Origin of the sequence: Bradyrhizobium jicamae, assembly GCF_018130695.1 — a bacterium.
GTDB lineage: Bacteria > Pseudomonadota > Alphaproteobacteria > Rhizobiales > Xanthobacteraceae > Bradyrhizobium > Bradyrhizobium jicamae_B.
The window spans coordinates 1-53956 of sequence record NZ_JAFCJX010000014.1; the positions used below are offsets into that span (position 1 = coordinate 1).

General features: G+C 65.0%; 59 protein-coding genes and 1 riboswitch (1 of these 60 cut by a window edge). Of the genes, 27 read left to right on the forward strand and 32 right to left on the reverse strand.

Translation table 11 applies throughout. From position 1 onward, the window contains the following. Positions 1–905: 905 nt before the first annotated feature. Positions 906–1289, reverse strand: a complete 384-nt coding sequence (locus JQ604_RS20870) for a RidA family protein (protein ID WP_212360779.1) — start codon at positions 1287–1289, stop codon at positions 906–908. 109 nt (positions 1290–1398) lie between these two features. On the opposite strand from JQ604_RS20870, the gene JQ604_RS20875 reads away from it, so the two are divergent. After that, a complete protein-coding gene (locus JQ604_RS20875; RefSeq protein WP_212360781.1) occupies positions 1399–1884 on the forward strand; it encodes a DUF4262 domain-containing protein in 486 nt (161 codons plus the stop codon). A gap of 50 nt (positions 1885–1934) precedes the next feature. On the opposite strand, the gene JQ604_RS20880 is transcribed toward JQ604_RS20875, so the two are convergent. Further along, the gene (locus tag JQ604_RS20880; RefSeq protein WP_212360784.1) at positions 1935–2447 is read right to left on the reverse strand and encodes a mismatch-specific DNA-glycosylase; all 513 of its coding nucleotides are present in this window, start codon (positions 2445–2447) and stop codon (positions 1935–1937) included. A gap of 48 nt (positions 2448–2495) precedes the next feature. Between JQ604_RS20880 and JQ604_RS20885 the strand changes: the two genes are divergently transcribed. Continuing rightward, the gene (locus tag JQ604_RS20885; RefSeq protein WP_212360788.1) at positions 2496–3041 is read left to right on the forward strand and encodes an HD domain-containing protein; all 546 of its coding nucleotides are present in this window, start codon (positions 2496–2498) and stop codon (positions 3039–3041) included. 219 nt (positions 3042–3260) lie between these two features. Here the strand turns inward: JQ604_RS20885 and JQ604_RS20890 are convergent, their stop codons facing one another. From JQ604_RS20890 to JQ604_RS20920, 7 genes are all read right to left on the reverse strand, one after another. Next, a complete protein-coding gene (locus JQ604_RS20890; protein ID WP_212360791.1) occupies positions 3261–3653 on the reverse strand; it encodes a hypothetical protein in 393 nt (130 codons plus the stop codon). Positions 3654–3826: 173 nt separating this feature from the next. After that, positions 3827–5725, reverse strand: coding sequence for a phosphomethylpyrimidine synthase ThiC (thiC, locus tag JQ604_RS20895; RefSeq protein WP_212360795.1), 1899 nt, complete (start codon positions 5723–5725; stop codon positions 3827–3829). Positions 5726–5925: 200 nt separating this feature from the next. After that, positions 5926–6534, reverse strand: a complete 609-nt coding sequence (locus JQ604_RS20900; protein ID WP_212360799.1) for a thiamine phosphate synthase — start codon at positions 6532–6534, stop codon at positions 5926–5928. After that, the gene (locus JQ604_RS20905) at positions 6521–7303 is read right to left on the reverse strand and encodes a thiazole synthase (protein WP_212360802.1); all 783 of its coding nucleotides are present in this window, start codon (positions 7301–7303) and stop codon (positions 6521–6523) included. The genes JQ604_RS20900 and JQ604_RS20905 overlap by 14 nt, the downstream gene beginning before the upstream one ends. Positions 7304–7502: 199 nt before the next feature. Beyond that, positions 7503–7700: a sulfur carrier protein ThiS gene (gene thiS / locus JQ604_RS20910; RefSeq protein WP_212360806.1), complete on the reverse strand. Its 198-nt coding sequence runs from the start codon at positions 7698–7700 to the stop codon at positions 7503–7505. After that, positions 7691–8704 (reverse strand): FAD-dependent oxidoreductase, encoded by a 1014-nt coding sequence (locus JQ604_RS20915; protein WP_212360810.1) that lies wholly within the window; start codon positions 8702–8704, stop codon positions 7691–7693. Before JQ604_RS20915 ends, thiS begins: the two co-directional genes overlap by 10 nt. Further along, positions 8693–8831, reverse strand: a riboswitch (TPP riboswitch). It overlaps the preceding gene by 12 nt. Positions 8832–9034: 203 nt before the next feature. Beyond that, positions 9035–9550, reverse strand: a complete 516-nt coding sequence (locus JQ604_RS20920; protein ID WP_212361491.1) for a lytic transglycosylase domain-containing protein — start codon at positions 9548–9550, stop codon at positions 9035–9037. A 334-nt stretch (positions 9551–9884) separates the two neighbouring features. Here JQ604_RS20920 and JQ604_RS20925 point away from each other — a divergent pair, with 334 nt between their 5' ends. Continuing rightward, positions 9885–10073: a hypothetical protein gene (locus JQ604_RS20925; RefSeq protein ID WP_212360814.1), complete on the forward strand. Its 189-nt coding sequence runs from the start codon at positions 9885–9887 to the stop codon at positions 10071–10073. Positions 10074–10079: 6 nt separating this feature from the next. Here the strand turns inward: JQ604_RS20925 and JQ604_RS20930 are convergent, their stop codons facing one another. Both JQ604_RS20930 and JQ604_RS20935 read right to left on the reverse strand, forming a co-directional pair. Then, positions 10080–11423 carry an ATP-binding protein gene (locus JQ604_RS20930; protein ID WP_212360817.1) on the reverse strand — a complete coding sequence of 448 codons (1344 nt, stop codon included), beginning with the start codon at positions 11421–11423 and terminating at the stop codon, positions 10080–10082. Between the two features lie 2 nt (positions 11424–11425). Continuing rightward, positions 11426–12163: a response regulator gene (locus JQ604_RS20935; protein WP_212360820.1), complete on the reverse strand. Its 738-nt coding sequence runs from the start codon at positions 12161–12163 to the stop codon at positions 11426–11428. 169 nt (positions 12164–12332) lie between these two features. Between JQ604_RS20935 and JQ604_RS20940 the strand changes: the two genes are divergently transcribed. The 4 genes from JQ604_RS20940 to JQ604_RS20955 all read left to right on the forward strand — a co-directional run bounded on the left by JQ604_RS20940 (position 12333) and on the right by JQ604_RS20955 (position 14493). After that, complete coding sequence (locus JQ604_RS20940; protein ID WP_212360824.1) at positions 12333–12926, forward strand: hypothetical protein; 594 nt, start codon at positions 12333–12335, stop codon at positions 12924–12926. Between the two features lie 126 nt (positions 12927–13052). After that, the gene (locus JQ604_RS20945; RefSeq protein ID WP_212360829.1) at positions 13053–13430 is read left to right on the forward strand and encodes a PRC-barrel domain-containing protein; all 378 of its coding nucleotides are present in this window, start codon (positions 13053–13055) and stop codon (positions 13428–13430) included. Between the two features lie 76 nt (positions 13431–13506). Then, positions 13507–14052: a PRC-barrel domain-containing protein gene (locus tag JQ604_RS20950; RefSeq protein WP_212360832.1), complete on the forward strand. Its 546-nt coding sequence runs from the start codon at positions 13507–13509 to the stop codon at positions 14050–14052. Positions 14053–14277: 225 nt separating this feature from the next. After that, positions 14278–14493 (forward strand): dodecin family protein, encoded by a 216-nt coding sequence (locus JQ604_RS20955; RefSeq protein WP_212360836.1) that lies wholly within the window; start codon positions 14278–14280, stop codon positions 14491–14493. Positions 14494–14669: 176 nt separating this feature from the next. Here the strand turns inward: JQ604_RS20955 and JQ604_RS20960 are convergent, their stop codons facing one another. From JQ604_RS20960 to JQ604_RS20970, 3 genes are all read right to left on the reverse strand, one after another. Then, the gene (locus JQ604_RS20960; protein WP_212360839.1) at positions 14670–14978 is read right to left on the reverse strand and encodes a helix-turn-helix domain-containing protein; all 309 of its coding nucleotides are present in this window, start codon (positions 14976–14978) and stop codon (positions 14670–14672) included. Between the two features lie 11 nt (positions 14979–14989). Beyond that, entirely contained in the window at positions 14990–15343 is a 354-nt protein-coding gene (locus tag JQ604_RS20965) for a type II toxin-antitoxin system RelE/ParE family toxin (RefSeq protein ID WP_212360842.1), read from the reverse strand. Between the two features lie 238 nt (positions 15344–15581). After that, the gene (locus tag JQ604_RS20970) at positions 15582–16793 is read right to left on the reverse strand and encodes an ABC transporter substrate-binding protein (RefSeq protein WP_212360846.1); all 1212 of its coding nucleotides are present in this window, start codon (positions 16791–16793) and stop codon (positions 15582–15584) included. A 192-nt stretch (positions 16794–16985) separates the two neighbouring features. On the opposite strand from JQ604_RS20970, the gene ubiA reads away from it, so the two are divergent. Then, positions 16986–17900 carry a 4-hydroxybenzoate octaprenyltransferase gene (ubiA, locus tag JQ604_RS20975; protein WP_212360850.1) on the forward strand — a complete coding sequence of 305 codons (915 nt, stop codon included), beginning with the start codon at positions 16986–16988 and terminating at the stop codon, positions 17898–17900. Between the two features lie 175 nt (positions 17901–18075). Here the strand turns inward: ubiA and JQ604_RS20980 are convergent, their stop codons facing one another. From JQ604_RS20980 to JQ604_RS20990, 3 genes are all read right to left on the reverse strand, one after another. Next, positions 18076–19653 carry a DUF4403 family protein gene (locus JQ604_RS20980; RefSeq protein ID WP_212360852.1) on the reverse strand — a complete coding sequence of 526 codons (1578 nt, stop codon included), beginning with the start codon at positions 19651–19653 and terminating at the stop codon, positions 18076–18078. A gap of 263 nt (positions 19654–19916) precedes the next feature. Next, a complete protein-coding gene (locus JQ604_RS20985) occupies positions 19917–20618 on the reverse strand; it encodes a L,D-transpeptidase (RefSeq protein ID WP_212360857.1) in 702 nt (233 codons plus the stop codon). 202 nt (positions 20619–20820) lie between these two features. Then, on the reverse strand, positions 20821–22218 hold the full coding sequence (locus JQ604_RS20990; RefSeq protein ID WP_212360861.1) for a TAXI family TRAP transporter solute-binding subunit: 1398 nt from the start codon (positions 22216–22218) through the stop codon (positions 20821–20823). 137 nt (positions 22219–22355) lie between these two features. Between JQ604_RS20990 and JQ604_RS20995 the strand changes: the two genes are divergently transcribed. The 3 genes from JQ604_RS20995 (at position 22356) to JQ604_RS21005 (ending at position 24882) form a co-directional block, all read left to right on the forward strand. After that, complete coding sequence (locus tag JQ604_RS20995; protein WP_212360864.1) at positions 22356–23411, forward strand: glycosyltransferase family 4 protein; 1056 nt, start codon at positions 22356–22358, stop codon at positions 23409–23411. A 42-nt stretch (positions 23412–23453) separates the two neighbouring features. Beyond that, positions 23454–24143, forward strand: coding sequence for a class I SAM-dependent methyltransferase (locus JQ604_RS21000; protein ID WP_212360868.1), 690 nt, complete (start codon positions 23454–23456; stop codon positions 24141–24143). A gap of 121 nt (positions 24144–24264) precedes the next feature. Continuing rightward, positions 24265–24882 carry a hypothetical protein gene (locus JQ604_RS21005; RefSeq protein ID WP_212360871.1) on the forward strand — a complete coding sequence of 206 codons (618 nt, stop codon included), beginning with the start codon at positions 24265–24267 and terminating at the stop codon, positions 24880–24882. A gap of 276 nt (positions 24883–25158) precedes the next feature. Here the strand turns inward: JQ604_RS21005 and JQ604_RS21010 are convergent, their stop codons facing one another. After that, positions 25159–26823: an aminotransferase class III-fold pyridoxal phosphate-dependent enzyme gene (locus tag JQ604_RS21010; RefSeq protein WP_212360875.1), complete on the reverse strand. Its 1665-nt coding sequence runs from the start codon at positions 26821–26823 to the stop codon at positions 25159–25161. A gap of 34 nt (positions 26824–26857) precedes the next feature. Here JQ604_RS21010 and asd point away from each other — a divergent pair, with 34 nt between their 5' ends. After that, the gene (asd, locus tag JQ604_RS21015; RefSeq protein WP_212360878.1) at positions 26858–27724 is read left to right on the forward strand and encodes an archaetidylserine decarboxylase; all 867 of its coding nucleotides are present in this window, start codon (positions 26858–26860) and stop codon (positions 27722–27724) included. Positions 27725–27848: 124 nt separating this feature from the next. On the opposite strand, the gene JQ604_RS21020 is transcribed toward asd, so the two are convergent. Then, entirely contained in the window at positions 27849–28049 is a 201-nt protein-coding gene (locus JQ604_RS21020; RefSeq protein WP_212360882.1) for a hypothetical protein, read from the reverse strand. Between the two features lie 133 nt (positions 28050–28182). After that, complete coding sequence (locus JQ604_RS21025; protein ID WP_212360886.1) at positions 28183–29130, reverse strand: DMT family transporter; 948 nt, start codon at positions 29128–29130, stop codon at positions 28183–28185. A gap of 129 nt (positions 29131–29259) precedes the next feature. On the opposite strand from JQ604_RS21025, the gene JQ604_RS21030 reads away from it, so the two are divergent. The 3 genes from JQ604_RS21030 to JQ604_RS21040 all read left to right on the forward strand — a co-directional run bounded on the left by JQ604_RS21030 (position 29260) and on the right by JQ604_RS21040 (position 31047). Then, positions 29260–29880 (forward strand): bifunctional transcriptional activator/DNA repair enzyme AdaA, encoded by a 621-nt coding sequence (locus tag JQ604_RS21030; protein WP_212361494.1) that lies wholly within the window; start codon positions 29260–29262, stop codon positions 29878–29880. Between the two features lie 68 nt (positions 29881–29948). Beyond that, complete coding sequence (locus JQ604_RS21035) at positions 29949–30305, forward strand: Rap1a/Tai family immunity protein (RefSeq protein ID WP_212360889.1); 357 nt, start codon at positions 29949–29951, stop codon at positions 30303–30305. Between the two features lie 208 nt (positions 30306–30513). Next, a complete protein-coding gene (locus tag JQ604_RS21040; RefSeq protein WP_212360894.1) occupies positions 30514–31047 on the forward strand; it encodes an NUDIX hydrolase in 534 nt (177 codons plus the stop codon). 144 nt (positions 31048–31191) lie between these two features. Here JQ604_RS21040 and JQ604_RS21045 read toward each other — a convergent pair whose 3' ends face one another. The 4 genes from JQ604_RS21045 to JQ604_RS21060 all read right to left on the reverse strand — a co-directional run bounded on the left by JQ604_RS21045 (position 31192) and on the right by JQ604_RS21060 (position 35241). Next, positions 31192–32823, reverse strand: a complete 1632-nt coding sequence (locus tag JQ604_RS21045) for a FecR domain-containing protein (protein WP_349631126.1) — start codon at positions 32821–32823, stop codon at positions 31192–31194. A 180-nt stretch (positions 32824–33003) separates the two neighbouring features. Then, positions 33004–33324: a hypothetical protein gene (locus tag JQ604_RS21050; RefSeq protein WP_249158532.1), complete on the reverse strand. Its 321-nt coding sequence runs from the start codon at positions 33322–33324 to the stop codon at positions 33004–33006. 238 nt (positions 33325–33562) lie between these two features. Continuing rightward, complete coding sequence (locus JQ604_RS21055; protein ID WP_212360904.1) at positions 33563–34378, reverse strand: phytanoyl-CoA dioxygenase family protein; 816 nt, start codon at positions 34376–34378, stop codon at positions 33563–33565. 251 nt (positions 34379–34629) lie between these two features. Then, positions 34630–35241: an inner membrane-spanning protein YciB gene (locus tag JQ604_RS21060; protein WP_212360908.1), complete on the reverse strand. Its 612-nt coding sequence runs from the start codon at positions 35239–35241 to the stop codon at positions 34630–34632. 224 nt (positions 35242–35465) lie between these two features. Between JQ604_RS21060 and JQ604_RS21065 the strand changes: the two genes are divergently transcribed. Continuing rightward, positions 35466–36179 carry a DNA helicase gene (locus JQ604_RS21065; protein ID WP_212360912.1) on the forward strand — a complete coding sequence of 238 codons (714 nt, stop codon included), beginning with the start codon at positions 35466–35468 and terminating at the stop codon, positions 36177–36179. A 76-nt stretch (positions 36180–36255) separates the two neighbouring features. Here JQ604_RS21065 and JQ604_RS21070 read toward each other — a convergent pair whose 3' ends face one another. Further along, positions 36256–37020: a DUF2147 domain-containing protein gene (locus JQ604_RS21070; protein ID WP_212360916.1), complete on the reverse strand. Its 765-nt coding sequence runs from the start codon at positions 37018–37020 to the stop codon at positions 36256–36258. Between the two features lie 182 nt (positions 37021–37202). Between JQ604_RS21070 and JQ604_RS21075 the strand changes: the two genes are divergently transcribed. From JQ604_RS21075 to JQ604_RS21115, 9 genes are all read left to right on the forward strand, one after another. After that, on the forward strand, positions 37203–38015 hold the full coding sequence (locus JQ604_RS21075) for a DUF2147 domain-containing protein (RefSeq protein ID WP_212360920.1): 813 nt from the start codon (positions 37203–37205) through the stop codon (positions 38013–38015). 151 nt (positions 38016–38166) lie between these two features. After that, complete coding sequence (locus tag JQ604_RS21080; RefSeq protein ID WP_212360923.1) at positions 38167–38763, forward strand: hypothetical protein; 597 nt, start codon at positions 38167–38169, stop codon at positions 38761–38763. Beyond that, the gene (locus JQ604_RS21085) at positions 38760–39272 is read left to right on the forward strand and encodes a hypothetical protein (protein WP_212360927.1); all 513 of its coding nucleotides are present in this window, start codon (positions 38760–38762) and stop codon (positions 39270–39272) included. The genes JQ604_RS21080 and JQ604_RS21085 overlap by 4 nt, the downstream gene beginning before the upstream one ends. Positions 39273–39393: 121 nt before the next feature. Further along, the gene (locus tag JQ604_RS21090) at positions 39394–39729 is read left to right on the forward strand and encodes a hypothetical protein (protein ID WP_212360932.1); all 336 of its coding nucleotides are present in this window, start codon (positions 39394–39396) and stop codon (positions 39727–39729) included. A gap of 352 nt (positions 39730–40081) precedes the next feature. After that, positions 40082–41272, forward strand: a complete 1191-nt coding sequence (locus tag JQ604_RS21095; RefSeq protein WP_212360936.1) for an extensin-like domain-containing protein — start codon at positions 40082–40084, stop codon at positions 41270–41272. A gap of 230 nt (positions 41273–41502) precedes the next feature. Then, entirely contained in the window at positions 41503–41880 is a 378-nt protein-coding gene (locus JQ604_RS21100; RefSeq protein WP_212360939.1) for a response regulator, read from the forward strand. A gap of 71 nt (positions 41881–41951) precedes the next feature. Next, entirely contained in the window at positions 41952–42656 is a 705-nt protein-coding gene (locus JQ604_RS21105) for an SDR family oxidoreductase (protein ID WP_212360944.1), read from the forward strand. Between the two features lie 259 nt (positions 42657–42915). Further along, a complete protein-coding gene (locus JQ604_RS21110) occupies positions 42916–45588 on the forward strand; it encodes a flavin-containing monooxygenase (RefSeq protein WP_212360945.1) in 2673 nt (890 codons plus the stop codon). Positions 45589–45712: 124 nt separating this feature from the next. Then, positions 45713–45976 carry a DUF3551 domain-containing protein gene (locus JQ604_RS21115; protein ID WP_212360948.1) on the forward strand — a complete coding sequence of 88 codons (264 nt, stop codon included), beginning with the start codon at positions 45713–45715 and terminating at the stop codon, positions 45974–45976. 105 nt (positions 45977–46081) lie between these two features. On the opposite strand, the gene JQ604_RS21120 is transcribed toward JQ604_RS21115, so the two are convergent. The 7 genes from JQ604_RS21120 to JQ604_RS21150 form a co-directional block, all read right to left on the reverse strand. Further along, a complete protein-coding gene (locus tag JQ604_RS21120) occupies positions 46082–46924 on the reverse strand; it encodes a GNAT family N-acetyltransferase (protein WP_212360952.1) in 843 nt (280 codons plus the stop codon). A gap of 63 nt (positions 46925–46987) precedes the next feature. Next, entirely contained in the window at positions 46988–48085 is a 1098-nt protein-coding gene (locus JQ604_RS21125; RefSeq protein WP_212360956.1) for a helix-turn-helix transcriptional regulator, read from the reverse strand. A gap of 98 nt (positions 48086–48183) precedes the next feature. Beyond that, complete coding sequence (locus tag JQ604_RS21130) at positions 48184–48864, reverse strand: aquaporin (RefSeq protein ID WP_212360960.1); 681 nt, start codon at positions 48862–48864, stop codon at positions 48184–48186. Next, positions 48864–49280 (reverse strand): arsenate reductase (glutaredoxin), encoded by a 417-nt coding sequence (gene arsC, locus JQ604_RS21135; protein ID WP_212360964.1) that lies wholly within the window; start codon positions 49278–49280, stop codon positions 48864–48866. Before arsC ends, JQ604_RS21130 begins: the two co-directional genes overlap by 1 nt. 12 nt (positions 49281–49292) lie before the next feature. Next, positions 49293–49781 (reverse strand): ArsI/CadI family heavy metal resistance metalloenzyme, encoded by a 489-nt coding sequence (locus JQ604_RS21140; RefSeq protein WP_212360968.1) that lies wholly within the window; start codon positions 49779–49781, stop codon positions 49293–49295. 11 nt (positions 49782–49792) lie between these two features. Next, entirely contained in the window at positions 49793–50137 is a 345-nt protein-coding gene (locus tag JQ604_RS21145) for an ArsR/SmtB family transcription factor (RefSeq protein ID WP_212360972.1), read from the reverse strand. Between the two features lie 227 nt (positions 50138–50364). Continuing rightward, positions 50365–51006 carry a TetR/AcrR family transcriptional regulator gene (locus JQ604_RS21150; RefSeq protein WP_212360976.1) on the reverse strand — a complete coding sequence of 214 codons (642 nt, stop codon included), beginning with the start codon at positions 51004–51006 and terminating at the stop codon, positions 50365–50367. Positions 51007–51192: 186 nt separating this feature from the next. On the opposite strand from JQ604_RS21150, the gene JQ604_RS21155 reads away from it, so the two are divergent. Next, positions 51193–52494: an HlyD family secretion protein gene (locus JQ604_RS21155; RefSeq protein WP_212360979.1), complete on the forward strand. Its 1302-nt coding sequence runs from the start codon at positions 51193–51195 to the stop codon at positions 52492–52494. A 255-nt stretch (positions 52495–52749) separates the two neighbouring features. Continuing rightward, positions 52750–53956, forward strand: the 5' portion of a protein-coding gene (locus JQ604_RS21160) for a DHA2 family efflux MFS transporter permease subunit (RefSeq protein ID WP_212360983.1). The gene runs 386 nt beyond the window's last position; the window shows 1207 of its 1593 coding nt (coding positions 1–1207); it begins with the start codon at positions 52750–52752; its stop codon lies off the right edge, out of view.

A 53956-nucleotide genomic window follows, 5' to 3' on the forward strand; every position in this document is an offset into this window, starting at 1 on the left:
ATGCCTTGACTTCAAGACCCCGGCAGAGGTCTTTGCTGCTCAAGTGTTGCACTTCGAATGTGAATCCACCTCCTGGCCTTCGCCAGGACGACGGTCGGGTTGGTTCGGGTTCAAGCTGTCAAACAGCGACGCGGATGTGAGTCCGCATTCTCGCGGCGGCAATCGCCCGAGTTTTGCATCTCGTTCCGCCCTCCCTTGAAACTGAGGGCGCAGGGAAAGCCGGGCGCACGCTGCACCCGCGGTCCCGTGCGCAATGGATAGAAGAGTGCGCGCACGAGCATACAAATGCAGCGGAGGCACGCCGGCCTTCCCTGCGCGATGGGTTACGGCTTATACGTGCTCGCCCTGGTGAGACTCTGCTTTTGTGCCACCATCGTCCGCGATCGGCTTTAGGCCTCTCGCGTGCTTACCACCAACATCGGGGCGGCAGGCCCACACGACTTCACCGTCCGCCTTGGCGCGTTCGTCTCGTGCGCCTCAGCGTCCACCGCATCCCACCCACGTTCGTGACGACTCGCGAAGCGCCCCTCGACGGGCGGGATGACCAATTGTTAGCATAATCAGAAGTTCGCGTAAAGAGGAATGTTTTTGGATGGCGGGGTTGACAGGTTTTTGGCGGGCCGGCTGATTTGCCCGTCGTGTCGAACGGGCAACAGTCTGGACCACGTGAAGATGTGAGGGACGCACCGGCGGAAGGGTTCCCTCTCCCCTTGCGGGAGAGGGTTAGGGAGAGGGGTCCACTCGGGTAGTCTTTCCGAGAGTGTTGTGACGACGAGTGATCGAAAGATTGCGCGAGTGATAGCCTCATCAACCATCTCGCCCGGGGCCACCCCTCTCCCCACCCTCTCCCGCAAGGGGAGAGGGAGCCGAGCAGCATGCTCACCTCACGGCACGTTACGTCGTCCTCACCGCGCCAGCGACGCCACGCCCTCGATCTCGATCAGCATCTTCGGATCGGGCAGCGCCAGCACCACGCAGGTGGTGCGCGCCGGATACGGCGCCGGCCCGAACGCGCCGGCATAGAGCACGTTCATGGTGGCGACGTCGGAAGCCCGCGTCAGCAGCACGTTGACCTTGACGAGATCGTGGATCGTCGCGCCCGCTTCATGCAGCACGCGGGTGAAGTTGGTCACGACATTGGCGAACTGCGCCTCGAACGTGTCGGGTAGCGCGCGGTTGGCGTCGAAGCCGGGAATGCCGGAGATGAAGAGCAAATCGCCGACGCGCGCGCCGAACGACAGCGGCGGCGCCTTGACGCCGGGCGGGGGAGGGAAGTGGGTGATGGGCATGGGTGCCTCTTGGTGCTGGGCTGCGGAGAGCCTAGCCCATTCCTTGCAAATGGCCAGTGCGGAAGGTTACCCTGATTGACCTTTGTTGTGTGCCTGATGTGGGACGTCGATGCTCGACAATTTCAAATGGCCCGTTCCAGAGGAAGAGGCCGACGAGAAGCTCATCCGCAACGTGCGTGAACACGGTTGTCACATCATGGGGATCGGAGGTGACGCGAGCACGCCGGATTACGCGTTCTCGATCGGGTTGTTCGTCAACTATGGGCACGCGGAAATCGTCATCTTCGGCCTGAGGCCTGCGACGGCGCAGGCGATCATCAACGATATCCGCGATCAGGCGGCTTCCGGACGAATGTTCGCCGATGGCGACGTCTGCGACGATATCATCGTCGGCCACAAGGTTTGCTTCGCAGAGGTGCCGCTGGCGGACTATCAAGCATACCTGGGAACGGCGATCTGGTTCTACGCCAAGCAGTCGCGTCCGTTCCCGTGCCTGCAACTGGTTTGGCCAGATCGCGAGGGACGCTTTCCGTGGGACGAAGGTTGCGATGCTGGCTTTAGGAAAGATCAGCCGGTGCTGAAGTCGTTGTCGTAGAAAATGGGTATCCCGGACTGCGCTTCGCGCAGCCGCAGGGCTAACCCACCCTACTTTTCGATCCACTCCGCCAACTCCCGCCACGGCTGCAACGTCCAGCTCCCCGATGCCGCGCCCGACGGCGAGGACAGCACGAACACATCGGGAAACCCGCTCATCTTCGCTTGCTGCCCCAGCGCGATCGCACTGGTCGGCGTGTCGTAAAACAGGCTCGCAGCCTTCTTGCTGGTGAAGGCAACGGTCTTCGGCCGATACGTCTCGATCTTGCTCCGGAAGCCGACGACGTCGAAGGTCTCGCGGTCGATCTCGTGATCCATCCCGGCGCCGGACTTGGAGAGATCGGTGAAGCCGACGCCAAGATCGAGCAGGGCGGCGAACTCGTCGGGCCGATAGCGCCGCGGCGTGATGCCAGCCTCATGCAGCGCGCGCCAGAAGCGGTTGCCGGGATGGGCGTAATAGTGCCCGACGGCCGCCGAGCGTGTGCTTGCCGCGGTGCCGACGAAGACGAGGCGGAGACCCGCGCGGAGCTGATCGGGGAGGCGGTAGAGGTCGGGGTCGGTCATCCCAGCCGATGGCTACCATCTCCGCGGCTTTGATCCTATACCTCAGCCATGACCCGCGAAGAACTGGCAGCCGCCTACACCGCGCCCGGCCGCCACTACCACAACCTCGCGCATATCGAGGATTGCCTCGCCGCGCTCGCGCGCCTGGACGGTCTCTCCGCGGCCGAGCGCGAGATCCTGACCGAGGCGATCTGGTGGCACGACGTTGTCTACGATCCGACGCGGTCGGACAACGAGGAGCTTAGCGCGCAACTCGCCGAGCAGCACGTGCGCGCTGATATCAGAGACGAGGTCGGCCGCCTGATCCGCCTCACCAAGTCGCACGACGTCCAGCCCGACGATCGCCTCGGCGCGATCCTGATCTCGATCGACCTCAGCATCCTCGGCGCCGAGGGAGCGCGCTACGACGCCTATGCGGCCGCGATCCGGCAGGAGTTCATTCATGTTGGTGATGCCGATTATCGCGCCGGCCGTGCCAGTGTGCTGCGGCGGTTTGCGGTGCGGGCGGTGATCTATCCCGATCATGGATTTGCAGCGATGTATGATCGGCGGGCGCGCGACAATCTCGCGCGGGAGCTGGCGGCGTTGAGCTGAAGCGGCAATGCGGACCGCTAGTCGATCGTGAGATTGGTTCGGCTGGCGCGGCAGCGGGAGTTCACCTCTCCCTTGGGAGAGGTCGGCGCGTAGCGCCGGGTGAGGGGATGCGGTCCCTCGATAGATCTGAAGCCCTCACCCGGATTTCTCGCGACGCTCGAAATCCGACCTCTCCCTCCGGGAGAGGTGATCGCCGCGGTCGATCCACATGATCCCACGCTACCGCACCGGCTCCTTGACCTCGTCCTCCGTCGTCACCGCTTCCCCCGGCCGAGTCGCGCGGACCATCAGGAACGTCCCCGACAGGCCCGGCAGCCGCCAGCGCCCGTCGATCTCGGTCGCCTCGGCATTGACCGTGCCTTCGTAAATGACGGTGTCATAGCCATAGCCCGGCGGCTCGTAGCGCTTGACGAACGACACCACGCTGCCGGAGCGCTGGCCGGAGATCGAGGCGTTGTGGGTGCTGATCGGGCAGCGGGGCATGAGGCAGGGCTCGCTCACGCTCCCGCCAAGCACGCCGCCGGCGTCGATCAGCGTCGCCAGGAATGTGACCATGCCGACGCCGGGTTGGATGAAGGTGCCGTCCCAGACGCCAGTGAGGTCGGTGGTCATGGTGGTATGGACGAGTGCGAAGATGTAGCCGCATGAGCGTAGCGATATGCGGGGTGGATACAACCCCGGATATCGCTGCACTCATCCGGGCTACCGGCCAAAAGGTGAAAGCCGGACACGTGTCCGGCTCTCGTTGTTGTTATCTTGGGAATAGCTCGAGATGAAAGCGGTTCTCACAACACCCGATTACTCTCCTTCACCTTCTCCGCATCCAGATACAAGCTCTCGCCCATCTCCTTGAACTTGGCACTCATCTGCGCCATCCCATCCTCGATGGTGCCACTCACCGACATCCCCACGCCCGTCGGATCGTTCAGCGTCGCCGCGTAATCCCGCACGTCCTGGGTGATCTTCATCGAGCAGAACTTCGGGCCGCACATCGAGCAGAAATGCGCGACCTTGTGGGCTTCCTTCGGCAGGGTCTCGTCGTGGAGGTTCTTCGCGGTCTCGGGGTCGAGGCCGAGGTTGAACTGGTCCTGCCAGCGGAAGTCGAAGCGGGCGCGGGACAGGGCGTCGTCGCGGAGTTGCGCGGCGGGGTGGCCCTTGGCGAGATCGGACGCGTGGGCGGCGATCTTGTAGGTGATGACGCCGACCTTGACGTCGTTGCGGTCGGGCAGGCCGAGATGCTCCTTCGGCGTGACGTAGCAGAGCATGGCGCAGCCGAACCAGCCGATCATCGCGGCGCCAATGCCCGAGGTGATGTGGTCATAGCCCGGCGCGATGTCTGTCGTCAGCGGCCCGAGGGTGTAGAACGGGGCTTCGCCGCACTCCTTGAGCTGCTTGTCCATGTTGATCTTGATCTTGTGCATCGGCACGTGGCCGGGGCCTTCGATCATGACCTGGCAGCCCTTGTCCCACGCGATCTTCGTGAGCTCGCCGAGCGTCTCCAGCTCGGCGAATTGCGCGCGGTCGTTGGCGTCGGCGATCGAGCCCGGACGCAGGCCGTCGCCGAGCGAGAACGAGACGTCATACTTGCGCATGAGGTCGCAGATCTCGTCGAAATGGGTGTAGAGGAAGCTCTCCTTGTGATGCGCCAGGCACCACTTCGCCATGATCGAGCCGCCGCGCGACACGATGCCGGTGACGCGGTTGGCAGTGAGGTGGATGTAGGGCAGGCGGACGCCGGCGTGGATCGTGAAATAGTCGACGCCCTGCTCGCACTGCTCGATCAGCGTGTCCTTGTAGAGCTCCCAGGTCAGCTTGACGGGATCGCCGTCGCACTTCTCCAGCGCCTGATAAATCGGAACGGTGCCGATCGGCACCGGCGAGTTGCGCAGGATCCATTCGCGCGTGGTGTGGATGTTGCGGCCGGTGGAGAGGTCCATCACGGTGTCGGCGCCCCAGCGGATCGCCCACACCATCTTGTCGACCTCCTCCTCGACCGACGAGGTCACCGCCGAGTTGCCGATATTGGCGTTGATCTTGGTGAGGAAGTTGCGGCCGATGATCATCGGCTCGAGCTCGGCGTGGTTGATGTTCGAGGGGATGATGGCGCGGCCGCGCGCGATTTCGGAGCGGACGAACTCCGGCGTGATGAAGGCGGGGACTGCTGCGCCAAAGCTTTCGCCATCGGCGAGCGCGGCTTCCGCGCGCTCGAGCTGAGCTTTACGGCCAAGATTCTCGCGCTCGGCGACGTAGATCATCTCCTTGGTGATGATGCCGGCGCGGGCGAATTCGAGCTGGGTGATCTTGTGGCCGTCGAGGCCGCGCAGCGGCGCGTGATGCGCGGTGAAGGCCTTCGCGGCGTGCGCCGCGCCGACATTGCCGTTGTCCTCCGGCTTGATGGTGCGGCCCTCATATTCCTCGACGCCGCCGCGCTCCCTCACCCAGGCGAGGCGGTTGCGCGGCAGGCCGGCGTTGACGTCGATGGTGACATCAGGATCGGTGTAGGGGCCCGAGGTGTCATAGACCGGCAGGTTCGGCTCGCCGGCACCTTCGGAGAGGATGATCTCGCGCAAGGGCACGCGCAGGTCGGGCGCAGCTGTCGGCGTCGCGAAGATTTTTCGCGAGGCGGGGAGCGAGCCGGTGGTGACGGCGGGAAGCGTGGTGTCGGGGTTGGAGCGGATGTTCATGGGATCCTCCGTTTGAATTCAGTTGGCGCCGCGGCGCGAGAGACAAATTTCGCTGTCGTCCCCGCGAAGGCGGGGACCCAGTATTCCAGAGGCTGCGGTGGGATACGGAGAAGCCGCGGCGTACTGGGTCGCCCGGTCCTTGTGCGCAGTGCGCACAGGCCGGGCGATGACAGTGGGGTAAAAGGTGAGAGCCGCTTCCATCACGCAGCCTCCGCGCGGACGCCGAGCCATTGCCGCACCCGTGCATCCGGGTCGGCGTTCTGGGTGACGTCGGAGACGACGGCGATCGAGTCGGCGCCGGCGGCGAAGATTTCGGCCGCGTGCTCGAACTTGATGCCGCCGATCGCGACAAGGGGAATGTTGCCCACGCGCTTCTTCCACTCGGTGATCTTCGGAATGCCCTGCGGGGCAAACCGCATCGACTTCAGCGTGGTGAAGAAGATCGGGCCGAGCGCGACGTAGTCGGGTTTTGCAGCGAGTGCGGTTTCGAGCTCCGTGTCGTCATGGGTGGAGACGCCGAGCGTCAGCTTCGCCTTTCTGATCTCGGCGAGATCGGCATCGGCAAGGTCCTCCTGGCCGAGATGCAGATGCTCGGCGCCGGCGACGATCGCCGCGCGCCAGTAGTCGTTGACCACGAGCTTCGTCGCCGTGCCCCTGGTGACGGCGAGCGCGTCGGTGACGATCTGCAGCGCTGCGCCGTCGTCGAGGTCTTTGGCGCGCAGCTGGATGGTGCCGACGCCGAGCCTGGTCAGGCGTTCGACCCATTTGAGGCTGTCGACGACGGGATAGAAAGGATCAGGATACGGCATGCCAGAACGGGGTCCCAACGACAGGGGTGGAGGGGGAGGCGAAGTCGCGGGCTTGCATCAGCCCGGCTTCATAGGCGGTGCGGCCGGCCTCGACGCCGAGGCGGAAGGCGTTGGCCATCGCGACGGGATCGGCGGCTTTTGCCACCGCGGTGTTGAGCAGCACGGCGTCATAGCCGAGCTCGAGGGCTTCGGCCGCATGCGAGGGCGCGCCGATGCCGGCATCGACCACGAGCGTGATATCCGGCAGGCGGTCGCGCAACAGCTTCAGCGCGTCGCGGTTGATGATACCCTTGGCGCTGCCGATCGGCGCGGCCCAAGGCATCACCACCTTGCAGCCGGCGTCGACCAGACGTGTCGCGACCGAGAGATCCTCGGTGCAATAGGGGAACACCTCAAAACCGTCCTTGATCAGGATGCCTGCGGCTTCGACCAGGCCGACCACATCAGGCTGCAGCGTGTCGTTGTCGGCGATGACCTCGAGCTTGATCCAGGAGGTCGCAAACAATTCGCGCGCGAGCTTGGCCGTGGTCACGGCTTCGCGCACGCTGCGGCAGCCGGCGGTGTTCGGCAGCACGGTGACGCCGAGCTCGCGGATCAGATTCCAGAAGGCGTCCCCCGTCTTGCCGCCGGCGGCCTCGCGGCGGAGCGAGACGGTGACGATCGAGGAGCCCGACGCCCGGATCGCCGCCTGCATGATTGCGGGCGAGGGGTAGAGCGCCGTGCCGATCAGCAGGCGCGAGGGGAAGGATTTGCCGTAGAAGGTGACCATGTCGATGGTGGCTCCTCAAATTCGGTGTGCCCCCTCGCCCCGCTCTTCGCGGGGAGAGGGTTGGGGTGAGGGGCTGCATCCGCGAGAACGGCGAGAGTTGGACTCGCGGAGAGTCCCCCTCACCCGGAATTTGCTGTGCAAATTCCGGCCTCTCCCCGCAGGCGGGGAGAGGCGAAGAGAAGCGCCAGCTGCGTTCATCTCACCCTCCCTGCCGCGGCGTGATGATCTCGATCTCGTCGCCGGCTTTCAGCGCGGTCTCGGCCCAGCGGCTTTTCGGCACCACGTCGTAATTCACGGCAATCGCGAAATGGGTGCCTTCGTAGTCGAGCTCGCTCAGCAGCGCGCCGACGCTCGCCGCAGCGATCTCCCGCTGCTCGCCGTTCACGATCACGCGCATTGCATCACCTCATTGTCGATTTCGCCGCGCGCGACATAGGCGAGCGTCAGCTCGGCCAGTGCCGGCGCGAGCAGGAAGCCGTGACGGTAGAGTCCGTTCACGCTGATCCGGTCCTGGTCGATCCTGATCTTCGGCAGATTGTCGGGAAACGCAGGCCGCAAGCCCGAGCCGAACTCGACGATGCGCGCCTCGGCAAAGGCCGGATGCACGGCGTAGGCGGCGCCCAAGAGCTCCAGCGCCGAGCGCACGCTGACGCCGGTGTCCTCGGCCTCGATCGAGGTCGCGCCCAGCATGAAGCGGCCGTCGCCGCGCGGGATCACGTAGAGCGGCCAGCGCGGATGGATCAGCCGCACCGGGCGCGCCAGCTCGACCTCCGCCGTTTCGATGATGATCATCTCGCCCTTGACGCCGCGCAGGGTTGGCTCGGTGTCGCGCGCGGCAAGGCCGCGGCAGTCGATCACGAGGCCGTCGAGGTCGGCGGCATCAGCGTCGCTGTTGAAGCGGATGGTGCCGCCGGCCTTGGCGATGGCGGCATGCAGCTGCGGCAGCACGCGGCGCGGCTCGACATGGCCTTCCTCGGGATAGAACAATCCGTCGCGGAAGCGGCCTTCCAGCGAGGGCTCGAGCGCGCTGACCTCGCGGGCGTCGAGCCGGCGATGGCCGGAGGTGAGGCGGGCAAAGCGCTCGAAATCGGCGCGGTCGCGCGGATGCGCCACCACCAGCGAGCCGTTGAACGGTGTTTTCGGGAAATGATCGCGCCACAGCGCCAGCGAGCGGATGCCGAGCCTGGAGATCACGGGTTCCGAGGTTTCCGCCTCGCACCACGGCGCCAGCATGCCGCCGGCCCAGTGGCTGGTGGCATCAGTCATCGCAGCGTCACTGCGCTCGTGCAAAGTGACGGCGTGGCCAGCTTGCGCGAACAGCAGCGCCTGCCAGGCCCCTGCAATGCCCGCTCCGATGATGGAAACGGGGGAATCCCCCCGCGGCTTGGTCGTCTGATACATCCCTGTCCCTTCGCCGGCATGACCCGGATCAGGTTCAAAGGGTCACCGCGGTCCTGGGCCGGCTTGTGCAGGCTTGCCCATTTAGCGGTATCTCAGCTCCTCCTTCGGAGCACCCCTCGGAACGCCCCTAATGTAAGCCCGTGAGCGGATGTGTCAACGCGTTATGCCAGGACCCCTCTGCGACGCACGCAACGCTCTCGTGCCCCGGACGCGGCGCAGCGCCCTAGCGTGCGCTGCGGAGCCGGGGCCCATGTGTGTTCGAGGCGGAAATCGGTCCCGGCTCTGCGGAGCAGCGTTGCACGCTGCACCGCGTCCGGGACACGAGAGCAGCTATTTAGGAGCTTGTTCCGGCGCCGCCTCGGCGGCCGTCGCCTGCTGCTCCTGCTTCAGCAGCTGCCTCGGCGGCGCGCTTTCGCCGACGTGTTTCGCCTCTTTCAGATGATCGGTCTTCTGGCGCTTGGCGACGTAGTAGTAGCCGCCGGCGAAATAGCGGACGGCGCGATCGTGGTCGCCATTGGCGGCGCGATAGGCGCCGGCGAGATATTTGATGCCGTATTTGAGATTGGTCTCGGGATCGCGCAGGCCTTCGGCGGTGCCGGTGTAGCCGAGCCCGCGCGCGGTGCCGAGCTTGATCTGCATCAGCCCGATGGTGCCGCCATGGCCGATCAATTTCGGCTGATACTTGCTCTCACGCACGATGACGCGATGCACCAGTTCCTCCGGCACAAGGTTCGCTCGCGCGTGCGTTGCGACCATCGCCTCATACTGTGCACGCTGCTGCGCATGCGCAGCCGGGCAGAGCAGGAGTGTGGCGATCGAGGCGCCGAGGATGTGCAGGAATTTCATGTCAGCCGGAGCAGCGCGGAATGCGCGTGAATATTTTCGCGGGAACTCAATGGTCCAGAGAGCGGGCAGGAATGTGGCAAAAACCTGCAACATGCTGTGCCTGCGCCTCCGTAATATTCCTGACATGCACAGCGATCGGTGACAGATGCGGTGCTGCAAAATCCTAAAAATGTAACGAACGCTTTTGCCGCACGCGGCGCAGCAACGGATTGTCGTGCAAATGAATCAGGAGAGGATTACAGTACACGGCAGACGATGTTCAGTTTGAGTCAGAGCATCTGTCCATTCAAAAAATACGCGACATCCGTTTCGCGATTCTCGAGGGAGATGCGCCATGGCACAGGACGCCAACCTGCCACGTGGAAATCCGTGCGCGCAGTGTGGCACGCCGATCCCGCGTCCCGACTGGGTCGAGCACAGCGAAGGCCGCACGTCGTATCTATGGAATTGCCGCGTCTGCGATTATCGCTTCGAAGCGATCGCGATCTACGATGAAGAGCAGATCCAGCCGCTCGCGGCCTGAACCAAATTAAGCAGCCGACTTCTGCAGCTGCTGCCGCGCCGGCAGCTCGATGCGCACGATCAGGCCATGCGGTTGCCGGTCGTGCAGCGACAGCGTGCCGTTGTGCGCGATCACGATGGCGTTGGCGATCGACAGCCCGAGGCCAAAGCCTTCCGCCTCGTCCTGGTTGCGCGCGTCGTCGCCGCGCACGAACGGCTCCAGCACATTGGCCTTGTGCAGGTCGGAGATGCCGGGACCGTCGTCCTCGATGTCGATGGTGAGGCGCTCGCGCGTCGCGGTGAGACGGACGGTGGCCTCGCCGCCGAACCGCACCGCGTTCTCCAGGAGGTTGGTGACGCTGCGATGCAGATCGTCGGGCCGCGCGGTCGCCATCGCATGCTCCGGCCCCTCATAGGCGACCTTGTGGCCCATGTCGGCGAACTGGTCGGTGACGAGCTGCAGCGTGCTCGCGATATCGACCAGCGTCATGGCCTCGAGCCGGCGATCGTTGCGCAGGAACGACAGTACCGACTCCAGCATCGAGCGCATCTGGTCGAGATCGCGCAGCATGCGGTGGCGATGGGTCTCGTCCTCGATGAACTCGGCGCGCAGCCGCATCCGCGTGATCGGCGTGCGCAAATCGTGGCTGATCGCGGCCAGCATCTTGGTGCGATCGTCCATCAGATTGGTGATGCGCTCGCGCATTCGGTTGAGCGCGCGCGCCAGCGAGCGGATCTCCTCCGGCCCGCGCTCGGGCAGCGGCGCCGCGGCGCCGTTGAGGCTGAAACTTTCGGCGGCCTTGACGAAGGACGACAGCGGCGTGGTCAGCGCCCAGGCCGCCCACAGGCCGAGCAGGGTCACGCTGATCACCGCGAACATGACCGTCATCATCCACGGCCCGCCCCAGAACGAGCGCGGCGGCCGGTCCGGCATCAGTTTGGCTGAGACCATCGCCCCGTCGGGCAGGCGGACCGCGACGCGGCGGATCTCGCCCTCGTTCGGCGCGGTGCCGCCCTGCTGCAGCAGATAGACGTGGTAGCTCGGATCGAGCCGGCGCAGTGCGTGCAGGCTCTGCGGCTCGAGCTCGATCAGCCCTGTCGGGCTTGCAGAAAGTGCCTCGATCTCGAGCTGCGGGAAGGCGCGCGCGAAGTCGGCCATCAGGTGCGGCCGCTCGTCGGCCGGTGCGCTGCCGAGCAGTTGGGCTGCGGCGGAGAGCTGGGTGTGCCAGCGGTCCGGCGGCTCGGGCTGGTCCGGCCGGTGGATCAGGAAGCTGACGGTGAGGATGATGTGCAGCGCGACGATCGAGGCCACGACCAGCGCGGCCATCTGCGCGCCGATTCCCCGCAAGCTCATGGCGCGCAGCAGATTCATCGTTAGTGGGTTGCGGGAGCAACCGCCTCGACACGCGGGGTGAACATGTAGCCGCCAGACCGCACCGTCTTGATCATGGTGGCTTCCTGCGGATCGGGCTCGATCTTGCGGCGGATGCGGCTGACCAGCACGTCGATCGAACGCTCGAACGAGCCGGCGCTGCGGCCCTGGGTGAGGTCGAGCAGGCTGTCGCGCGACAGCACGCGGCCGGGCCGCTCGCAAAAGGTGCGCAGCAGGTCGAACTCGGCGCTGGTCATGGCGACGCGTGCGCCTTCCGGATTGCGCAGTTCCCGGAGACGAATGTCGATGGTCCAGCCGAGGAAGTTGAGCGTGGTCGCGCCCTCGATCGCGCTGGCGTTGCGCGCGGCGGCCTGCCGGCGCAGCACGGCGTTGATGCGGGCCAGCAATTCGCGCGGGTTGAACGGTTTTGCCAGATAGTCGTCGGCGCCCATCTCGAGGCCGAGGATGCGGTCGACGTCCTCGCCGCGCGCGGTCAGCATGATGATCGGCGTCTGCGATTCCTGCCGGACCTTGCGGCACAGGCTGAGGCCGTCCTCGCCGGGCAGCATCACGTCGAGGATCAGCAGATCGACGCGGTGGTCGGCCATCGCCCGGGCCATCTCGCGGCCGTCGGAGGCGGTGGTGACGTTGCAGGAATTGGTGCGGAGGTACTTTGCGATGAGCGCCCGCGTCTCGCGGTCGTCCTCAACGACTAGGATGTTCGGTTGTGTCTGGGCCATGCCGACCTTTTTGTCGGAGATTCGAGCAACACGGTGAACAATTTTATTTCGTTTTGTTTCTATAACTACCCGGGAAATGCCGGGCAATAGCTTGGAAAGGGACAAGAAAGCCCCTGTTAAGGCGGTTAACCATACGGTTTTTGCGTTGCAGCTCAATTTTGGAGGGAGAATGACCTCGATTTCGGCGGCATCCGCGAACGCTCACCAGTCGCCGTTGCAGCGGCTGCAGGATGAGCTTCAGTCGGAAGTCAGTTCAGGGACCATCAGTTCATCCGATCAGGACGCGCTGTCGTCAGCACTATCGGACATCGATTCCTCGCTACAGGCCAGCCGTTCCAGCGACGAAGCCAGCGGCACCCGGCCGTCGCACGGTGAGCTCAAGTCGAAGATCGACGACCTGATCAGCGGCGAAGTCGCCTCCGGCAAGCTGACCAGCGACCAGGCGACCGAGCTGCAGGGCGTGTTCAAGGCTGCCTTCGCCAATGGCCCCGGCGGGGCCGGTGGTCCAGGTGGCCCTGGCGGTCCTGGCAGTGCCGGTGGACCTCCGCCCGGCCCGCCGCCCGATGACGCTTCGGCTTCCAGCGACGGCAGCAGCGACAGTTCGGCTACGAGCTCGATCAGCGACGTCTTGCAGCAGTTCCTGCAGTCGCTGCAGCAATCGCTGTCGGCCTCGTCGAGCACCTACGGTTCGGACGGCAGCTCCTCCTCCTCATCATCGGGCAGCAGCTCGTTCTCGGCGCTCCTGATCGACTACAAATCCTGATATCGCTCCGTTCTGAGGTGCAGTCATCCTTCCCGAAAGGGAAGGGTGGCTGTCGCATTTGGCGGCCGAGGAACCCGCTGTTGTGCAACGCGTTGGTTTTCTACTCATTTGCGCATGGAGGTTGCGATGGCAGTCGAGGCCGTGACCAGGCCGCATCAATTGATTGCAAGCGATCGCGTCGAGGGCACGGCGGTGCGGCGGCCCAGCGGCGACATGATCGGCCACATCGAGCGGCTGATGATCGACAAGATCTCGGGCAAGGTGTCCTACGCCATCCTCAGCTTCGGCGGCTTCCTCGGCATCGGCACCAATCTCATTCCGCTGCCCTGGGGCCGGCTGCACTACAATCCGAAATTCGAAGCCTATGAACTCGACGTCGACGACGAGGAGTTGAAGCGCGCGCCGTCGTTCCGCGCCGACAAGGATTTCGATTGGGGCGATCGCTCGCAGGAAGCGGAGTTGCATCGCTACTACGGCGTTCCGCCCTATTGGGGCGGCTTTTGATCGCATGTTCCTTAGGAACGAGTGCTGACGTGACGGGTTCTCCACCCATGATTTTGTGAACTGAGGAGAGCCAACAATGTTAGCTAAAACCATCATGGCCGGCGTCGCCGGTTCCGTGTTGCTTGCGAGTGCCGCGTTCGCACAGACGCCGACCGAACCCAAGAAGACCGAGATGGCGCCGTCGGCAACCACGACGACGACGACCACTGTTTCGCCGACATCGGCCCAGGGTGAGTGGCGCGCGTCGAAGGTCGTCGGTCTCAGCGTTTACAACGACAAGAATGAGAGCGTCGGCTCGATCAACGATCTCCTGATGGAGAAGAGCGGTGCCATCAAGATGGTCGTGATCGGCGTCGGCGGCTTCCTCGGCGTCGGCGAGCATCTGGTCGCTGTGCCGATCGAGAAGGTGAAATTCGCCACCGAGCCGGTCGCCTACACCGGCACGGCCAGCACCACCAACACCGGCCCGTCGAGCACGAACAAGACCTCGACCACCACCACGGGCGCGGCGCCGGCTGCGACGACCTCGAAGCCCAATCCGTGGTACCCGGACCATGCCGTCTTCAACGCCACCAAGGATGAGCTGAAGGCGATGCCGGAGTTCAAGTACACCACGCAGTAAAGGCTGTGCGTCGGTGCAATAAGAAACGCGCCCGGTGCAGCCGGGCGCGTTTTCGTTGGATCGATCGCGCGCCGGTTGGCTTTGCAGCGACGACTTGTCTCGCCCTGGCGCTCATCTACACGGACGCGATGGTGCAGCGCATCCTATCAGCCAGGATATCCCGATGTTAGGCTCGGTTGCGGCAGGAGCACCCTGCATCCTGCCTGACAGCAACGGGAGGACGACATGGCTGAGAGCGTCTACAAGGTCATCGAGCTGATCGGCACCAGCAAGGAGTCCTGGGAAAAGGCGGCCGCTGCGGCCGTCGCCAGAGCCAGCAAAACCCTCCGGGATCTTCGCGTCGCCGAAGTCGTCAAGCTCGATCTGCAACTGGACGCCAAGGGCAAGGTCGAAGCCTACCGCGCCAAGCTGAATGTCTCGTTCAAGTTCGAGGGCTCGTAGCGATAGCGGAATTCAGAGACACCACGCAGTAAGGCTGTGCGTCGGTGAGAAGAGCAACGCGCCCGGTGCCGCCGGGCGCGTTTTTTCTTACCTCGCCCCGCTTGCGGGGAGAGATCGACGCGCTCTTGCGCGGCGGGTGAGGGGGAGTCTCCGCGCACTGGCTATCACCTGTTTTGTCAGACCAGTTCGAGCTTCAATGACCGCCCAACCATGCGGGCCGCCCGTTGCAAGGTGTTGAGCGTGACATTGCCGTCTTTGGGATCGAGCAGACGGCCAATCTGGCTGCGGCTGGTCTTCATCCGGGTTGCCAGGCCATTACGCGAGATATTGTTCGCCTTCATGGCCTCAGCAATTTGCCAGGCCAGAACTTCCTTGATGGCCACGGCCTGAAATTCCTCAAGCTTGCCGTCTTCCTTCAGAAGATCGTCGAGCGTGCTCAACCGGGCCGCCGAACGGGGCGATTTCTTTTTCCTGGTCTTGGTCATTCGCGGCTTCCTCAAGCTTCAAATTCCTTCTTGCGCCTGCGCGCCAGCAAGAGTTCGTCATCGGGGGTCTTCTGGGTTTTCTTGATGAAGCCGTGAAGAACCACGATGCGATCCCGCGTTATGCAGAACAGCGTCCGGGCGATACGCTGACTCGGAAGGCTGGTCCGGACCTCCCACAAGCCGTCGCCCATGGCCCGGCACAGCGGCATGCCGACCGGCCAACGAAACTGGACCCGCATCAGATCGAGCCCGATGGCGTTGCGATCCCTGTCATCGAGAGAGCGAAGCCAGTCGCGAACCACCTCGCTCCCGCCGCGCGTGCGATAGAACACGACCGGAATCTTGCGAGGCGTCTCACGAGCCATGCTGTACTACATATGGTACATGTACCATATAATGGTCATTGGGTGCAAGGGAATGGAAAAGCATCATAGAGTGTAGGCGATTCACGGCGCGATTGAAGGCGCACGCGGAGGTCGCTCTCAGGTCGACGTGCACTTGCGCGGCGGTTGAGAGGGAGTCTTTCCGAGCATACCCTTTTCGCGGGGCAGCCCCTCATCCCGACCTTCTCCCCGCTAAGAAGAGCGGGGAGAAGGGGAGATCTTAATGCGTCACCAGCGGGCAGCCGCCCTTGTCGAGCGGGCGGAAGGCTTCGTCGCCGGGCACGGTGGCGATCAGCTTGTAGAGGTCCCACTCGCCCTTGGATTCCGACGGCTTCTTGACCTCGAACAGATACATGTCGTGGACCATGCGGCCGTCGATGCGGATCTTGCCGTTCTTGGCGAAGAAGTCGTTGACCGGCGTGGCGCGCATCTGCGCCATCACCTTCGGCGCCTCGTCGGTGCCGATCGCCTCGATGGCTTTCAGGTAATGCATGGTCGCCGAATAGAGACCGGCCTGGATCATGGTCGGCATGTGGCCGACCTTCTCGTTGAAGCGTTTTGAGAAGGCGCGGGTCTCGTCGTTCATGTCCCAGTAGAAGGCGTCGGTGACGATCAGGCCTTCGGTGGCCTTGATGCCGAGCGAATGCGTGTCGGTGATCTCCTGCAAGAGCGCGATCATCTTCTGGCCGCCCTGGGTCAGGCCGAATTCGGAGGCCTGCTTCAGCGCGTTGGTGGTGTCGCCGCCGGCGTTGGCCAGCGCCACGACCTTGGCCTTCGAGGCTTGCGCCTGCAGCAAATAGGACGAGAAGTCGGACGAGTTCAGGGGATGACGGACGTCGCCCAGAACCTTGCCGCCGCTCTCCTTGACCACGTTCGCCGCGTCGCGCTCCAGCGCCATGCCGAAGGCGTAGTCGGCGGTGACGAAGAACCAGGTGTCCTCGCCGCGCTTGACCATCGCCTTGCCGGCAACATTCGACAGCGCGTAGGTGTCGTAGGTCCAGTGCACCGTGTTGGGCGAGCAGGCGACGCCGGTGATGTCGGAGGAGCCGCCGCCGGAATTGATGTTGATCCGGTTCTTCTCGCGCGTCAGCGCCGAGATCGGCAGCGCGACCGACGAGGTCGGCACGTCCATGATCGCGTCGACCTTCTCGTTGTCGTACCAGTTGCGGGCGATGTTGACGCCGACGTCGGGCTTGTTCTGGTGGTCGGCGGCGATCACTTCGATCGGCTTGCCCTTGACCTTGCCGCCATAGTCGGCGACCGCCATCTGCACCGCGGCAAGCGAGCCCTTGCCGGTGGCATCCGCATACAGGCTCGACATGTCCGTGAGCACGCCGAGCTTGACGACGTCGTCGGAAATCTGCGCGTGCGCCGCACCGCCGGAGGCGGCAAGCGCGAGACCGGCCGCAGCGGCGGCCAAAAGTGATTTCATGTTTCTTCTCCCTGGCTTCTTGTTAAGGGCTTAATTCCACAGGCCTGTCTTAGCCGGCCTCGCGAGATGCCGCAAAGCCGACTTTTGGGCATGGCAACGGTATGGACGGAGGGTTGTTGCTGATTGAAATGGAATTGGGCTTCGTGTTCCGCTCTCGCTAATATGAACGGCACTCGGAAGCGAGATCACCTCATGATTGCCTTGAACCGTCCGGACCTCAGCGACATTCATGCCGGCGATTGGGTGGACCGGCGCTTGCCGGTCGCGTGGCGGCCGTTTACGCGGCTGGCACGGCTCGATCGCCCGGTGGGGATATGGCTGACACTGTTGCCGTGCTGGGCGGCGCTGATCCAGGCGTCGCACGGATGGCCGGATATTCGGCTACTGCTCGTCTTCTCGCTCGGCGCGTTGCTGATGCGAAGCGCCGGCTCCACGATCAACGACATCGCCGATCGAAATTTTGACGGCCATGTCGAGCGGACCCGCTTTCGCCCGCTGGCGAGCGGCCAGATCGGCGTGCCGCAGGCGTTTGTCTTTCTGGCCGTCGAGCTTGCGCTTGCGGCCATGCTGCTGATCTTTCTCACGCCGTTCACGCGGCTGATCGCCATCGGCGTGCTGCCGCTGGTGCTGATCTATCCTTTCTGCAAGCGCTTCACCCATTGGCCGCAGGCGATGCTGGGCGCCGCGTTCAACTGGGGCATGCTGATGGCATGGGCCGAGATCGCGGGACATGTCCCGGCTGCGGCTGTGCTGATGTGGATCGGGGCGATCGCTTGGCAGATCGGCTATGACACCGTCTATGCCTATGTCGACGTGCGCGACGATACGAGCCTCGGGCTGAAGTCGACCGCCATCCTGTTCGGGCCGCACGGCAAGGCGTGCATCGGCCTGTTCTACGCACTGACGGTCGGTGCCTGGACGATCGGCGGCTGGCTGTCGGGCATGTCGATCGCTTACGGTGCAGGCATGCTCGTCATCGCCGGCCATCTCGCCTGGCAGACCTGGCGGCTCGACCTTGCGCGACCGGAGCTGAGCTACCGGCTGTTCCTGTCGAATATTCTCACCGGCGCGTTGCTCGCGATCACCACGTTGATCGGAACGTGGTGAGCTAATCTCTCCAAGCTGAACGTTGGATGGGCTCCCTCTCCCGCTTGCGGGGGAGGGCGGGGTGGGGGTGTCTCCGCACCAGGATTCCCTGCGTGGAGAGAGCCCCCACCCGCCGCGCTCTTTGAGCGCGTCGGCCTCCCCCGCACGCGGGAGAGGCGAAGGGAGCGCGCGAGTTTTACAGCGCCGGCAGCGCGCTGACGGCGGCGTTGATGGTGCCGTCGGTTTCCACGATCACCCGCAACGTCCTCGAGTCGAAGGCGATGTCGGCGAGGCGGATGCTGGAGATCTCGGCGTTGACGCGGACGCCGTCCTCGCTCTTCTGCAACTCGGCGATGGCGTCGGCGATCTTCTTCTGCGCATTGCTGGCGAACGGCTTCAGGTCGACCATCAGCTTGTCGGCCAGCACCTGCTGCAGCCGCGGCACCGCAGCGCGTGCGGCGGCCCCGAGCAGGCCGAAGGCGGCTTCCGACTCGACTGCGAGCTCCACATCGGTCAGCCGCAGCGTCTGCTGTGCCTGATCGAGCCGCGGCCGGCCCCAGATGTGGACGGTGGCTTCCGCGCCGAAGCCGAACCAGCTCGTCTTCTCCTTGGCGTGGACCAGCAGCGAGATCAGCAGCCGGTCGCCTGAGGCCGCGACGCTGGCATTCTTGACGGTGACGTCGACCGAGCCGGAACCATCTTCCGGAAAGGTCTTGCCCTTGAGCTGGGCTTCGATCAGCTGGGTCAGCGTGGTGAAGGAGATGTCGACCGGCAGGCCGATCGCCACCCGGCTCGGCATCGGCGGCACGATCGAGAGCTTTTCGGGGAACGGGCAGGTCGGATTGGTCGGCGTCTCCGTGATGCGGGTCTCGGCCTCGATCCCCATGGTGAGGATCATCGATGACGCATCGACCTTCGGCTGCGCGGCAATCGCACGGGTCGGCCGCAGCTCGAGCCACAGCGCCGGCATCGAAGCGGTCGCGCCCGTGCCCTGCAGCGGGATCGAGCGGCAGGCCTTGGCCCATTGCGCGCGCGCATTGTTCTCGAAGGCGGGATCGTTGCGCAGCCTGGCCTGCACCGCCGCCATCTGGTCGGCGACCTGCTTGTCGATGACAGGCTTGACCTGCGCGGGCACGCTGACCTTGACGCCCGCCGCCTGCAGGCTGGTGTCGCCGAGATTGACCTGCGCCTGCAGGTTCGGCTCGATGCGCCATGACGCGCCGAGCTTCGGGCGCGAGACGATGGTGACGTTGCCCTTGATCTCGGCGTTGGCGTTGAGGTTCTTGATGTTCACGCTGCCGATCTGCTTGGCGACGTTGCCGCCGAGCAGGCTGCCGAGCGCATCGCCGACCGCGCCGGTCGCCTTGGCCGACAGCGAGCCGGTCACGTTGAGCGTGCCGTTGATCGGCGTCGCCAGGGTCAGCGCGTCCTGCGCGCCGCCGACCGAGATCGGCCCGCGCGAGGCGGTCCAGCCGATGTCGGCGTTCTGCAGGATCTCCGACACCGGATTGTCAGCCTTGCCGCCGAACGTCTTCGGCGCACCGCGCTCGGCGGCGTCGCGGATCGCCGACAGCGCGACCGTGACCTGCGCCACCACGGTCGACGAGCGCGGCGCGGTCGGCAGCGGCGGCAATTGCGCAAGCGGCGGCGTCTGCACGGCACCACGCGGCGACAGCCAGTCCATTGCCTTCAGGCTGACCAGGAACGAGGCGCCAACCACGAGCAGGGCGCTCAAAACCAGTCCAATCGTCTTTGGATGCATCGGCAGACGCATCGTCCCCCCAGGTCCTTAGTTCGAGCATGATCTTTCGGAAAACCGCTTCACACTTTTCCGGATCATGCTCGAGTGATCCCAAACGGCCTTGTACAGGCGCGCCGACGGCGGCGCCAGTGTGGCGGGAACCGGCTGGTTCGGAGGCGGAGCTTTGCACTTCGTGGCCGAGTGGGTTGGCTCGCGCTGCAAACGTGACAACGGCCCCGGTGGGGGGCCGGGGCCGCTGTCTTGGGTGGTACTCGGGGAAGTACCTTGGGGATGGCTTAGCGGACGGTCGTGCCGAGGTCGGCGCGGCGGTCGGCCATCGGCAGCACGATCACCTTGGTGCCGACGTTGACGCGGGAATAGAGGTCGATGACGTCTTCATTGGTGAGGCGCAGGCAGCCGGAGGAGACGCGGGTGCCGATGGTCTCCGGCGCGTTGGTGCCGTGGATGCGATAGATGGTGCCGCCGAGATACATGGCGCGGGCGCCGAGCGGGTTGCCGGGGCCGCCGGCCATGTGGCGCGGCAGATAGGGCTGACGAGCGATCATTTCCGCGGGCGGGGTCCAATCCGGCCACTCGGCCTTCTTGGTGATCGACTGGGTGCCCGACCAGGTGAAGCCGTCGCGGCCTATACCGATGCCGTAGCGCATCGCCTGGCCGTTGCCGAGCACGTAATAGAGATAGGTGTTCGGGGTATCGATGATGATGGTGCCGGGGGCTTCGCGGGTCGCGTAGTTGACGACCTGGCGCTTCAGGCGGGACGGCTGGACATAGGTGCGGTCCTCGTCCTGCGGCTGCGGCATCGCCTGCACCGGAGGAACGTATTCCTGCTGCGGCGGCAGGATGAAGGGGAAGATCGGTAGCGGCGCGGCCGCGGCGGAGGTGGAGAAAGCTGCGGCGCCAATGGCCAGCGCACCGAAGGCGGCAGCGGCGAGACGCGACGAAATCTTGGCTGAAATGAACAGCTTGGAATTGAACATGGTCGACCCCTGTTATTTTGCGCCCTGCGCGCCAGTTTCGGCGCGTCGTTGAGGCAAATACCTACAGGTCAAGCGTTTCAGGACGTTTGCACGAAATCGCCAAAATGGTTTCGTGGCTTTAAGGAATTGTTTCGTGCGTGTTTCGTGGGGTGGTTAAGGCGGGGTTTTCGTGGGGCTCCACCCATCCTGCCAGTGACGGCTTCTACCCCACCCGCATCCGCGGCATCTCGGGCGCGCCACCGCCACCCAGCGTGGCGCGACGATCGGCGATGGCGTGGTGGAATTGCTCGAGCGTCAGCCCGATCACAGAGAGATCGTCTTCCTCGATCGCGCCGTCGTCGAAGCAGTCGAGCGCCTCACGCAGGAGATCGTCGGCCTGCTGCTGCATCGCCGCCAGCTCGTCCGTGGTCTCGGCCTGCCGCGCCTTGGAGATCAGGTCGAGCAGATTGTCGCGATGGGTGAGATATTGCTCGCGCTGGTCGCGGCGCCAGTAGTGACGCAGCCACGCGCCGGCCGAGCCGAGACCTGAGAGGATCAGGATCGCGCCCCAGATGTAGTCGGTGTATTTCTCGAGGAAGGTGCGCTCGTTGCCGTCGATATAGGCGGCGGCGCCCTGATGCGCGGGGAGCGAGGCGTCCTTGTCGGTGTCGGGCTTCTCCATCTTGCCGGCACTCGGCACGTCGCGCGCTACCAGATAACGCTGGGTGAACAGCTGCCGCGTCAGCGCGGCCGCGGTCGTCTCCGCCATGCTGTGCGGGGCGACGATCAGGTGATTGACGCTGACGGTCTCGACCTTGTCCTCGGGGCGCGCCGGCGAGGACGAGAAGATGCTGCCGGCGATCTCCTCGGACTCGTAGATCGGATGCTTCTGCGCGATGGCTTCCGAGACTTCGATCGGCAGGAACTTTGGCTCGCCGCGCGCGGTCGCGGTCGCCGCGATCGCATCCGCGGTGATCTTGCTCTCGAGCGGGCCGACCGTCATGTAGGCGTCGAGCGTCGTGTCGCGCGCGAGATCGGCGATCTGGTTGGTGCCGTACTGGACGATCGTGACCTTGTCGGCATTGAGGCCCGATTCCGTGAGGATCACCTTCAGCAGCGTGACGTTGGCTTGCGTCCGGCCGATCACGCCGATCTTGTGGCCGGCGAGATCGTCGATGCCCTTGATCTTCGCCGTCGGCTGCTTCTTCGATCCCTTCGGCGGCAGGCCGGACGGCGCCCACAGCACCACGACGTTCTTGCGCAGGATCGCGATCGCCTCGGCATTCGGCGGTAGATTGAGATCGCCGCGCGCCACCGCAAGGTCGGCCTTGTGCGCGGTGAAGGCGGCGATGCTTTCGGTCGCGCCCTCGGTGACGACGGGTGTGAGGCGGATCGAACCGTTCTCGCGCGAGAACGTCTGGGCGAACGCCTGGATCAGCTTGACGTCGTCGCTGCCGGCGGGGCCGACCGCGATCTTCAGCGTGATCGGACGCAGCACATAGACCAGTGCGCCGGCGGCGGCGCCGAACGCCAGAATGCCGGCGACGAGGATCAGCAGCGAATAGTTCTTTCGCTTCCGCCTTGGCCGGTGAGGTGCCGTATCGTCTGATGGCTCTGACATCTAACTGTCACGTTACACGAAATGCACGAAGGATGGTTGAAAAAGAACCTTACATTTCGATGACGTCATACGCCTGAAACATCGATGTCAGAACGTCGTGCGAGCAGAATCAAAATTAACGATTTGGATCTCCTGCAATGCGCATCCTCGTTGCAACCGATGCCTGGCACCCGCAAGTCAACGGCGTGGTCCGGACCCTGACATCCCTGGCGCGGAGCGCGGAAGCGCTCGGCGTCGACATTAACTTTCTGACGCCCGAGGGCTTCGCCTCCGTCGGCGTGCCGACCTATCCGGGGCTGCGCGTGGCGCTGCCGAACCGGCGCGAGATCGCGCGGCGGATCGAGGCGGTCGCGCCCGAAGCGATCCACATCGCAACCGAAGGGCCGATCGGCTGGATGGTGCGCGCCTATTGCCGCCGCCACAAGCTCGCATTCACCACGTCCTACACCACGCGTTTTCCGGAATACGTCTCGGTGCGCACGGGCATTCCGGACAGCGTCGGCTACGCCGTGCTGCGCCACTTCCACGCCGCCGCGTCGATGACGATGGTCGCGACCGACTCGCTGCGCCACGAGCTCGCCGGGCGCGGCTTCCGCAAGCTCGGCTTCTGGACCCGCGGCGTCGATACGAAGCTGTTCAATCCGGATGCGCCGGTAGCTCTCGACCTGCCGCGGCCGATCTTCATGACCATGGGCCGCGTGGCGGTGGAGAAGAATCTCGACGCGTTCCTGTCGCTCGATCTGCCCGGCACCAAGGTCGTGGTCGGCGACGGCCCGCAGAGGGCGGCGCTGCAACACAAATATCCGACCGCGGTGTTCCTCGGCGAGAAGAAGGGCGCGGACCTCACCGCGCATCTCGCCGCCGCCGACGTCTTCGTGTTCCCGAGTCTCACCGACACGTTCGGCGTCGTGCAGCTCGAGGCGCTGGCCTGCGGCACGCCGGTCGCGGCATTCCCGGTGACGGGACCGAAGGACGTGATCGCCGATCATCCGATCGGTGCGATCGACCACGACCTGCGCAAGGCCTGCTTGCGCGCGCTGACGATGTCGCGCGAGGCCTGCCGCAACTTCGCGCTGGAGCGTTCCTGGGAAAACAGTGCGCGTCAGTTCATCGGCAATCTGGCGGCGTTGCAGCCGAGCCGTGTGCTGCGGCCGACCCCGCGCGTCGCGGGCCGGACTGCGGTTCCAAACTAAGGCTTCAAACAAACTTCGAACGAGAGAGACGAGAGACCATCCATGGCAGATATCATCAAGCTCGACGCCAACCGTCCGCTGGACTTCGATCGCGAAACGGTCGAGCAGGCCTATGACCGCTGGGCGCCGGTCTATGACCTCGTGTTCGGTGGCGTGTTCAAGAAGGGGCGCAATGCGGCGATCGAGGCCACCAACAAGCTCGGCGGCCGCGTGCTCGAGGTCGGCGTCGGCACCGGCATCTCGCTGCCGCTGTATGCGCCGCATGTCCGCATCTTCGGCACCGACATCTCCGAGGCGATGCTGGACAAGGCGAGGAAGCGCGTCAGCGAGTTCGGGCTGAAGAATGTCGAGGGGCTTGCGGTGATGGACGCCGAGAAGCTCGAATTCCCCGACAATTCCTTCGACGTCGTGATGGCGCAGTATGTCGTCACCGCGGTGCCGAATCCGGAGGTCGCGCTCGACGAATTCGCCCGCGTGCTGCGTCCCGGCGGCGAGCTGATCATCCTGACCCGGGTCAGCGCCGACGAAGGCATCCGCCGCTTCATCGAGCAGAAGCTGCAGCCGGTGGTGCGGCCCCTTGGTTTCAGGACGGCCGAGTTCGCCTGGTCGCGCTATGCCAAATGGCTTTCCGGCGCGCGCGGCATGGAGCTCGCCGAGCGCCGCCTGATCCCGCCGCTCGGTCACTTCTCGCTGGTGCGATTCCGTAAGGTCGACGTCGCGAAGGCGGCCTGAGGCGCGCGAAAGCCAATTGCGTCAACGCGCCGCTCCACGCTGTCATATGTCATTATGATGATGTCACAGCGACGACATCGAATCCCTGTAAACCTATTCCCGAAAGATGTTGGGGGAACCAATGATCCAGAACTTCCTGCAAGAGCTGCGTACCCAGCGTTGGGACGACCATCGCTATTATCACCACAGCCGCATCAATCAGAGCCTGCACTTCGTCAGCGCGCTGAGCTTCCTGTTCGCCTATGTGATGCTGTTCTTCGATCCCGTGATCTCGGCGCTGGTCGGCTGGCTGGTCTCGATGACCTCGCGCCAGGCCGGTCACTTCTTCTTCGAGCCGAAGGGCTACGACCACGTCAACCAGGCGACCCACGAGCACAAGGAAGACATCAAGGTCGGCTATAATTTGCAGCGCAAGGTCGTGCTGATGGCGATCTGGGCGCTCTCGCCCGTCGTGCTGTACTTCGATCCGACCCTGTTCGGCCTGTTCAAGCCGTGGGTGACCTTTGCTGACTTCGCCCGTCAGGTCGCGAAGATCTGGCTCGTGGTCGGCATCGGCGGCCTGCTGTTCCGCACCGTGCACCTGTTTTTCATCCGCGACGTCGAGACCGGCCTCGTCTGGATGACCAAGATCATCACCGACCCCTTCAACGATTTGAAGCTCTATCACAAGGCGCCGCTGTTCCTGATGAAGGGCGAGCTGATCGATCCCGGCCTCGAGAAGCACGTCAAGCACGCCTGATCGATCGCGCTGTATCGTCGAAACGAACGTCATGCCCGGGCTTGTCCCGGGCATCCACGTCTTGGGACCTAAGTGAAGAGATTGAAGCTAGCTGCGAGCCGCGCGCTTTCTTCGCCTCTCCCCGCTTGCGGGGAGAGGCCGGATCGCATCGGAGATGCGATCCGGGTGAGGGGGACTCTCCGCGAGTCCAACTCTGACTGCGTATGCGGAGACTCCCCCTCACCCCGACCCTCTCCCCGCAAGCGGGGAGAGGGGATGAGGCAGCGGCGCCGGACTTCAGCGCCCGAACTTCACCGCCAGCATCTCCTTCAGGATCTGCCGCTTGATGGTCTTGTTGGTCTGGCCCGGCTTCTGCCACCACCAGCCGTCGCGCTTCATCTTGTCGCTAGCCGTGACGAAGCGCTCGGTGACTTCCGCGAAATCGGCGTCGGTGAAGTTCAGCGTGAAGATCAGGCGTCCCGTGCCGACCCAGCTCAGCGCCAGCCCCTCGGCGCGCAGATAGTATTGCAGCATCCAGTTGTAACGGGACGGCTCGGTGTAATGCACCGTCCAGATCGAGGACAGGTTGCCGACGCGGACCGGCAGGCCCTGTGCGGCGAGCCGATCGTTGAGCGCCTGGGCGCGGCCGTTCCAGGTCTCGTCGAGGCCGTTGTAGACGGCGCGGAAGTTCGGGCTGGCGAGGCGGCTGAGGAATTCGTCCATCGCCGTCATCACATAGGGATGCGAATTGAAGGTGCCGCGGGCAAAGCAGATGTCGGCGGGACGATCGTCGCGGAAGCGGCGCATCAGCTCCTTGCGGCCGCAGACCGCGCCGACCGGCAGCCCGCCGGCGAGGCTCTTGCCGTAGGTGACCATGTCGGCCTTGATGCCGAAATAGTCCTGTGCGCCACCGGCGGCAATGCGGAAGCCGACGAAGACTTCGTCGAGGATCAGCACGATGCCGCGCTCGCTGCAGACCTCGCGCAGCTGCTTCAGCCATGCGGTGTAGGCGGCGCGGTCGTAGCGGCTGCCGCGGGACGAGTCGACCAGCGCGGAATCGCCGGGCGCATTGGAATTCGGATGCAGCGCCTGCAGCGGATTGACCAGCACGCAGGCGATGTCGTTCCGGGTGCGCAGCACGTGCAGTGTCTTCTCGGACATGTCGGCGAGGGTGTAGGTCTCGTGCGGCGAGACCGGATTGCCGACGCCGGGCTGCACGTCGCCCCACCAGCCGTGATAGGCGCCGGCGAAGCGAACCAGATGCGTGCGTTTGGTGTGGTAGCGCGCCAGCCGCACCGCCTGCATCACGGCCTCGGTGCCGGACATGTGGAACGAGACCTCGTCGAGACCGGAGATCTCGCAGAGCTGCTTGACGTTTTCGGCAATCACGGGGTGGTAGGGACCGAGCACGGGACCGAGCGCATGCGCGCGCTTCTCGGAGGCCGCGATGCACTCCTTGTAGAAGTCGTTGCCGAAGATGTTGACGCCGTAGGAGCCGGTCAGGTCGTAGAAGGTGTTGCCGTCGAGATCGGTGACGGTGACGCCGCTGGACGCCTCCATGAAGGCGCTGGTCGCAAGATGCTCGCGCACCAGGCGGCTGTACTGGAACGGCACGCGGTAGGATTCGGTGAACTGCAGGTCGGAGATGCGCTGCGACACTTCGCCGGTCAGCGCGCGCCCCTTCGGGTAGCGCTCGGCGTAGAGGCGGGCCAGCCGAAAGAACGCGTCCTGCCGCTGCACCGCGATCTCGGGCGGCGCGCCGTCCGAGCGGAAGAACTCGTCGATGTCGAATTCGTAGTGCGGCACCAGCCGCGCCACCATCTTCGACATCTTGGAATGCCCGGTCAGCGAGCGGTGCTTGGCCCGCGACAGCGCGAGACGGGCTTTGACCTTGGGGAAGGCTGCGGCGGCGCCGGCAAGCGCGGCGGCGGACAGCGAGAGAATCGGAAGGGATGAATCCATGACAGAAGCGCTAGCGTCACAGGCTAACAGATTCATGACAGTCAAGGGCCTGATCTCGGCTTTCACCCAGCAGGAGGACCTCAATTTCCTGCTCACCAACCGGATTCCGCGGGCCGCGATCACCCGTTTCATGGGCTGGTTCTCCAGGATCGAGAACCCGCTCGTGCGCGATGCCTCGATTGCCTTCTGGCGGTTGTTCTCCGACCTCGACGTGTCCGAGGCGAAGAAGACCGAGTTCAAAAGTCTTCACGATTGCTTCACCCGCGAGCTGAAGCCCGGCCTGCGCCCGGTCGATCCTGATCCGTCCGTGATCGCGAGCCCCTCGGATGCGATCATCGGCGCGCATGGCCAGATCGAGGACACCAAACTGTTCCAGATCAAGGGCGCACCGTATTCGCTGCTCGATCTGCTCGGCGATCCCGCCCTCGTCGAGCAGCACCGCAACGGCCGGTTCGTCACGCTGCGGCTGACCTCGAGCATGTATCACCGCTTCCACGCGCCCTATGACATGGCGATCGACAAGGTCACGTTCATCCATGGCGACGTCTGGAACGTCAATCCGATCGCGCTGAAGCGGGTCGAGCGCCTGTTCTGCAAGAACGAGCGCGCCGTGCTGCGCGCAAAGCTCTCCACGGGCGAAGCGCTGACGCTGGTGCCGGTCGCCGCCATCCTCGTCGCCAGCCTCCGCCTGCATTTCCTCGACCGCACCCTGAACGCGCAAACGCGCGGCCCGGTCGACTTCACCTGCGATGCGCGAGCGAAGAAGGGCGACGAGCTCGGCTGGTTCGAGCACGGCTCGACCATCATCGTGCTGGCGCCTGATCATTTCGAGTTCGCGGACAGTGTCGCCGAGGGAGCGCGGATCAAATGCGGCGAGGCGCTGCTGCGGAAGCCGTCATAGTGTTTTGGAGTGAATGGGTTCGTGACGAAAATGCGTGAAACAAGGCGCTCAGAAATTCGTCACGTCCGCCTTTGCTTCGGAAGCTGAGGCGGAGCCGGATGTTTGATCCGGCCCCGCAAGCCTGTCACCGATGGTCGCGGACCACGACGGTGCTTGTGCGATGGTCGCGAACGATTGGCCCAGTGCGATGATCACGCACCACCGGCTGGGTCCGATGGTCGCGCACCACCGGGGGTGTACGATGATCCCTGACGATCACCTCGGCGTTCGCGGAGGTCATCGAAACAAAGCCAATCGTGAGAGCAACGAGGAAACGCGTGCGCATGTTTTCGGTCCCTTTGTCATGGTTCACCAGCGAACCACCTGACTGCGACCCTAGGAGAACGCATCGCGCGGCGGCGTGTCCAACGTCACACATGAAGAGCGGCGAGGCGTTGCAGCGGAGGCGCGCTGAACGATCAGCGCTCGCGGCGTATCCATTGCAACGGCACGGTTACGGCGATCACGCCCACGATGATCAGCGCCATGCCGGCGATTGTCGACCAGTTGAAGGCTTCGCCGAGGAAGAGAATGCCGAGCGAGACAGCGAAGCCGGCGCGCAGATAGCTGCCGCTGGTGGTTCCGAGCGGCCCAAGCGTATGCACGAGGCGGAAGTAGATGGTCATCGCGACGGCCGTGCACAGGACTGCGAGCACGATGACGGCGAGGATCGCGTTCAAGGTCAGGGCGGAGGCGTTCGGGCGTTCGACGATCAAGGCCGCCGGCAACATCAACGCTGCGGCGGCGCTCATCGCGCCGGCTGCGGTGACGATCGGCGGCAGGCTCGAAAAGCGCTGTCCCCAGATCGGCGCCAGCGCATAGCAGAGGCTGGCGCCGAGCACCGCGATCTGCGCCAAGGGTGCCGCCATCCGGACGTCCCCGAGTGAGTGGAAGCCGATCGTGACCAACACGCCGGCGAGGCCGATCACCGCGCCTAAAGCCTTCTGCAACGTGATACGCTGCCGACCATGCGATGTTGCCGCTGCGATCAACAGCACGAAGATCGGAGGCGTCGCGTTCAGCACGCCGGCGAGGCCGCTCGTGATGTGCCGTTCGCCCCAGTTGATCAGCGTGAACGGCAGGGCGCTCTGCAGCAGTCCCTGCACCAGGAATGCACCCCAGGTGCTGCGCTCGCGGGGCAGGGAGAATCCATTGAATTTCGTGATCGCGATCAGAAGAAGTGCTGCGATGGTGACGCGCACGGCGGTGATGGTCAGCGGCGGGATTGCTTCCAGCGCGAGCTTGATCAAGGTGAAGGAGCTCCCCCAGATCAGCGCCAGCGCCATCAGCAAGCCAATCTCGAATGCGAGTTTTGACTGACGTCGATCTGCGGTCTGGAACCGCGCGTCGGATACTTGCTGACTCATGGTGACTCCTGTCGGGCGCCCCACAGGATCGCTCGAGCCAGTTGATCGTGCTGGCTGGAATCGGACTTCGTCCCCCGATCCGGTCCGATTCCGGCTACTCCGCGAGCGACGATGCAGCTAGGTTTCGGCATGGCCGTGATCCCCGCGCATCAGATCGCACTTCCGCCGCACCTCGATTGGGCGACATGCGACCGCGCGCGGCTGGCGCGTGATCGCAGTTTTGACGGCATGTTCTTCTCGGGCGTGCGCTCGACGCGGATCTATTGCCGCCCGGTTTGCCCGGTGCGTCCCGCGCGCTCGGAGAATGTCACCTTCTACGCAACGGCGGCCGCGGCGGAGCGTGCTGGGTTTCGCCCGTGCCTGCGTTGTCGGCCGGAAGCGGCGCCGGGATCGCCGGCCTGGATGGGGACGGCAACGACGGTGGCGCGCGGCGTCCGCATGATCGATGCCGGCTATCTGGATCGGGAGTCGGTCGCTGACCTTGCGACCGCGCTCGGCGTCGGGCCGCGTCATCTGCTGCGCCTGTTCATGCGTCATGTCGGCGCAAGTCCGAGCGAACTCGCCGCGACGCGGCGCGTGCAGCGGGCGAAGCGTTTGATCGATGAGACCGACATGCCGTTGGCCGAGATCGCGTTCTCGGCCGGCTTCGGCAGTGTGCGGCGCTTCAATGACGAGTTTCGGGCGATCTACCGGCGTCCGCCATCGTCATTCTGCAGATCAGTTGCGAGCAGGCGGTCGCGGAGTTCCTAATGGAGCGATGAACTTTCCAAATGGACAACGCCACTAAGCTCATGATGAGGACAGGAGCTTAGTTCGAAATGAAGGCCGTCGCTTTAGCAATATCAATCATGATTGCCTTGCTGGTGCAGTCCTTCGCTCAGCCAATCGTGAGCGGCAAAGACATCAAAGCAAGCTGCCAGTCTGCGGTTGATGGGCCAAAAACAGAATACGAGTCCGCAATGGCGTTACATTGTATGGGGGTCGTGAGAGCAATTCTTCTACTCGGCCGAAGACTGGAGGAACGAGACGCGTTCTGTCCTCCGGACGGCACGCATGTCACTCAGGCAACAAACATTTTTGTCAAATATCTCAATGATAATCCGGACAAGACTCAACTGGATATAGAGGACCTGGCGATACAGGCATTTCGGAAAGCTTGGCCCTGCAAACAGTGACCGGGTTTGCCAAGTGAAGCGCCGCTTGTCCGTTGCGGGGCATGCCGGCGATGACGACCGAACCGGGCAACTTCCGCTGCATTGCTGGAAGCCGACGTTCATGAGTACCACGCCTTTAATGCGCTCCGCCTGACCTCGCTTTTCGCGTCGTCTCTCTTTATATGGGGCGGTCGTCATGTGACGATCGCAAATCCATTTGGAGACAGAGATGGCGCGGGCGCCGGTGTTGGCGGCGGGAGGCATTGTGCTGCGGCGTGAGAGTGCGCCGCTGTTTGCCGTCGTGCGCCTGCGCAAGCGCAATGAATGGGTGCTGCCGAAGGGCAAGCTCGACGACGGCGAGACGCCGCGCGCCGCGGCCGAACGCGAGGTGCTGGAAGAGACCGGCCACGCGGTGGCGGTGCATGAATTCCTGGGCACGCTGGCCTACGACGCCGGCGGGCGCACCAAGGTGGTGCATTACTGGCGGATGGAGGCGCGGGGCGAACCGGTGCGCAAGCTGATGAGCGACGTGCGCGCGGTGGAGTGGCTGCCGCTCGAGCGCGCGGTGAAGCGGCTGTCGCGCGATCACGAGCGGGCGTTCCTGGAAAATGTCGGGCCGATCGCGCTGCAGGCGGCGTCGGTCGACGCGCCGAGCGCGGCGCCGGCCAAGCAGGTCGCGATCGAAGCCGCGATTGCGGTGAAAGCTCCGCGCCGCAGCTTCGTCCAGCGCGTCAGAGATTGGCTGAGCCGCGCGCCACACTAACCCCTCATGGTGAGGAGCGCGAAGCGCGTCTCCGGACGATGCTTCGCATCGCCGGGCGAACCCATGAGGCCCGACCGTGGCCTCGTCCTTCGAGACGCCCGCTTCGCGGGCTCCTCAGTATGAGGGGTTAGACCGTTGTGCGCCTCAGTAGCGCTTCTTTTCGTCCTTCGGCTTGGCTGCGCGCGGAGCCGGTGGTGGTGCGCGTCGCTGCAGCACGCCCGGACGATTCTGCAGTCCCGGTCGCTGCAAGCCAGGCGGCATCGTAGCCGGTGCGACCTGCTGAAGACCTTGACGCGGTTGTGCCGGCGGAGTCGCGGCTGGCGGCACAACGCCACCCTGCTGCGGAGCGCCTGATGGCCGTGCGCCGGTCGGCGGCTGCGGCGTACCTGATGGCAATGCACCGCCTTGCCGCGCGGCGGGGAGCTGTCCGCCCTGTTGCGGCGTGCCGCCCTGACCTTGACCTTGGCCTTGGCGCGTCCCGGGTAGCTGTCCGCCTTGTTGTGGCGTGCCGCCCTGACGGGTTGTGGGCTGCTGCCCGGCCGGCGTCTGGCCCGTGCGAGTCTGTCCAGCGGGCGTCTGTCCACCCTGTTGGCCGGTCTGCGTGTGAACGCCCGGCGCGTTCGGCAGCGCGGCACCGCCGGGTTGGCCGGGCAGGCTGTGTGAATCGCCGCGCTGTGGCGTGCCCGGCTGCTGCTGGCCTTGCCGGCCCGGCGCGCCCGGTTGGTTCGGCTGCCCCGGACGGTTTGGCTGGCCGGGCTGTTGCTGCTGTTGACCCGGGCGGTTCGGTTGACCCGGTGCTTGCGGACCGGTGCGGTTCTGGCCGGGCAGGGCGTTCGGCTGCTGCTGACGGTTCGGCTGCGCCGGCTGGCCGCGGTTCGGATAGGGTGCGGCCGGGTTGCCGCGACGGAAATCCGGATTGGTGCGGCGGAAGTCGCGCTGCTCGGTCACGACCTGGCGGCCGAGATTCTGCGCGGTGTGCACCATCCGCACAAAACCCTGGTCGCGCGCGACCTGTTGCGGCGAGATCGTCAGTGGCACGGCCGCGAAGCGCGCGCCGCCGACGCCGCCGGGACGGATCGTAAAACCGCTGGCGCCGCGCGACAGCACGCCGAGCGATGCGCCGCTGCGGTCGTTGACCTCGATGCGGCCGACCTTGCCGTCGGCGTCGGGATAGAGCTTGATGCCGACATTGTTGCTGGTCGCGGTCGCGCCCTCGGGCACGTCGATCAGGCCGGTGGTGCCGCGAATGCCAAGCGTAGCCGTCGGCGTCGAGATCCGCATGTCGCCGGTCTTGGCAACCGCGGCCGCGACGAACGCCACGGTGCCCTTGGCGACATCGAACAGCGCGCCATTCTGCTTGCCGCCGTCCTCATAGATGTAGTGGTCGATCTTGATCCTGGCGTTGGCCTTCAGGTTGAAGGTCGTGGAATCGTTGAAGGTGATGCCGAGTGTCGAGCTCGCCGCGGTCGCGACCTCGTCGTCGGCGAAGATGTCGTCACGGATCTGCAGCGGCGTGGTGGTCTTGTTGCGGGTGACGGTGGCGCTGCCGGTCAGCGTTGCGACGTTGCCGATCGGCTCGGGCGCCGCGGGTTGCGCGTCGGCGGCAGGTGCAGGCGTTGCTGCGGGTGCGGGTGTTGCAGAAGGTGCTGGCGTTGCGGCCGGAGCCGGAGTGGCGGTTGGCGCCGGTTGCGCTTGTGCGAACAGTGTCAGCTCCGGTGCGGCAAAAAGATTGGAGACGCCCGCGAGCGCGAGGCCCGCTCCAAGCAGAAGCGCCAATGACAACCTGCGCCGCATCACCATGACGTCCCGGGAAGAGCAAAGGATGGGATCGGCACTTGAGCCATCTCAGGCTGAATGCCGAATGAATGAATTTGCCTTGTTGTCATGGCAGACGAAAACGATCAAGCGCCGCGTCTCTGAAGAGCGCGGCGCTTGCGTTGTGGTATAAGGAATTCTTTAGCCGCGCTTGTGCGGCGTGATGTTGAGCGGCTTGGTGGCCTTCGCCGGCGAGTAATTCGCGGGCTGTGCCGCGGCCGGCGGCTCGTAGCGGAACACGGCCTTGCAGCCGTCGCTGAGGAGTGCGCGCTGGCGGATCATGCAGGCGGTGACGCGGTCGACGTCGGGAATGGCGTCGCCGCACAGCCGCATCGCGTCGCCCGTGCACATCTGCTGCTGCTCCTGCGTGTAGGCATGGGACACCGTGGTCAGCAGGCCGAATGCAAAGGCGGTCGCGACCAGCAGTTTGCCATGACGAAGTGCGGAAGCAGTGAAAGCCATCGTGTGTCCCCTTAGAGTTGGTCGCGTCAACGCGGCGCGTCGTCAGGGCAGATCACTAGGGGCGTTCGGTTTCCGCAATTCTTCGTCCGGTCCGCAAAACGGTTTCGTCGCGAGCGGGTTTTGTTTCGTCGCCGTCGTTAACCATCAGGACATGCGCTGTTACCGCAATCGTCCTTGGCTCAAAGCAACTGATCTGAACAAGGGCGGGCCTATGTCGCGCCCTTGTCCTTTTCGATCGTCACCGTGCGCGGTCGAGAGCGATCCGTGCAGGCTCAAATTCCAGCAACGGATCCTGGACGCAGGCTTGCCATCGCTTCCGATGGTCCTCCGCCCGAAGGCGGAAATAGACGACGCGCCGGATCACCGCAGACATGTTCCCACCCATGTTGTGACCAAGCAAGTAGTGTCCAAGGAAGAGGTCGCCGGCCCGCCCCAGGACCTGTTCGGGTGAGGCCATCGGGTAGGTCGGGTGTACGATATCGAACAGCGCATCAGGCCCGTGCTCGCGCAGATAGGCCGCCGCGATGTGGTGCGAGCCGGGCCAGACCCACAGATTGCCCATATCGGTCGCCGTCTGGTCGGTCAGGAATATCCCGGCCAGCACGGTGAACGTTCCAGGACGCCCACTTGGTTCAGGAATCGTGAGTCCGTCGATATGCGGCCCGCCCGGGCGGTGATTCCAGACCGGAATATTCAGCGAGACCTGGACTTGCTCCGGCTCGGCCAGAACGAGGGGCGCGATCAGGCTCTTGATGGTCTCCCATGCCGGGCTGTCTTGCAGCAGCGCCACCAACGGATCGGGATCGGCCTCAATCGCCTCCCAATAGAAATGAAATCCGTGACGGTCGGCGGGCGGTGGACTTCGTTCAATCAACTGGTCGATCCGCTGCATCGCCGCCTTGATCAGCGGTTGCGGAATGACATCTGGAATAACCACTGAGCCGCGCTCTGCGAATGTGCGCAGCTGGTCATCGGATAAAAGGGGCATGACAGGGCTTTCTCTACATGACAGCGCCTGCAGGGCTCGTCGCACGATCTGCCAGGCCTGGCGCATTCGATGACAAGACGTCGCCCGCAAGCACTTGTTGCGCGGGGACGATCTCTACTTCCTGCCCGCAAAGGCGCGAGCGAGCCGTTAGCGGCTCAGCAGGAAGAAAACCGAAGCGATGTCGAGTGTGCTGATCATCATGGCGTGCGCACGCTATCCAAAGTTGTGCGCCGACGCAAGGAGCCCCACAATGTCTTGATCAGTTGCGGGTTCTGCAACGGGAATTCTCGAGCAGGACGTCTCTATCGCAGCAGTCCTCATGTCGTCGCCACCTTCCGCCCGGCGGCGATCAGGAGCGCGTCGCGCTCACCCTCCGGCATGGCGCGGATGCGGCGGCCGGCGATGATGCGGAGAATCGCGAAACCGGCCCCGAACACCACGACCTTGCTGACGATGCCGTAGATCGGCATCGCGATGGCCCAGGTCTCGAGGGGACAGGTCACGGCGACGATCGCGTTCACGGCTGCCGAGACGAACATCAGGCCGGCCCACAGGAAGCCGACCTTGATCGCGATGTCAGGCACCACCTTCTGCGCGATGGCGGGCAGGTAGCGGTTCAGCCAGCCGGGCTTGCACATCACGGCGCCGACGATCGCGTAGATCACGCTCGGTTTCAGCAGCACGAAGCGCGGATCGTGCGTCAGCAGCGTCGCGCTACCTGCCGTGACGATCAGGAACAGGCTCAGCCACTCCATGCTGTGGATGGTCCGGCCGCGGACGATCTGGCTGCCGATCTGGACGAGGCCGAGCGCGATGCCGAGGCCAACCGCGAGCAGCGTGTTGTGGGTCAGGAGATAGACCAGCAGGAAGAACAGCGTCGACGCCAGGTCGAGCAGCAGCAGCTTTGCGGCGTTGAGGAAGTCTTTCATTCCGGTCGTACCAGCGATGGCCTGTGACGGAACTGTCTATACCCCCTCACGGGCGTCGCTTGAAGCGAGGGAATCGGCTAGGGTCGTTTCCGGCGCGGTCCACGCCTCCTCCCTCCAATGGGAAAGCATTTTTCATGCGGGACCATCTCACACAGCGAACCAACTGTTCGGGCACGAGCATAAGGAGGGGTTGCGATCATTGCTCGCGATAGGAGGTTCTTGTCATGAAGCTGTCTGCGCCCCTTTATGCCTTGAAGCGCAAAGCCAGGCTGCTCTCCCGTTCCGACCACATCCCGCTGCATGAGGCGCTCGATCGTCTTGCCCGGCTTGAAGGCTTAGCCAGCTGGAGCCTGCTGGCGGCCAAGGCGGCGGCGACGTCACCCGCCGAAAAGCTGTTCGCCCATCTTGCGCCCGGCGATCTCGTATTGCTCGGCGCGCGGCCCGGGCAGGGCAAGACGCTGATGAGCCTGGAGCTTGCGGTGCAGGCGATGAAGGCTGGCAGTCCCGGTGTGTTCTTCACGCTGGAATATACCGAGCGGGACATGCTGGATCGCTTCCGCGACATCGGCGTGGCGCGCGAGGCGTTTGCCGGTCTGTTCGCGTTCGACAATTCGGATGCGATCAGTGCGGACTACATCGTCAGGCAACTGGTGGACGCGCCGCGCGGCACGCTGGTGGTCGTGGATTATCTGCAGCTGCTCGACCAGCGGCGCGAGAATCCGGATTTGATGGTTCAGGTCCGCGCGCTGCGGGCGTTCGCGCGGGATCGCGGATTGATCTTCGTCTTCATCTCCCAGATCGATCGCGCCTACGATCCGGCGAAGAAGCCGTGTCCCGATCTCGGCGACGTCCGATTGCCGAACCCGCTGGACCTCAGCCTGTTCAGCAAGACGTGCTTCCTGAACAATGGCGAGGTGCGGTTCGCTGAAGCGAGCTGAAGCCTCTCGCGTCAAAACGAAGAAGGCCCTGTGGCGAACCACAGGGCCTTCGCGTGTTGCAGTCAAAGAGTGTTGATCAGCTGACGCGCTTCCAGGTCTGGCCGCCGCAGAACATGCCGCCGAAGGCGCAGCCCTGCACGCGCATCGCATTCGGGCCCTTCATCACGATCGTCGAGTCGTAGTTGCGGCCGGAGTCGGGATCGCGAATGCGGCCGCTCCACTTGTTGCCGTCCGCCTTCATGTTGATCAGGATGCGCTCGTTGGTCTTCTCGGAGTAGCCGCAGAGATTGGCGCCGCACTGCTCGACGCGGACATTGCCCTTGTTCTCTTCGGTGGCCCAGACGCCGATCGGGCCGGTGGCCGGAACTGCCGCGACCTGCGCGGGCGCCGGCTGCGGCGCGGGCTGGGCGACGACGGGGGCAGGCACCGGAGCGGCTGCGGGCGCTGCCTCGACCGGCGCAGGCGCTGCGGCTGCAACCGGGGCAGGGGCGGGCGCGGCATAGGTCGTGGCAGGAGCCGGTGCAGCATAGGTGGTGGCCGGCTGCGGCGCGGTGGTCTGAACCGGAGCCGGGGCCGGCGCGGGAGCGGGCGGCGGGGGCGGCGGCGTGTAGGCGACGTCGTCGTCATCGTTCTTCTTGGAGCCGATGCCCTTCATGTCGATGTCGCCGATCCGGCCGTTGTAGCCGGGCGCCTGGATGCGGATGCAGGACAGCGCATTGCAGCCGCGCGGCGCCTCGATGCGGACGCGCTGGCCGTCGATCTCAAAGGAGATGCCGCCGCCGGCGTGGGCAGAGGTCGCGGTGGCCATCAGCAGCGCGGCGATCGTGACGAGCTTTTTCATGGGTGCCTCCTGATGAAACGGCGCGGGCGCCGGTTGCGTCGAACTTGGCCCGGAAGCTAGGCGAGGCCGGTCGTCCCTTCCGTGACCCATGTCACGCTGCCGAGGGAGCACGGCACGGTGACGCGCATCACATCGGCGCGAGCGCGCGCGCATTAGTCTCCCTGCGATCCCGGGAGGCCTCGATGAACCGCTACACTGCTCTGGTCGCGCTGCTGCTGGTCGGCGCGCCCGCTTATGCCGGCAACGGCATCTCGTTCTCGGTCGGCGGGCATCGCATTCACGTCGATTCGCTGCGCTGCCGCTCGAGTTCCTGCGTGTCCGTCTCCGACACCTCGCGGCGGGATGACGACGATGCTTCGCGTTCGCTGAGGACCGCGGCACCCGTGCCCGCGGCAACGGCATCCACGCCGGTTGCTATCGCTCCACCGCCTGTTGCGGCGTTGCCGCCGGCGCCGGTCTATCAGCCCATCGCTGTCGCGCCGCAGGTCGTGGCTGCACCACCTGCACCGCCACCTCCGCCTCCGACGCGCGTGCTCGCCGCACCACCTCCGCCGCCGGATGTCACACCCATCGAGCCCGTTCGTCCTGCACCTCCCGCCGCGCCACCCGTCTCGCGCGTCACGCAGGAGATCGAGGAGGCGCCGGCCGACGGCCCGATCGGCGACTGGCAGAGCGGACCAAAGGGATTTGTCCGCATCGCCGCATGCGGCCGCGCGCTGTGCGGCTATCGGCTCGATGCGGAGTCGAATGCGACGGGCGAGGCGGTGCTGATCAACATGAAGCCGAAGCGTGATGCGCAGTGGAGCGGCGGCGTCTACAGCCACGACAGCGGCGATACGTATTATGGCACGATGGAGATCAAGGGCACCGAGCGGCTGCGCGTCGAAGCCTGCGCGCTCGGCCGCTTCTATTGCACCGGCACCGACTGGACGCGCGTTGCGCGCAAACCGCAGCGGGTGATCACGCAGCGGCAGTCGATGGAACCGCGATCGTAGCCTCGCGACAATTTCCGGATGAATTGCGCACAGCTGGTAACTGGCTGGTTACGACGAAATCCACACGTCATCCCCAAGCGAGGTTCCTGCGGTCTTGTTAAGGTCTGGCCGTGATAACGCAACGGGAGATTGTGCTCCCTCGGGTGTGGTCATGAGCAATTTGCGGTTCGGTCTGCTCGCTTTCGGTCTTTTCGCGCTGATCTTCGTCGGCGGCTCATGGGCCAGAAAGGGCTTTCCGGTGATGACCGTCGGCGTCGTGCCGCTGAAGCCCGATTCCCGCATCCCGACGTTCGAAGAAACGACCAAGCAGGCCATGCGCCGCGACTGGGTCAACTCCAAGACCAATCAAAGCGACGGCAACGCGGCACGCGACAAGGTCCGCAGGGAGCTGCTGCAGGCGTCGACCGCCTACAGTATGTCGCCCTGCGACGATACGATCAGGAAGAACCTGATCGAGGCGCTGACGAACTACACTCAGGCGTGGCACGACATCGCGTATTGCAGGCCCGGGGTCGACGGCTGTCCGACCCGCGACGACCTGAGAATGGACGCCGGTGCCGCAGCGTTCACGACGCCAGCCGACGTCAATGTGCGTAAGGCCGCCCGCGCAGCAATGGATCAGGGCGGGATCTCACTCGACGATTTTCCGCGAGCGCTCCGCAACTTCGTCTTCGTGTGGACCGATGGCCCGCCCAGCGAACCCAAGGAGGCCTGCCTGATCGCGCGCCAGACCGCGAGCCGGCGATGAAGCTGATCCTGTACGTGATCGGCGGCTGCTTCCTCGCCAACATCGTCGCGGCCACCTTCATCTGGCCTCCATCACCCGATGCGTCGGGCCCGACCGCGCCGGTCGTCAACTCGGCGACCCGGCAAGGCCAGGACCCATGGATGGTCAACGAGCGCTACAACGCGCCGGCCCGTGACATGCTGCGCAAGGGCACGCTGGAGACGCTCGACGAGCCATGGTCAAATTACTGCACGGCCGAAGGGCATGAGATGCTGATCCGCACCGTCAGCAATTACTATTATCAGCGTGACGCGCAGGTCAGCTCCTACAAGCAGGCCTATGGCGAAGACGCCAGGCGCTATGCGATCAAGGCCTGGACCACCACCGACGACAATCGCATCGTGCGTCTGATGAGCGAGACCTACGGCCGCGGCTATTTTGCCCTCGACGAATTGCAATCCGATGCCCGCAGGGAGTTGGCCGTGGTGGTGAAAGGCGTGCGCGTCGCCGCGAGGCCTTGCGCGAGCTGACGGAGGACAGCGCGAACCCTGGCGGTTCGCGCAAACTGTCCAATTTGTAATCGAGCCCGATCGAACCGTGCTCGCCTTCGCTTGCGACCGACAGAGGTCCACGCAAGCGAAGGAGGCAAACATGAAGCGCTTGAGTCTGGTCGCATTGCTGCTGCTCGGCAGCGCGTTTGCGGCCCATGCCGACAACGACATCTACGACAACACGCTGAAGCAGAAGCGCGGCGACGACGCGCTGCATGCCGACGGCGCGGTCTGCGACATGCAGTTCGGCGCGCCGCAGAACGGCGAGCCGACGTCGCGCCAGTACAAGGATTGCATGCGCGCCCGCGGCTGGCGCTTCCGCCGCACCGTCCGCGTCAAGCGCGACGGCTATCCCGACCCCGACAATCCCGGCATGTGGTGCCACGACTTCAAGCTCGGCGGCATCACCGGCTCGAGCTGCTCGAATTTCGAGTGATGGTCGGACAGCAAAGCGCCCGGCGGGGCTGCCACCGGGCGCTTGCTATCCTGATCTGAACGGGAAGCTAGATGACGCCGAGGACGATGGCGCCGACAAAGGCCAGGGCAACGTACGCGGCTACAACGCTCAGTCTGCTCATGAGAGGAGACGCGAAGTCCATTGAGAAGCTCCCTTGGTTCACAACGGTGCCCGCATTAACGCCGAACCTAGCAGAACGTTCCCCGCCTAAAAAGCCAGTGTTCCTGTCCGTCTCGCATCTCGACGCCTCTCCGGGTTCCGCCGCATGGTTAAAGAGATGTGAAATCAATGCGTTGACAAGTCTTTAAATAAATTCGCCGAACCTGCGCGGATGGCGCGTGGAGTTCGTTTGTATCTCGTCGGCTCCTTCGTCCTTGTTTCGCTGGCTGGTTGTGGGCGCGGACTGTTTCAGTCTGCCGAGCGCGAGCCGTGGCGGGCCGAGGCCGAAGTCGCTTGTCTGAAATCCGGTGCGGTGAAGGAGGGGCCGGACCTGGTCCGGATCGACCCCATCACCGGCCCCGGCGCCTGTGGGGCTGAATTCCCGCTCAAGGTCGCAGCCCTCGGTGAGGGCAATTCGGCGTTCGGCTTTGCCGACGACTTGCGTCCGCCGGCTGCGATCGGCAACCAGCCGAATTGGCCGATCAACCGGCAGCCGAGCCGGCCGCAGCCTTATTCCAACTCCGCGCAGCAGCCGAGCTATGGCGCGCCGTCGAGCGGACCGGTCTCGCTGACCGCCCCCGGCGTCGCGCCGCAGGACGATGAGATCGACCTGCCGGCCGAAGGCGCGCCCGAGCCGCAGGGCCGTCCTTACTATCCGGGCCTGCCGTCGAGCCAGCCGCGCGAGCGCGCTGCGGCGCCTTACTCGCCGGCGCCCTACGCCCAGCCGCAGGGCGCGCCGCCACGACTCGGGCCCTCCAGCGGCTCGCCGGTGGCGGCGGTCGGTCCCGTCGCGGTGAAGCCGACGGCGACGCTGGCATGCCCGATCGTCTCCGCGCTCGACCGCTGGCTCGGTGAATCCGTGCAGCCGGCAGCGCAGCGCTGGTTCGGCACCCGCGTCGCCGAGATCAAGCAGATCTCGGCCTATTCCTGCCGCGGCATGAACGGCAATCCGCATGCCCATATCTCCGAGCATGCCTTCGGCAATGCGCTGGACATCGCCGCCTTCACGCTGGCCGACGGCCGCCGCATCTCGGTCAAGGACGGCTGGAAGGGCCTGCCCGAGGAGCAGGGCTTTCTGCGCGATATCCAGGCTGCGGCCTGCCAGCAGTTCAACACCGTGCTGGCACCGGGCTCCAACGTCTACCACTACGACCACATCCATGTGGACCTGATGCGCCGCGCCAGTCGCCGCTCGATCTGCCAGCCGGCCGCCGTCTCCGGCGAGGAGGTCGCCGCCCGCGCTGCCGGCCGCAACCCCTATGCGGGCTCCCGCGAGCCCTATGTGACGGGCTCGCTTGGTGGTCGGAAGCCCGTAAATCCCCGGTACAAGGCCAAGGACGACGACGAGTTCGAGGACGAATAGGAGAGCGTTTTCAAGCGAAGCGGGCACTGGTTCGCGTGAAGAAAACGCGTCAAAACAAGAATCCGCCCTCCGTACAAACCCGCATTAGCGCAAAGTGGGGGCTGGTTTTTCCGCGGCTTTGTGCTTGATCAGGCCGCGGCCCGCTTTTTGCCTGAGGTCGTACCACTTGCGCCATTATTTCTTGCCCATTTTGTCTGAGATATTCGAGTCGCGTGTTTGAGGGGGAAGCTTTGCAGGATCGGCCGATCATTCTCGTCATCGAAGACGACCGGCAACTCCAGTCGATCGTGGAGGACGCGCTGACGGATGGCGGCTATGAGCCCGCGATCGCCGGCTCCGGCGAGGAGGCGCTGACGCTGCTCAAGGCGTTCACCACCAAATATCGCGCATTGGTTGTCGACATCCGCCTGCTCGGCCGGCTCGACGGCTGGCGGGTGGCGCGCGGCGCCCGCGAGATCGATGCGTCCTTTCCGGTGATCTACATCACCGGCGGCGGCGGCGACGAATGGCCGACCAAGGGCGTGCCCGGCAGCATCCTGCTGCAAAAGCCGTTCTCGCCGGACGAGCTGGTTGCGGCGGTGACCAGGGCGGTCGCGGCCAAAGCCTGACTGCCGTAAAGGCTTGACGGCCGGCGTTGGGGTCGGTCAAACCCGCCGTCCTCACAACGGGATGTTTGATCATGGCAGCAGGCAAGGTTGCGCTCGTCACCGCGGGCGGCAGTGGCATGGGAGCGGCCGCAGCGCGGCGGCTCGCGGCGGATGGTTTCCACGTCGCGATCCTGTCGTCGTCGGGCAAGGGCGAGGCGCTGGCGAAAGAACTCGGCGGCATCGGCTTCACCGGATCGAACCGTTCCAACGATGATCTCAAGCGCGCGGTCGACGGCGTCATCGCGCAATGGGGGCGCATCGACGTGCTCGTCAACAGCGCCGGCCACGGGCCGCGCGCGCCGGTGCTGGAGCTGACGGACGAGCAGTGGCACACCGGGCTCGATGTTTATCTCTTGAATGTGATCCGCCCGACGCGGTTGGTCGCACCTGTCATGCAGGCGCAGAAGTCCGGCGCCGTGATCAACATCTCCACCGCCTGGGCGTTCGAGCCGAGCGCGCAGTTCCCGACGTCCGCGGTGTTTCGCGCCGGCCTCGCCGCGTTCACGAAATTGTTCACCGATGCCTACGCTGCGCACAACATGCGCATGAACAATGTGCTGCCGGGTTGGATCGACAGCCTGCCCGCCACCGAAGAGCGCCGCGCCAGCGTGCCGATGCAGCGTTATGGCAAGATGGAGGAGATCGCGGCAACGATCGCGTTCCTCGCGAGCGAGGGTGCCGCCTACATCACCGGCCAGAACATCCGCGTCGACGGCGGATTGATGCGGTCGATCTAGTTTGCCCTCATGGTGAGGAGCGCGGAACGCGCGTCTCGAACCATGAGGCCACACCTCGGGCCTGCATCCTTCGAGACGCCCGCTTTGCGGGCTCCTCAGGATGAGGGGCGGAATTCGTGATGCGATCCACTTGGATCCACTTGCGTCCACACGCTACGCACATCGTGCCAGAGCGACCTCCGATTGAATTTGTCCTGATGACAAACTTCGATCGCAGGACTAGCCTTCCGCAATAATCAAAACCCGCGGGAGGAATCGCATGGTGGACGCAGCAGTCGCAGCGCGCACGGCTTCGGACGCGAACAAGGATGCAACGCAACGAACCGTCGACGTTGCAGTGGTCGGCGCCGGTTTCGCTGGCCTCTATCTTCTGCACCGGCTGCGCAAGACCGGCTTCTCGGCCGTGGTGCTGGAGGAGGCCGGCGATGTCGGGGGCACCTGGTACTGGAACCGCTATCCCGGCGCGCGCTGCGACATCCAGACCATCGACTACAGCTACACATTCGATCCCGAGCTCGACAAGGCCTGGACCTGGTCCGAGAAGTACGCCACGCAACCGGAGATCCTGCGCTATCTCGGCTTCGTCGCCGATCGCTACGATCTGCGGCGCGACATCCGCTTCGGCACCAAGGTCAAGCAGGCGACATGGGATGACGCCCATGCGCACTGGAAGCTGTCGACCGATCACGGCGACATCTCCTGCCGCTACTACATCATGGCAACGGGCTGCCTCTCCGCGCCAAAACCGCCGGAGATCGACGGCGTCAAGGATTTCAAGGGCCCCGTTTACTTCACCGGACGCTGGCCGCATGAGGGCGTCGATCTCAAGGGCAAGCGCGTCGCCGTGATCGGCACGGGATCGTCGGGTATCCAGTCGATTCCTGTTATCGCCGAGCAGGCCGCGCATCTCACCGTGTTCCAGCGCACGCCGAACTTCGCGCTGCCCGCGGGCAACGGCCCGTCGCCGGAGGATCGCAGAACCTATTTCGAAACCGACCGCGCCGCCTATCGCGAGCAGGCGCGCTGGTCGATGGCGGGCGTGCCCTATCCGCAGCAGATGGAGGTGAGCTGGCAGCTCAGCGATGCCGAGCGCCGCGCGCGGTTCGAGAAGGCGTGGGCGGCCGGCGATCTCGTCCACATCCTGACCCAGCTCTGGGCCGACCAGGCCGTCGACGTCGACGGCAACAAGATCGTGGCGGATCTGATCCGCGAGAAGATCCACGAGGTGGTCAAGGATCCCGAGATCGCGGCGGCGCTGACACCGCACGATCATCCCTTCGGTGCCAAGCGGCCCTGCCTCGATACCAATTACTATGCGACCTATAATCGTCCGAACGTGACGCTGGTGAATCTGCGGCAGGAGCCGATCAAGGCGATCACCGCATCGGGCATCACCACCGACAAGCGCAGCATCGATGTCGACGCCATCGTGTTCGCGACCGGCTTCGATGCGATGACCGGCGCGATCATGGCGGTGCATCCGATCACCGGCCGCGCCGGCCGCTCGCTGTCGAAGGAGTGGGCGCACGGGCCGCAGAGCTATCTTGGCCTCACTGTCGCGGGCTTCCCGAACCTGTTCATGATCACCGGTCCCGGCAGCCCGTCGGTGCTGTCGAACATGGCCGTGTCGATCGAGCAGCATGTCGAGTGGGTGGTCGATCGCCTCGCGGCAACACGTGACGCCGGCTTCACCACCCTCGAAGCGACCGAGACGGCGCAAGCCGGCTGGGAGCGGCACATGGCCGACTGCGCCACGCTGACGCTGCATCGACTCGCCAACACCTGGTACACCGGCGCCAACGTGCCGGGCAAACCGCAGGGCGTGATGCCTTATACGGGCGGCGTCGGTCCGTATCGCAGCATCTGCAACGAGGTCGTCAGCCGCGGCATGCTCGGCTTCAAGCTGACCGGGCCTGATGTCGAAGCGCAATGCAATGACGGCGAGGTGGTGCGGCTGCAGCCCGACGTGCGCCTTGTGCTCAACATGCTCGGCGAGATGAACCTGCCGCCGATCGAGACCATGGGCGCGCAGGGCGCCCGCGACTTCCTCAACGCGTTCAACCAGGGCCGCCCCGCGGGACGCCCGGTCGGCGAAGTCGGTTCTGGTCTGTTGCAGGGCGCCGAGGGGCCGCTGCCCTACAAGCTCTATCGTCCGGCGACGCCGGGACCGCATCCGATCCTGGTTTATTTCCACGGCGGCGGCTGGGTGCTCGGTGACGAGCAATCGGACGATCCGTTCTGCCGCGACATCTGCCGGCGCACCGGCATGATCGTGGTCAGCGTCGGCTATCGCCACGCGCCGGAGCATCGCTTCCCGGCGGCGGCCGAAGACGGCTACGCCGCGATGAAATGGATCGCCGAGCATACCAACGAGCTCGGCGGCCGGCCCGGTCCGGTGCTGGTCGCGGGCTGGAGCGCCGGCGGCAACATCGCGGCCGTTACCTGCCAGCTCGCGCGCGATCGCGGCGGGCCGCAGATCGCGGGCCAGTTGCTGGTGTGCCCGGTCACCGACTGCAGCTTCGATCGTCAATCCTATGTCGACAACGCTGCCGGCTATTTCCTGACGCGCGGACTGATGTACTGGTTCTGGGACATCTACTGCTCGCCGGCCGACCGCACCGATCCCAGGGTGTCGCCGCTGCGCGGCAAGCTCGAGGGCTTGCCGCCGGCCTATATCGTCACCTGCGAGTTCGATCCGCTGCGCGACGAAGGCATTGCCTATGGCGAGGCGCTGGCGAAGGCCGGCGTGCCGGTCGAGCAGTTGAAGGCGTCCGGCCAGTTCCACTCGTCCTTCACCATGGTCGACGTCATCATCACCGGCGTTGCCGGCCGCGTGAAGATGGCGCAGGCGCTGCGTCGCTTCGCCGGGCTGCCCGAGGAGATCGCGCAAAACGACCGCGACGCGCCGCGGGTCAACGCGGCGGCGTCGTAGCGCGTCATTGAGCGGCTATCTCACAAACGCGTCATGCCCGGCCTTGCGCCGGGCATGCGATTGACGTGAGGCGTCTTCGACGGCAGAGATCGCACCGAACTGAGACAGTGCGGAGCGCGTCGGGATGCGGATGACATTGGCGGTGATGATCGGCGCGGGCGCGGCGCTTTTGGCTGCTCCCGCACAGGCCCAGACCTATGACCCGCGCTATCCCGTGTGCATGGACCTCGTCGTGATGGATGGCGGGCAGTACATCGATTGCAGCTTCACATCGAAGGCGCAGTGCGACGCGGCGGCCTCCGGGCGTCCCGCCAAGTGCTTCGCCAATCCCTATTTCGCGGCTGCGCCGAACGTTGCTCCAAGCGCGACCTCGCGTCCGCGGCAATAGAGACTTAAAGCATGATCCGGAAAAGTGTGCAGCGGTTTTCCGAAAAGATCATGCTCAAACAAGGAGCTAAAGCGCGATGACGATTCAACCTAATCTCATCGCGCTTTAGCCAAGCTCGAATGTCGTGACGCCGAATACGCGTCCGATCTGCAGGGCTGCGATTGCGCCGGTGTACATCCGCGCGGTCTCGAACACCGGCAACAGGCCAAGGTCCTGCGCCAGCGCCACCGCGTCGCGGTTGATCGCGGGGACGTCGAGAAAGATCTCGCCGCCGCCGCTCCTGGCCAGCAACGCCGACAACACTGCTTCGGCGCTCGCGCGATCATCCGCCACCAGCGGGCCGATCTTGCGGCCCTGGCGACAGGGCCGGATCACGCCCCAGGCTTTGAGCCGGCCGTCGCGCATCAGCGCGCAGCCGATGTGGCCGGGCGCATCGATCCAGGCGCGCAAGAAATGGGGCCGCGGCGCCGGAAACACCGTCGCATCGTCGGCTTCGATGGCCGCGAACGGCACGTCGCGGAGCGCGATGATGCCGGCCTTCGGCGCAGGCGGTGGGGTGACCGTGCCGCCGTAGCGGACATTGGCATAGGCGAGCTTGAACCCTGACTTCTGGTAATTCGCCTGCTGCGCCACCACGCCGTCGAGCCCGATCACGCGGCCGGCCGCATGTGCGATCGCCGCGCGCCAGATCTTCACGCCATAGCCGCGGCCGCGCAGATCGGCGCGCACGATGTAGAAGCCGAGGAAGGAAAAGCCCGAGCCGTAATTGACGGTCGAGATGGTCGCGACCGGTGCGCCATCCAGCTCGGCGATGAAGAAGCCGGCCGGGTCCTGCGCGGCAAAGCAGGCGGCATCGCCAAGCCCGGGATTCCAGCCCTCGGCCGCCGCCCAATCGACCGCGATCGCGATCTCCTGGGCCTGCATCGGGCGGATGATGAGATCGGTCATGGGCGTCACGCTGATTGCGATTTGCAGCGAGCGTAACGCGTCACGACGTCCGAGAGAAGACGCTCAGGCGATCTGCAGGACGAGGCCGACCAATTCAGGCTGCCGGTGGGTTCCAGTCTTGGCAAACACCGACTTCAGCTGGTTGCGCGCGGTGTCGCGCACGATCCCGAGCCGGTCGGCGGCATCGGTGATGGAGAGGCCGCCGGCGAGCAGCGCGACCAGGCGCGCCTCGGCCGGCGTCAGGCCGAACGCCTGCGCGATCAGGGCGGGCTCGGGCAGGGCGCGCGGCGTCAAATTCGACAGCACCAGCATCGCGCGGGCGCCGAGGAAGACGTTGCGCGCCGCACCGTCAATCGGCAGCACGCGCATCACGACCGGTCCCTTGGTGGCGCGGCGGATCAGGATCGGTTCGACCGGCAGCGCAGCATGTTCCGGCGCGTTGCGGATCCGGTCGATCACGGCATCGAACCGTGCCATCGCGGCCTTGTCGCGCAGCACGAGGCGGCGATCCCGGACGCGGATGTCCTCATCGAAGCCGGCATCGGCCGCGGTGTTGCGGTCGATGGCGAGCCCTGCGCGATCGAGCACGATCGCCGGCTGCTGCACGCGGTCGAGGATGCCGGTCATGGAGGTCAGCGCGACGCGGCCGACCACGGTCGACAGCGTCGCAGTCTCGGTCAGCCGCGGCGCGAGTTGCGCCAATAGCCGCGTCTCACGCGTCTCGAACAGGCCCTCTTGCCCGGTCCGCTGCAATGTCAGCACCCACGGCGCGGTGTCGGCCCAGAAGCCGATGCCCGCAAACCATTTGAAGCCGTAGCGATACAGCACCTCATTGTACATCGGGTCGGAGCGGAGCTCTTCCGGCGTCAGCAATTGCTGATCGGTGATGATCTCGCCCGACATCGCCCGCGGAACGCCGCGCGCGCGGGGGTCCTGCAAGTGCCAGTTCTGCGCGAAGTAGAGCTGCACAGCCTCGTCGATCGCGGCGGTGCGCGGCACGTCGGGCGTTCGCACGTCGGCCTGCAGCAGCACCGCGGCGGTAGCGCCGACCGCCTCGCAGATCGACGTCATGATGTCGGTCCACGCCGCCGGGTCGACCACGGCCTCACCCAGCCGCGTCATCACGTCAGACAATTGATCGACGTCGATGTCCCCACTCATTCCGGGAATTTTGTGCAATCCGTCCCGGCGCGACAAGTGGCAAGTCGCGGTTCCCCAGGGGACCTTAGTCGAATGGCAAGCAGCCGGCGCAACTGACCTTACCTCGGGGTCTGCACCGTGCCGGCCGGATTCCACATCCAGCCGGACAGCACGGTCGCGATGATCGCGCCGAGCAATTGAGCCGCGATGAATGCGGCCACGCCGCCGGGCGCAATGCCGGCGAAGGTGTCGGACAGCGACCGCGCGATCGTCACGGCGGGGTTGGCGAACGAGGTCGAGGCGGTGAACCAATAGGCTGACGTGATGTAGAGCCCGACGGCATATGGGGTCGCGGCCGCGTTACGTGCGATGCATCCGAAAATGGTCAGCAGCAGGCCCATCGTGGCGACGCATTCGGCGAGCCATTGACCGCTGCCGGTGCGCTGCGTCAGCGAGATCTGCCACGCCGGCAGCTCAAACATCAGATGCGCAAGCCAGACACCGGCGATACCGCCGACGATCTGCGTGACGATGTAGAGGCACGCCACGGACCATTGCTGTTCGCCGCCGTAGGCGAAGGCGAGCGTGACCGCCGGATTGAAATGTGCGCCGGAGACGGGCCCGAAGATCAGGATCAGCACGACGAGGATGGCACCGGTCGGGATCGTGTTGCAGAGCAGGGCAAGCGCGACGTTTCCGCCCGAGAGCTTTTGCGCCATGATGCCGGAGCCGACGACGGCGGTGAGCAGCAGGGCCGTGCCGAGCCACTCCGCGACGATCCGGCGCCCGAGCGACGGCATCAGGTCGACCGGGATGTTGCAGCGGAGACGCGTTCGCCATCTTCCTTGACGAAGTCGGCCTGCTGCGGCGGCAGCAACTCGACGACTTGCTCGGATGGCCGGCACAGCCGCACGCCGCGCGGCGTCACCACGATCGGGCGCTCGATCAGGATCGGATGCGCCATCATGGCGTCGAGCAGCTGGTCGTCGGTCAGGTCGGGATTGTCGAGCCGCAATTCCTGATACGGTGCGGCCTTCTGCCGGAGCAGGCCGCGTACCGAAATTCCCATCCGCGCGATCAATTGCTGCAGCAGGGCGCGTGACGGCGGTGTCTTCAGATACTCGACGACATGCGGCTCGATGCCGGCGTTGCGGATCATGCCGAGCGTGTTGCGCGAGGTGCCGCATTCCGGATTATGGTAGATGATGACGTCCATCGTCTTCTTCCGTCAGCAGCAGGCCGAGGTCTTGGATGCAGGCTTGGCGTCGGCCTTGTCAGCCTTGGGCGCGCAGCAGGCACTTTGCTTCTCATGCGCGACGCGCGCGCGGTTCTCGCCTGAGCCGTCGCCATAGGTCGTGCTTTCGCCCGTGGTGTGGAACGTCTCCCAGGCGATCCCGGCGGGATCGTCGATCCAGGATTTCTCCGACTTGGCATAGCAGCAGGCGGTCTCGCCCTGCTCGATGATCTCGCCGCCGGCCTCGCGCAGGCGCGCATAGACCTCGTGCAGCTCCTCGGTGTTCTCGACCTGGATGCCGAGATGATCGAGCCCGGGCTCGCGGCCGCGGGTCGAGATCGCGAAATTCACCCGCGGATCCTCCAGCATCCATTTCGCATAGTCGCTCTTCAGCACGCTTGGCTTCGCCGCGAACAGCGCCGAGTAGAAGCCGACCGATTTCGTGATGTCCTCGACCGAGACGTGAACATGGAGGCGCTTCATGGCGTGTCCTTTCAGGCTGGTACCTTGGCGCGCTTGCGCGCGGGCTTGCATATGGCCGCTGGCGTGCACGGCGTTCCGCCACAGCAATTCTCGGTCAGGAAGCTGAGCAGCGCATTCATGGTGTCGAACTGCGCCGCGTAGATCATCGAGCGCCCGTCGCGCCGGACAGTGACGAGACCGGCGGTCCGCAACCGGTCGAAATGGAAAGTCAATGTGTTGGGCGCGACGTCGAGTGCCTCCGCAATGGCGCCTGCGGGCATTCCGTTGGGGCCGGCCTGCACCAGCAGGCGGAACACATCGAGCCGATTGTCCTGAGCGAGCGCGGCCAGCGCCGCGATGGCGTCTGTCTTTTCCATATTTCAACGATTATTGAAATGTCGAAGGCGAGTCAAGCTAGCTATCGATAGCTCGGACAAATCATGTCGCGAGAACGCAGCTATCCTCACACCCAACTCTCATCGCCCGCGAAAGCGGGCGACCCAGTATTCCAGAGGCGCCAGTGATTGATCCGATAGGCCGCGGCATACTGGATCCCCCGCATGCGCGGGGGATGACAACTGGGTAAGTCGTCGATGTCGTGAACTCAGTCCGCCTGCTTCCGATACGCCGCGAAGAACACGCGCGTCGCGCTGTCGACCACCGCGGCGATCCGTTCGGGCGAGGGCGAGGGGGCGGCCTGGAAGATGAAGGCCTGGAACAGCGTCGCCTGGCACATCTGCATGAACTGCCAGGCAGCGAGCTGCGTGTCATCAATCACGAGTCCGTCCAGCTCGACGCGCGCGTCGAGATAGGCGGCGAAGCGGTCGACGGTGGCGACGATGACGTGCTGGTAGAAGCGGGTGCCGACATCCGGCATCCGCTCGGCGATCGCCATCACGGTGCGGATCGCCGAGCCTCCGCCGGGGCGGCAGAGCAGGGTGATGTAGGCCCGGCCGAATTCGGGGAGGGTGGTGTCGACATCGCGCCCCGGATCGAAATTGAAGGCGGTCTTGCCCTGCTCGATCTTCTCGGCCTCGACGATCGCCTCGAACAGCCGGCTCTTGTCGGCGAAATAGACGTAGAGCGTGCCCTTGGAGACCCCGGCCGAGCGGGCGATCTCGCCCATGCTGGCGCCGTCAAAACCCAGGTCCATGAAGACCTTACGGGCGCCGTCGAGGATCTGGCGGCGCTTCGAGGAGTCCTCGTCGCCGACGATATGGAGCGGGTTTTGCTGGATTGCAACCATTGGTTTAGGCTCTCGGGAAAGAAATCAACCCACAATAGGAAAGGGCAGGAATCGAACGGTTATAATCCATCCAATGGGAATATACGTTGACCGAACCGTTCGGTCAATGGTAGATATGTGGTACGATGCTCCTCGGAGGCCAATTCCGGCTGTCGGCGTGCATCGGGTTTTTGTGAGGAAGCCGTAATGGCCGCAGCGAGAGACCAGGCCGCGCGTATCGTTCGTTCCGAAGCGGACGACGGCGCGCAGGAAACGCCCGCCAACCTCGGCGAGCAGCTGCGGAGCCATGCGACCGAGGAGGCCAAGCGCCGCCCCGAAGACAAGCCGGCCGAGCAGCCAGCTGCACCCGCGGCACCTGCGGCTCCCGCAGCATCGGCGCCTGCGGCCGCCGCGCCAAAATCCGGCAAGCGCAAATTCATCATGATGGGCGTGCTCGGCCTGCTCGCGCTCGCCGCCGCCGGCTATGCGACCTACTACGTCATGATCGGGCGCTTCTACGTCTCGACCGACGACGCCTATGTCCGCGCCAACAACACCATGCTCGGCGCGCGCGTCTCCGGCCACATCGCCAAGATCTTGCCCGGCGACAATTCGCTGGTGCGTGCCGGCGACGTCGTCTTCAAGATCGATGACGGCGACTATCGCATCGCGGTCGAGGCCGCGCGCACCAAGATCGGCACCCAGCAGGCGACCATCGACCGCATCGGCCGCCAGGTGACGGCGCTGGAGAGCGCGGTCGAGCAGGCCAAGGCGCAGCTCGTCTCCGCCGAAGCCGGCCTGAAGCGCGCCGGTCTCGATTTCGACCGCCAGCAGGCGCTGAGCACCAAGGGCTTTGCCTCGCGCGCCACCTTCGAAGTGTCGGAAGCCAGCCGCGACCAGGGCGTCGCCGCGGTGAAGTCGGCGCAGGCGGCCTATGACGCCGCCAAGGACAATGTCGACGTCACCCGCGCGCAGCAGGCCGAGGCCCGCGCCGCGCTTGCGGAGCTGCAGACCTCGCTCGCCAAGGCCGAGCGCGACCTCGAATTCACCAGCGTGCGCGCGCCGGTCGACGGCACCTTCTCCAACCGCCTGGTCAATCTCGGCGATTTCATCGCGGTCGGCCAGCGGCTCGGCAATGTGGTGCCGCTCGATGACGTCTTCATCGACGCCAACTACAAGGAGACGCAGCTGAAGCGCATCCGCACCGGCCAGCCGGTGAAGATCATGGTCGACGCCTACGGCATGCGGAAATTCACCGGCATCGTCGACAGCATCTCGCCGGCCTCGGGCTCGGTGTTCACCCTGCTGCCGCCCGACAATGCGACCGGCAACTTCACCAAGATCGTGCAGCGCGTGCCGGTGCGGATCCGCGTGCCGCGCAGCGTCGCGAAGCAGGGCCTGCTGCGCGCGGGCATGTCGGTCTACACCACCGTCGACACCCGCGAGGGCGCCGCCGATGCCGACAACGACACCGACCTCGACTCGCCGCTGATGATCCATCCGCAGTAGGACCTGCTGCAATGATGTTCGGCACACCGCCAGCCCGCGCGACACTGCGCCCCCTCTCCCGCTTGCGGGGGAGGGTTGGGGTGGGGGTGTCTCCACAATCGATTCTCCCAATGCGGAGTGAGCCCCCACCCGCCGCGCTCTTCGAGCGCCATAGCCGAAGCTTCGCTTCGGCGTTCTTTAGAGACGGCCGCCAAAGGCGGCCTACGCTCCCCCGCACGCGGGAGAGGTGCAGCGAACTCGTGGCTCGATAATTCCATGGCTGACGCGACCACAGCTTCGCCCTCGACGATGAGCGCCGTGCCGCCGGCCTCCGAGCGCATCCAGCCGAGGCGGCTGTTTGCGTTCATCATCATGGTGTTCGGGATGTTCATGTCGATCCTGGACATCCAGATCGTCTCGGCATCGCTCTCCGACATCCAGGCCGGCTTGTCGGCGAGCTCATCCGAAATCTCCTGGGTACAGACCGCCTACCTGATCGCCGAGGTGATCGCGATCCCGCTCTCCGGCTTCCTGTCGCGCGCGCTCGGCACGCGGATGCTGTTCGCGATCTCCGCTTTCGGCTTCACCGTCTCGAGCCTGCTCTGCGGCTTCGCCACCTCGATCGAGCAGATGATCCTGTGGCGCGCGCTGCAGGGTTTCCTCGGCGCCGGCATGATTCCGACGGTGTTCGCGTCCGCCTATCTGATCTTCCCGCGCACCAAATTCCACATCGTCGCGCCGATCATCGGCCTCGTTGCTACACTCGCGCCGACTGTCGGCCCGACCGTCGGCGGCTACATCACCGACCTGATGTCGTGGCACTGGCTGTTCTTCATCAACATCGTACCCGGCATCGGCATCACCGTCGGCGTGCTGGCACTGGTCGATTTCGACCAGCCGAACCTCGCGCTGCTCGATCGCTTCGACTGGTGGGGCCTGTTGTTCATGGCCGGCTTCCTCGGCTCGCTCGAATATGTGCTCGAGGAGGGCCCGCAATATGAATGGCTGCAGGACACCTCGGTGGCGGTCTGCGCCGCGGTCTGCTTCGTCGCGGCGATCGCCTTCTTCTGGCGGGTGCTGACGGCGGAAGAGCCGATCGTCGATCTCTACGCCTTCTCCAACCGCAACTTCGCGGTCGGCTCCACGCTGCAGTTCTGCATCGGCATCGGGCTCTACGGCCTGACCTACATCTATCCGCGCTATCTCGCCGAGGTGCGCGGCTACAGCGCGCTGATGATCGGCGAAACCGTGTTCGTCTCCGGCGCGACCATGTTCCTGGTCGCGCCGCTGATCGGCCGCCTGATGCAGAAGGTCGATCTGCGCTACATGATTTGCTTCGGCCTCGTCGTGTTCGCGCTCGGCTCCTGGCAGATGACCTGGATCACCCGCGACTACGATTTCTACGAGCTGCTGGTGCCACAGATCCTGCGCGGCATCGGCATGATGTGCGCGATGGTGCCGACCAACAACATCGCGCTGGCGA

What these genes read in the sequence shown, in the direction of transcription:
- JQ604_RS20995 (WP_212360864.1), top strand. Translation starts at nt 22,356, where the DNA reads ATGCGCATCCTCGTTGCAACCGATGCCTGGCACCCGCAAGTCAACGGC.
- JQ604_RS21055 (WP_212360904.1), bottom strand. Translation starts at nt 34,378, where the DNA reads ATGCGCCAGGCCTGGCAGATCGTGCGACGAGCCCTGCAGGCGCTGTCA.
- JQ604_RS20955 (WP_212360836.1), top strand. Translation starts at nt 14,278, where the DNA reads ATGGCTGAGAGCGTCTACAAGGTCATCGAGCTGATCGGCACCAGCAAG.
- JQ604_RS20930 (WP_212360817.1), bottom strand. Translation starts at nt 11,423, where the DNA reads ATGAATCTGCTGCGCGCCATGAGCTTGCGGGGAATCGGCGCGCAGATG.
- JQ604_RS21030 (WP_212361494.1), top strand. Translation starts at nt 29,260, where the DNA reads ATGGCCGTGATCCCCGCGCATCAGATCGCACTTCCGCCGCACCTCGAT.
- JQ604_RS21025 (WP_212360886.1), bottom strand. Translation starts at nt 29,130, where the DNA reads ATGAGTCAGCAAGTATCCGACGCGCGGTTCCAGACCGCAGATCGACGT.
- JQ604_RS20905 (WP_212360802.1), bottom strand. Translation starts at nt 7,303, where the DNA reads ATGGTCACCTTCTACGGCAAATCCTTCCCCTCGCGCCTGCTGATCGGC.
- JQ604_RS20915 (WP_212360810.1), bottom strand. Translation starts at nt 8,704, where the DNA reads ATGTATCAGACGACCAAGCCGCGGGGGGATTCCCCCGTTTCCATCATC.
- JQ604_RS20950 (WP_212360832.1), top strand. Translation starts at nt 13,507, where the DNA reads ATGTTAGCTAAAACCATCATGGCCGGCGTCGCCGGTTCCGTGTTGCTT.
- JQ604_RS21085 (WP_212360927.1), top strand. Translation starts at nt 38,760, where the DNA reads ATGAAGCTGATCCTGTACGTGATCGGCGGCTGCTTCCTCGCCAACATC.
- thiC (WP_212360795.1), bottom strand. Translation starts at nt 5,725, where the DNA reads ATGAACATCCGCTCCAACCCCGACACCACGCTTCCCGCCGTCACCACC.
- JQ604_RS20985 (WP_212360857.1), bottom strand. Translation starts at nt 20,618, where the DNA reads ATGTTCAATTCCAAGCTGTTCATTTCAGCCAAGATTTCGTCGCGTCTC.
- JQ604_RS20925 (WP_212360814.1), top strand. Translation starts at nt 9,885, where the DNA reads ATGGCACAGGACGCCAACCTGCCACGTGGAAATCCGTGCGCGCAGTGT.
- JQ604_RS20990 (WP_212360861.1), bottom strand. Translation starts at nt 22,218, where the DNA reads ATGTCAGAGCCATCAGACGATACGGCACCTCACCGGCCAAGGCGGAAG.
- JQ604_RS20875 (WP_212360781.1), top strand. Translation starts at nt 1,399, where the DNA reads ATGCTCGACAATTTCAAATGGCCCGTTCCAGAGGAAGAGGCCGACGAG.
- JQ604_RS20890 (WP_212360791.1), bottom strand. Translation starts at nt 3,653, where the DNA reads ATGACCACCGACCTCACTGGCGTCTGGGACGGCACCTTCATCCAACCC.
- JQ604_RS21130 (WP_212360960.1), bottom strand. Translation starts at nt 48,864, where the DNA reads ATGCCGTCGCTCGGGCGCCGGATCGTCGCGGAGTGGCTCGGCACGGCC.
- arsC (WP_212360964.1), bottom strand. Translation starts at nt 49,280, where the DNA reads ATGGACGTCATCATCTACCATAATCCGGAATGCGGCACCTCGCGCAAC.
- JQ604_RS20980 (WP_212360852.1), bottom strand. Translation starts at nt 19,653, where the DNA reads ATGCGTCTGCCGATGCATCCAAAGACGATTGGACTGGTTTTGAGCGCC.
- JQ604_RS20885 (WP_212360788.1), top strand. Translation starts at nt 2,496, where the DNA reads ATGACCCGCGAAGAACTGGCAGCCGCCTACACCGCGCCCGGCCGCCAC.
- JQ604_RS21075 (WP_212360920.1), top strand. Translation starts at nt 37,203, where the DNA reads ATGAACCGCTACACTGCTCTGGTCGCGCTGCTGCTGGTCGGCGCGCCC.
- JQ604_RS21145 (WP_212360972.1), bottom strand. Translation starts at nt 50,137, where the DNA reads ATGGAAAAGACAGACGCCATCGCGGCGCTGGCCGCGCTCGCTCAGGAC.
- JQ604_RS20945 (WP_212360829.1), top strand. Translation starts at nt 13,053, where the DNA reads ATGGCAGTCGAGGCCGTGACCAGGCCGCATCAATTGATTGCAAGCGAT.
- ubiA (WP_212360850.1), top strand. Translation starts at nt 16,986, where the DNA reads ATGATTGCCTTGAACCGTCCGGACCTCAGCGACATTCATGCCGGCGAT.
- asd (WP_212360878.1), top strand. Translation starts at nt 26,858, where the DNA reads ATGACAGTCAAGGGCCTGATCTCGGCTTTCACCCAGCAGGAGGACCTC.
- JQ604_RS21020 (WP_212360882.1), bottom strand. Translation starts at nt 28,049, where the DNA reads ATGCGCACGCGTTTCCTCGTTGCTCTCACGATTGGCTTTGTTTCGATG.
- JQ604_RS20965 (WP_212360842.1), bottom strand. Translation starts at nt 15,343, where the DNA reads ATGGCTCGTGAGACGCCTCGCAAGATTCCGGTCGTGTTCTATCGCACG.
- JQ604_RS21090 (WP_212360932.1), top strand. Translation starts at nt 39,394, where the DNA reads ATGAAGCGCTTGAGTCTGGTCGCATTGCTGCTGCTCGGCAGCGCGTTT.
- JQ604_RS21120 (WP_212360952.1), bottom strand. Translation starts at nt 46,924, where the DNA reads ATGACCGATCTCATCATCCGCCCGATGCAGGCCCAGGAGATCGCGATC.
- JQ604_RS20940 (WP_212360824.1), top strand. Translation starts at nt 12,333, where the DNA reads ATGACCTCGATTTCGGCGGCATCCGCGAACGCTCACCAGTCGCCGTTG.
- JQ604_RS21115 (WP_212360948.1), top strand. Translation starts at nt 45,713, where the DNA reads ATGCGGATGACATTGGCGGTGATGATCGGCGCGGGCGCGGCGCTTTTG.
- JQ604_RS20870 (WP_212360779.1), bottom strand. Translation starts at nt 1,289, where the DNA reads ATGCCCATCACCCACTTCCCTCCCCCGCCCGGCGTCAAGGCGCCGCCG.
- JQ604_RS21065 (WP_212360912.1), top strand. Translation starts at nt 35,466, where the DNA reads ATGAAGCTGTCTGCGCCCCTTTATGCCTTGAAGCGCAAAGCCAGGCTG.
- JQ604_RS21060 (WP_212360908.1), bottom strand. Translation starts at nt 35,241, where the DNA reads ATGAAAGACTTCCTCAACGCCGCAAAGCTGCTGCTGCTCGACCTGGCG.
- JQ604_RS21105 (WP_212360944.1), top strand. Translation starts at nt 41,952, where the DNA reads ATGGCAGCAGGCAAGGTTGCGCTCGTCACCGCGGGCGGCAGTGGCATG.
- JQ604_RS21095 (WP_212360936.1), top strand. Translation starts at nt 40,082, where the DNA reads ATGGCGCGTGGAGTTCGTTTGTATCTCGTCGGCTCCTTCGTCCTTGTT.
- JQ604_RS21110 (WP_212360945.1), top strand. Translation starts at nt 42,916, where the DNA reads ATGGTGGACGCAGCAGTCGCAGCGCGCACGGCTTCGGACGCGAACAAG.
- JQ604_RS20970 (WP_212360846.1), bottom strand. Translation starts at nt 16,793, where the DNA reads ATGAAATCACTTTTGGCCGCCGCTGCGGCCGGTCTCGCGCTTGCCGCC.
- JQ604_RS21010 (WP_212360875.1), bottom strand. Translation starts at nt 26,823, where the DNA reads ATGGATTCATCCCTTCCGATTCTCTCGCTGTCCGCCGCCGCGCTTGCC.
- JQ604_RS21155 (WP_212360979.1), top strand. Translation starts at nt 51,193, where the DNA reads ATGGCCGCAGCGAGAGACCAGGCCGCGCGTATCGTTCGTTCCGAAGCG.
- JQ604_RS20960 (WP_212360839.1), bottom strand. Translation starts at nt 14,978, where the DNA reads ATGACCAAGACCAGGAAAAAGAAATCGCCCCGTTCGGCGGCCCGGTTG.
- JQ604_RS21125 (WP_212360956.1), bottom strand. Translation starts at nt 48,085, where the DNA reads ATGAGTGGGGACATCGACGTCGATCAATTGTCTGACGTGATGACGCGG.
- JQ604_RS20920 (WP_212361491.1), bottom strand. Translation starts at nt 9,550, where the DNA reads ATGAAATTCCTGCACATCCTCGGCGCCTCGATCGCCACACTCCTGCTC.
- JQ604_RS20880 (WP_212360784.1), bottom strand. Translation starts at nt 2,447, where the DNA reads ATGACCGACCCCGACCTCTACCGCCTCCCCGATCAGCTCCGCGCGGGT.
- JQ604_RS21000 (WP_212360868.1), top strand. Translation starts at nt 23,454, where the DNA reads ATGGCAGATATCATCAAGCTCGACGCCAACCGTCCGCTGGACTTCGAT.
- JQ604_RS21070 (WP_212360916.1), bottom strand. Translation starts at nt 37,020, where the DNA reads ATGAAAAAGCTCGTCACGATCGCCGCGCTGCTGATGGCCACCGCGACC.
- JQ604_RS21150 (WP_212360976.1), bottom strand. Translation starts at nt 51,006, where the DNA reads ATGGTTGCAATCCAGCAAAACCCGCTCCATATCGTCGGCGACGAGGAC.
- thiS (WP_212360806.1), bottom strand. Translation starts at nt 7,700, where the DNA reads ATGCGCGTGATCGTGAACGGCGAGCAGCGGGAGATCGCTGCGGCGAGC.
- JQ604_RS20935 (WP_212360820.1), bottom strand. Translation starts at nt 12,163, where the DNA reads ATGGCCCAGACACAACCGAACATCCTAGTCGTTGAGGACGACCGCGAG.
- JQ604_RS20900 (WP_212360799.1), bottom strand. Translation starts at nt 6,534, where the DNA reads ATGCCGTATCCTGATCCTTTCTATCCCGTCGTCGACAGCCTCAAATGG.
- JQ604_RS21140 (WP_212360968.1), bottom strand. Translation starts at nt 49,781, where the DNA reads ATGAAGCGCCTCCATGTTCACGTCTCGGTCGAGGACATCACGAAATCG.
- JQ604_RS21040 (WP_212360894.1), top strand. Translation starts at nt 30,514, where the DNA reads ATGGCGCGGGCGCCGGTGTTGGCGGCGGGAGGCATTGTGCTGCGGCGT.
- JQ604_RS21035 (WP_212360889.1), top strand. Translation starts at nt 29,949, where the DNA reads ATGAAGGCCGTCGCTTTAGCAATATCAATCATGATTGCCTTGCTGGTG.
- JQ604_RS21005 (WP_212360871.1), top strand. Translation starts at nt 24,265, where the DNA reads ATGATCCAGAACTTCCTGCAAGAGCTGCGTACCCAGCGTTGGGACGAC.
- JQ604_RS21080 (WP_212360923.1), top strand. Translation starts at nt 38,167, where the DNA reads ATGAGCAATTTGCGGTTCGGTCTGCTCGCTTTCGGTCTTTTCGCGCTG.
- JQ604_RS21050 (WP_249158532.1), bottom strand. Translation starts at nt 33,324, where the DNA reads ATGGCTTTCACTGCTTCCGCACTTCGTCATGGCAAACTGCTGGTCGCG.